Here is a 56,645-nt window from a genome sequence, read left to right on the forward strand (position 1 = left end):
CCGGACGACCTTGCGACAGCAGCGTCGGCTGCGCGACGGCCGGGCCACCGTAGTAGCTCGAGCCGAGCTTCGCCTTGGTCGTGTCCGCGTTCACGCCGAACTGCGACAGGCTCCAGCGCTGGCCGGTCGTCACGTCGCCCACGTAGAGTTGGTACCCACCCGCCGTCGTCGACGAGAAGAACACGTAGTTCGTGCCGCTCACCGGCGCCGGGTCGGAGTTGTTGCTCATGCAGTCGTTGAGCGCCAACTGGTTCGGCGTCGACGCCGGGTCCGCCGTCTTTACGTAGATCTGGTCGGCGCCACCGCTGTCTTTCCAGCGCGCGTAGAACACCATGCCGTCCGCACGCACGATCGGGTAATACGTCTGCAGCCCGGCCGGCTGATCAAACACCGTCGTCGTGCCGGTCGCGATCGTGCGCTTCATCAGCCCCATGTTCGAGCCGGTACCCGTCGCGTAGTAGACGGCGCTTGCGTCCGGCGCGAGGAACGGCATCGAATATTCGGCGCCGGCCGGTGCGTTGGTCAGGCTCACGACCGACGTGAACACCGGGCCCGCGCTCGTGTACGACAGCGTGCCCTGCTTCACGTCGCCGTTCTGCTTGAACACGAGCGTCTTGCCGTCGGCGCTGAACTTCGGATCCTCGTTGCGTGTCGCGCCCGTGCTGTGCGTCAGGTTGACCGGCGGCGTGCCGGCGCCGAGCTGCAGCATGAACACGTTCCAGGCGCCATTGCTGATGCCCATGAACGCAAGCCACTTGCCGTCGGGGCTGAACACGCCGTTCATCGGATCGGTGATGCCCCAGCTGCTCTTGCTCAACTGCGTGAGCGTGCGGGCCGAAAAGTCGTACAGGAACAGCTGGCTCGTACCGTCGCCGTACTTCACGTAGCTGTGATAGACGAGCTTGCCGGTCAGTGCGGCGGGAAACGTCGCATTGGATTGAGTCGGGGGATAGTTGATGCAGGCCGCTTCGGCGGCGCCGCCAGACAGGTTGAGTGCGACGCCGGCCACGAGGCCCGCGACGAGGAACTTCGATTTCACGCTGGTTGCTTCCGGGTAAGGTAAGGGCGGTGCGGACCCGGTCCCGCACACGGTGCGCGGGCGTGACGGATCCGCCGTCGGGGAGCGTGAACACCGTATCGATCACGCGTCGGGAATAAGGCTTGCGAAGAATGCCGGTTCGCTGGTCTGAAGAAAAGGATCAGAATCGGTCGAAAACGTGCGTATCAGCAAGTTGCGGGTGAACTCGCGGATGAACGATTGGGGGCGGGATTGAACGCGGCGGACGCCGTGCTACTCTTTTTTCAGCGACGGCCGTGAACGGCCGGAGGCCAGGCATGAAGCGATATGCGGTGCTCGCGCAGACGATTGCCGATTCGATCCGGCGCGGCGATTTGCCGGCAGGTGCACGCATCCCGACCGTGCGCTCGGCGTGCCGCGCCTATCGTGTCAGTCCTTCCACCGTGTTTCGCGCGTACTACGCGCTCGAAAGCGAGGGCCTGATCGTCGCGCGCGCGCGTTCCGGCTATTTCGTTGCGAACCTCGATGACAGGCGCGTGCGCGCGGGTCACGACACACCGCGCAAACCGGCCGCGACGCAGACCGGCGACGACGATGCGCTGTTCCAGCTGATCGACTCCCTCAAGCGCGACGACATCGTGCCGCTGGGTTCCGCATTCGCCAGCTATTCGCTGTTTCCGATGAGCAGCCTGTGGCGATACGCGGCGACGGCCGCCCGCAACATGGACCGCGCGAAACTGCTGGCCGGCTTGCCGCCCGGCAACGAAGCGCTGCGCCGCCAGATCGCGTTGCGGTACCTGAACGCGGGCGCGTCGTTGCCGATGGAAGAAATCGTCATCACGACCGGCGCGGCGGAAGCGCTGACGCTGAGCCTGCAGGCGCTCACGCGCCCCGGCGACATCGTCGCGATCGAACGCCCTGCCTTCCCCGCTGTGCTGCAGGCCGTGCAGCGGCTGCATCTGAAGGCCATCGAGATTCCGGTGGACCCACGCACCGGCCTCGATCTCGACTCACTCGCCGAAGCACTCGACACGCATCCGGTGCGCGCGTGCTGGTTCATGACCTCGTTTCACAATCCGACCGGCGCGACGCTGCCCGACGAGCGCAAGCGCGCGCTGATCGAACTGCTCGCATCGCATCAGGTGCCGCTGATCGAAGACGACGTGTTCGGAGAACTACATTTCGGCCCGACGCCCACGCGGCCCGCGAAGCTGTACGACGACAACGGGCTCGTGCTGCATTGCGGTTCGTTCTCGAAGTGCCTCGCCCCCGGGTTCCGGGTCGGCTGGGTCGCGGCCGGACGTTACGTGAAGCAGATCAGGCAAGTGAAGAACGCAAGCGCGCCCGCGGCCGACGTGCCTGCGCAGATGGCCGTGTCCAGTTACCTGCGCAACGGCGCGTACGACCGCTTCCTGCGCAGGCTCCGGCGCAACCTGGCCGCGCACCAGGCGCAGATGCTCGCGGCCGTTCGCGCGTATTTCCCGGCCGACACGGAGGTGTATGCCCCGCGCGGCGGATATTTCCTGTGGATCGAATTGCCGCCGCACGTGGATGCGATGCAGTTGTTCGGCGACGCGATGGAGAACGGGGTCAGCCTTGCGCCCGGGCCGATCTTTTCGATGACGGGCGCCTTTCACCGCTACGTCCGGCTGAACTATGGCCGACCGTGGACCCCTGCCGTCGAGGACGCGATGCAGACCATCGGAACGCTCGCGGGGCGGCAACAGCAAACGAGGTAGCAACGATCATGCAAGTCCTGCCCAACCGGAAAGTCCGCACGCGCGACACGCTGCGCGGCGCACTGAACCTGCGTGCCGAGCCGCGCGCCGCCGTCAGCCAGCGCTGCCGGCAGTGCGGCTTCATGGCGTTCCGCGCAAGCGAGCAGTGCCCCGTCTGCGGACTGGGAGGCTGGCCGTTCGCGCCGCTGCACCAATCGAGCGACGATGCGCCCGCCGCGCAGGCCACGCCCCCGCACGAGGTGCAGCCCGTCCCGACGTGGTCGTCGCGCGTCGCGGCCGCGGTGCGCGGCGCGGCGGTCCAGCGGCCGAGCGCGTCGAGCGCGCCGCTGCTGAGCATCCTGACCCTCGTGATGCTGGTCGGCGGCTATGTGACGTACGACCGGACGTGCCGGGCGGATCCCGTCTGTCGCGGACCGGGCGCATCGCGCCCGGTGACGGCCTACGCCAGTCTGCATGCGGCCGATGCGCCGACGTTGCCGGTCGGGCCCGCGCCCGCACCCGCGGCCGCGCCCGTCCAGGCATTTCATCCGGCCGAGCGCGCGGCAGTCGATACCGCTCGGCTCGCCGACGCCAACGTCGACACCGACGCCGATCGGTCGAGCAAGGCCGCCCAGCCCGGCAACGCGGGCACGCCCCGACACGCGGCAGGACGCCCGACGACGACGCTCGCGCGGCACGCGCCGTCGGTTCACGGACCGAACGGCGCGCGCGGCGGCGGCGTTCGCGTCGCCGACTGGAAAGGCGGCGCCGCCGCGACGCGACGCGGGCACGCGATACGCCACGTGGGCGTGCATACGCGTCATGGTCGACGAACCATGGCGAGCGGAGCCGAATTGGCGATGGTCTATCGCGGGCATTGAGCGCGCGGCGCATCGCGGCCGCAGCCACGCCCACAGCGAAAAACGGGCGGCACCGTCTCCGGTACCGCCCGCTTCATGCGCATCGTTCGTGCGTCAGGCCGCCAGCAAGCCGTGCGGATCGATCACGAATTTGCGCGGCGCGCCGCCGTCGAACTTCTTGTAGCCTTCCGGCGCCTGGTCGAGCGAGATCACCTCGACGTTGACGATCTTCGCGATCGGCAGACGGTCGAACAGGATTGCCTGCATCAGGTTGCGGTTGTACTTGAGCACTGGCGTCTGGCCCGTGAAGAACGAGTGCGACTTCGCCCAGCCGAGGCCGAAGCGGATGCTCAGGCTGCCGTGCTGCGCGGCCTTGTCCTTCGCGCCCGGATCGTCCGTCACGTACAGGCCCGGGATGCCGATCGCGCCGGCCGGCCGCGTGATTTCCATCAGCGAGTTCAGCACCGTCGCGGGCGCTTCCTCGGAATGGCCCGACGAACCGTGGCCGTGCGCCTCGAAGCCGACGCAGTCGACCGCGCAGTCGATCTCCGGCACACCGAGGATCTGCTCGATCTGCTCGCCGAGCGACGCGTCCTTCGACAGGTCGACCGTCTCGAAGCCCATCGCCCGCGCGTGCGCGAGGCGTTCCGCGTTCATGTCGCCGACGATCGTCACCGCCGCGCCGAGCAGGCGCGCCGACGCGGCCGCCGCCATGCCGACCGGGCCCGCGCCCGCGATGTAGACCGTCGAGCCCGGCTTCACGCCCGCGCTCACCGCGCCGTGATAACCGGTCGGCAGAATGTCGGACAGGCAGGTCAGGTCGCGAATCTTCGCCATCGCCTGGTCGCGGTCCGGGAATTTCAGCAGGTTGAAGTCCGCGTACGGCACGAGCACGTACTCGGCCTGGCCGCCGATCCAGCCGCCCATGTCGACGTAGCCGTAAGCACCGCCGGCACGCGACGGGTTCACGTTCAGGCACACGCCCGTATGCGTGTCCTTGCACATCGCGCAGCGGCCGCATGCGACGTTGAACGGCACCGACACGAGATCGCCGATCTTCAGCGTCTCGACGTCGCGGCCCACCTCAACCACTTCGCCCGTGATCTCGTGACCGAGCACGAGGCCGATCGGCGCGGTCGTGCGGCCGCGCACCATGTGCTGGTCGGAACCGCAGATGTTCGTGCTCACCACTTTCAGGATCACGCCGTGGCCGATCGCGCGGCCGGTCGGATCGACCATCTTCGGATAATCGATCTTCTGAACTTCGACCTTGCCCGGCCCAAGATAGACGACACCTCGATTGCTGCTCATCGTATTGTCTCCATGTCTCGTTGGATGGCGCTGCTGTGCGCCGGCAGATGCGGTGCTACGCAACGTGCTGTTCGAGAGTAGTCCCGGAGGTGGGGGCCCCGATGTCTCAAACGCGACATGCGTTTGAACGGTGCCGACATCGATGGCGGAAATGCGAAAGTCGGGTCAGGGAGAACGGCCGGAGGGCGGGATCGTGGAAAGCACGGAACGCGTGAGCGCGCGCCCCGGCCGGCGCGCCCGGCCGGTCGGGCGCGCCGGTCGGTCTCGCGTTAGCCGCCCTGATTCTCGCGGATGATCGCGGCTGCCGCCGCTTCCGCGTCGCTCGCCACCCCGTCGTGCACGCGCGTGCTGACGGCCGGCGTCGGCGGCTCGCTGTCGAGCGTATGGCCGTCGCGGTTGCGCGTATCGACCGTCGCGCGCATCGACAGCCCGACCCGCAGCGGATGCGCGGCCAGATCGCGGGGATCAATCGCGATCACGACCGGCACGCGCTGCACGACCTTGATCCAGTTGCCTGCCGCGTTCTGCGAGGGCAGCATCGAGAACGCGCTGCCGGTGCCGGCCGAGAAGCCCTGCACGCGGCCGCGATAGGTCACGCGCGAGCCGTAGAGATCCGATACGACCTCGACCGGCTGCCCGATGCGCATGTGGCGGATCTGCCCTTCCTTGAAATTCGCCTCGATCCACAACCGATTGAGCTGCACGATCGACATCAGCGGCACGCCGGGCCCGACCTGCTGGCCGACCTGCACCGAACGCTGGCCGATCGTGCCGTCGACCGGCGCGACGATCGTCGTGCGCTTCAGGTTCCGGTACGCGAGCTTGAACTGCGCGGCCGCCTGCACGACGGACGGGCTTTCGTCGACGGGCAATCTGGTGCCGAGCGCGCGCGCCGCATCGAGCTGCGCCTGTGCGGCCGCGAGATTGGCCTGCGCACCGGCGACCGCCGCGCGCGCGCGCGCCAGTTCCTCGGGCGCGACGATCTCGACCGACGCGCCCGAACGCGCGGCGAGCGCGCGCTGCGCGAGCGACAGGTCGGCCTGGCGCGCGTTCACGGCTTCGACGTACATCGTGTTCGAGATCTTCGCGTTCGCGACCTGCCTCACGGCCTGCACGAGTTGCGCCTTCGCCTGCGCGAACGCGACGGACGCCTCGGTGTCGTCGAGCCTCGCCAGCGTCTGCCCGGCGCGCACGGCCTGCGTATCGGCGACCAGCACGTCGGTCACCGCGCCCGGAATCTGCGCGGCAACCTGCACGATGCTGCCCGCGACATACGCGTCGTCGGTGTCTTCGTCATAGCGGTCGCGCAACAGCCAGAACGCGATCCAGACGAGCGCGGCCAGCAGCACGACCGCGAAAAACAGCATGAAGCGCTTGCGGCGTGTCGCCCGGCGCGCGTCGAGTGCGGGATCGTTCAGGGCAGCCGGCTGCGCGGCGGTATGAAGGTTGTCGTGGTGCATCAGTCGCTTTGCGTAACGATCAGGCGGTCATGCTGGAACAGGGGGATCGGCGCTGGATTCGCCGCCGCCGTGCGAGAGGAAACGGAAGCGCCGCGAGGCGTGGCGCCGATGGCCGGCGTGCGCGCTGCGTCGTCGCGTCGTGCGGCCGCCGCATTCGATGCAGCGACGACCTGCGGGGCGGCCAAGCTCTGCGCACGCGCATCGGCCGACGGCCCCGGCACCGACTGGCTCGCGGTCGCGGCGGCGGGCGAAGTGCCACGCTTCGCCGCCCCGCCACGCGCCCGATGCCCGGTCGGCGCCGGCGCGACCGTCGCGCCCGCGTCGAACCCGCCGCCCAGCGCGCCGATCAATCCGACACGCAGCGTCCGCTGCCGGCCGAGCAACGCGATCATCTGTGCGCGCTCATCGATCAGCGTGAGATCCGCGACATCCACGTCCTTCTGCATCAGCACGCCGCGCCGATGACGGTCGGTCGCAATCTCCACGATCTTTTGCGCGGCCGCGACCGCGTCCTGCTGCTGCGCGACGAGCGTCTGCGACGTACGAAGAGACGTGACGATCTGCGCGACCTGACCAAGCGCGTCGTCGACGGTCTTGTTGTACAGCCCGATCGCGACGTCGGCCTGCGCGACGTCCGCGCCGAGCTTCGCCTTCAGACGACCGCGATCGAACACCGGCAGCGAGATCGCCGGGCCGACGGACGCGCCGAGCGCGTCGCGCGAGAACAGCGACGCGGGCGTCAGCGCGAACACGCCGCCGAGCGCGACGAGGTTCACGTCCGGATAGAACTGCGCGCGCGTCGAATCGGCATTCGCGAACGCGGCTTCGACACGCAGCCGCGCGGCGACGATGTCGGGCCGACGGCCCAGCAGATCGGCCGGCAGCCGCGCGGGCAGCGCGCCGCCGGCCAATGCGCCGACGCGTGGCCGTTGCAGCGCGAGCCCGCGCTCCGGGCCGCGGCCCGACAGCACACCGAGCTGCAGTTGCGCGAGCTTGATCTGCTCGTCGTTCAGCGCGATCTGCGCGAGCAGCTTGCTGCGCTTGATCGATGCGTCGCTCGCGTCGTACGCGTTGTCGAGCCCGCGCGCGGTACGCTCGCGCAGCACGGTCGTCACGCGCTGACTGACCTTCAGCTTCTGCTGCAGCAGATCCTGCGTCGCGTACGCCTGGTCGAGCTGGCAGTACACGGTGACGATCGCGACCGCCAGCGTGAGCCGCACCTGCTCGGCCTCGACCCGAGCCGCTTCACGCAGCGACATCAGGCTCTTCGTCGCCGCGCGGTTCTTGCCCCACAGGTCGAGCTGGTAGTTGAGCCCGACGAACACCGACGACGGCGATACGTTCGGATCGCCAAATATCTCGACCGGCACGCGATAGCCGCCGACCGACACGTTGGCGACGTCGTCGCCCGGCTTCGGCATCCGCGCGCGGCTGACCGTTGCGCCGGCCGTGCCCGTCAGCCCCGTCAGCGAATCGAACTGATGAAGCTGCGCCTGCGCGATCCGCAGCCGCGCCTGCGCGACCTGCAGGTCGGGGTTGTTTTGCGATGCCTCGGCGACCAGCGCGTCAAGCTGCGGGTCCTGCAGCTGCTTCACCCAGTCGGGTGCGGGCCATGCACCGTCCACGCCGGGGCCGGCCGTGCGCGCGAGCGCATCGTCGGCCGGCGCGCGCAACGACAGCGACGGCAGGAAGCCCGTCGGCACGCATCCGCCCAATGCCATCGCCACCGCCGCGGCTCCGATCAACGCACCGCCCTTCACGCTACGCGCCCGCTCAGCCGCATTTTCTTTCACACGCCGCATCGCTTCCCTCACCCTTGCTGGACGCGCTGCGCCCGTGCGGCCAGACGCGGCCGCGTGCGCTCGAGCGGACCGAGCCGGCCGAACAGGCCGTCCGCGATACCGAACAGGATGCCGGCGAGCTTGTCGCGCTTGTCGCGCTCGACGAGCGCGATCTGCACGACCTGCCACACGGTCAGCAGGTTCGGCACGATCGCCACCGGAAAGCGCAGCCCGTACTGCATCCCGAGCTGCACCGCATTGCGCGCGCTGTAGTAGCGCCGTTGCCACGAGTGATTCATCGACGTCATTTCGAAAGGGCCGAACGCGTGACGCCGTTTCGCGCCGATCCGGTGCGGCAGCACCAGCGACGGCACGACGTAGAGCGGCACGTTGCGCGCGAGCGCGCGGAAGCTGTACTCGGTGTCGACGTGATCGATGAACAGCGTCTCGTCGAAGCGGCCGAGCACGTCGAACGCGGCGCGCGACACGACGCAGCCCGACGAGATCAGGAACGCGCAGCGCTGCAACTGCGCGTCGGGATCGACGCGCAGCCGGCGCAATGCGATCCCGTTGGTCGCCAGCTCGGGCAGGAAGCTGCGCGCGTTCTCGTCGAAGATGCGCGGGCCGGCGAGGAACGCGCGCCCCGCGAGCCCCGCGCACGCGTCGCGCATCGTCGCGAAGTAATCGGTCGGCACCGACGAATCCTGGTCGAACAACGCGACCGCATCGACGTTGTCGCGAAACAGCGCCGCGAGCCCCGCGTTGTATGCGCCCGCGATACCGCCGCGATTGCCGTGATGCAGCAGCGCGATGCCGTCGCGCGCGCATGCTTCGCTTGCGCGTGCGTCCGGCTGCGGCGTGTTGTCGACGACGAGCAGCGCGTCGCACGCATGCCGCCACGCGCCGAGCGCCGCGAGCTGCGCGTCGGTCGGGTGATACAGGATCACGAGTGCGCCGAGTGTCGTCATGTCGCTCTCCTCAATGTCCGAACGAAGCCGCCGCGCCGCGCTTCGGCCGCGTGAGCCACATCATCGCGGCGAGCACGAGGCAGGTCATGCTCGCCATCCAGAACATGTCGCCCGTCGCCATCATGTACGCCTGCTGCATCACGACCTGGTGCAGCGTGGATAGCTCGCGCACGCCGTCCACGCCCATCGCGTTCAGCGTGTGCACGAAGCGCTGCGTGTTCGCCGATGCGTGCGTGACCGATTGCGACACGACGTCGTAGTGATAGGTCGCACGGTTGTCCCACAGCGTCACGCTCATCGCGGTGCCGAATGCGGCCGACAGCGTGCGCAGGAAGTTCGACAGGCTCGACGCGGCCGCGAGCCGGTCGTCCGGAATGCGCGACAGCGTCGCGGCGGTCAGCGGAATGAAGAAACACGGCAGCCCGATCCCCTGAATCAGCCCGGGCGCGGCGATCTGCGCGAACGTCATCTTCAGCGTGAAATGCGCGTCCCATGCGAGCACGGCCGCGAACACGAGGAAGCCGAAGGTCGCGAGCACGCGCGCGTCGAAGCGGTGCGCGTGCAGGCCGACGAGGATCGAGAACACGAGCGCGAGCACGCCGAGCGACGCGGTGGCGAGCCCCGCGTGGAACGCGTTGTAACCCATCACCGCCTGCATCCACAGCGGGAACACGACGCCCACCACCGAGAAACTCATCATGCCGAGCGAGATGATCAGGACACAGAACGAGAACGTGCGGTCGCGAAACAGGCTCAGGTCGACGACCGGATGGGCCTCGCCGGCCTCCCAGATCAGCAGCGACACGATCGCGAGCCCCGCGACCACCGCGAGCGTGACGATCAGCGGCGAACCGAACCAGCCCTTGTCGTGGCCGAGATCGAGCATCGCCTGCAGCGAACCGACGCCGATCACGAGCAGCACGATGCCCGGCACGTCGATCGGGCCGGCCGCGCCGCGTTGCGCGTCGGGGCGCAGCATCGCGGTGCAGACCGCGAACGAGAACAGCCCGATCGGCAAATTGATCAGGAAGATCCACGGCCACGAGAAGCTGTCGACGATCCAGCCGCCGACCACCGGCCCGAAGATCGGCGCGAGCAGCACCGTCATCGCCCATAGCGCGAGCGCGACGGTGCGCTTGTCCGGCGGGAACGTGCGCAGCAGGATCGTCTGCGACAACGGCACCATCGGCCCGGAGCACAGCCCCTGGAGCGCGCGGCAGACCACCAGCACGTGCAGGTCGCGCGCGAGGCCGCACAGCAGCGACGTCAGCGTGAACAGCAGCACCGCGCCGACGAACAACCGCAGCTCGCCGACGCGCCGCGCGAGCCAGCCGGTCAGCGGCACCGCGATCGCGGCCGCGACCGAATACGAACTGATCACCCACGTGCCCTGGCTGTTCGAGACGCCGAGACTGCCGGAGATCGCGGGCACCGCGACGTTGGTGACGGTCGAGTCGAGCACTTCGATGAAGGTCGCGAGCGACAGCGCGAACGTCAGCAGCGCGAGCCGCGCGCCGCGCACCGGCGGCGCAACGGGTGCGGGTTCGCTCGCGTCGAAGGCGGCGGGTGTGTCCCGAAGCGGCGATGCCGTGCTCATGTGCCCGCCATCGCGACAACGGGCCGCGAGATCGCGCGCTCGTGGCTCGGCGCGAAGCGCTCGATGTAATCGGCAGCCGTTTCGCAGCCGTCCGGCGCCGCGTTGATCAGCGCACGCGTGCGTTCGGCATGCACGGAGAATTCGGGTTCATCCAGCACGCGCGCGAGCGCCGCACCGAGACGCACGCCGTCGACCGCACCGTCGACGCGCACGCCGGCGCCGCTGGCCGCGACGCGCTGCGCGTTGTCGAACTGATCGTGCGCGAACGGCGTCACGACCTGCGGAATTCCGGCTTCGAACGCGAGCGCCGCGGTGCCGATCCCACCGTGATGCACGAGTGCGCGGCAACGCGGCAGCAGCGTGCGCATCGGCACGAAGCGGCGCACCAGCAGCCGGTCGCCGTCCGGTGCCACATCGTGCGGGCTCAACAGGATGCCGCGCGCGCCGGTGGCATGCAGCGCGCCCGCGACCGCGCGCGCATATGCGGCGTGATCGACCAGCGTCGACCCTGCAGTGAAGACCACGGGCGGCTCGCCGGCGGCAAGAAACGCGTCGAGCGCCCGATCGTCGTCGGGTGTCGCGATGTCGTTGAACAACGGAAAGCCGCTTTGCAGAACGCCAGCAGGCCAGTCGCGCTGCGCCGGGGCGAACCAGTCGGGAAACAGGCACAGCACGCCGTCGGTCGAATGCAGCCAGCGTCCGAGCACGCGCCGTGCGGGCGCAAGACCGAGGTCGCGGCGCACCGCGTTGAGCGCCGGTCCGCACACGCGGTCGAGCACCTGTCGCTCGATCAGCGTCATCAGCGCCGCCTTCACCGGCAGCGGCCAGCGCGCGGGGATCGTCAGGCGCGGATGCGTCGGCGGCACGTGCGCGGACAGCAGTGTCGACGGCGACACCTGCACCGACACATACGGCGTGCCGTGCAACTCCTGCATGAAGCGCGCGGAAAACGCCCACAACGTGCCGACCAGCACGGTGTCGCGATCGGTCAGCGCGCGCAGCGTGTCGTAGTGCGGGCGCAGCACCGGCGCGATCACCTGCCACAGCGTGCGGAACGACGTGCGCGGATCCCACAGCGCCGGGTTCGCCATCGCGGCCTCGTACTCGGCCGCCGTGCCGACCGGTACGAACGTGAAGCCGCAACGGCGCGCGGCCGCCGCGAACGGCGGATGCGTGCAGAACACGACGTCGTGGCCACGCAGCGCGAGCGCACGCGCGACGCCGAGCAGCGGATGCACGTCGCCCGCCGAGCCGATCGCGGTCACGATCACCTTCGCCATCGCGCGCCTCGCGGGGGTCAGTAGAAGCCGGGGATCAGCGCCGCGACCTCGCGGCGATACTGCGTGTACGCCGGCCCGAAATGACCGGTGAGCCAGCTCTCCTCGACGCGCACCTTGTACGCGAGCGATGCGAACACGAGCGCGACGCCGAGCGCGCCGCGCCACTCGCCGCCGATCAGCGCGGCGCCGACCAGCGCGATCAGGCAGCCGGTGTAGATCGGATGGCGCACGAGGCCGTACGGACCGGTGCGGACGAGTTCGTGGTTTTCCTTCAGCGTGACGGACACGCTCCAGTTCGTGCCGAGATGCAGCCGCGCCCACACGGAGAACAGCAGCCCCGCGACGAGCACCGCGAGCCCGCATTGCGCCTGCAGGCCGAAGCGCTGCCAGTCGGGCACGAGTGCCTGCCACGACGGATCGGGCAGGATGATCAGCGCGCCGCCGACGATCAGCGGAATCGACTGCAGCGTGCGCGAGCGCGACGCCTCCTTGCGCACGGTCGTCTTCACGGCCTGCGACGTCATGATCCAATAAGCGAGCCACGCGGCCCAGGGAACGACGATGGCGATGGTCTGAACGATATTCACGGCTGGCCTGCCTCGTGTGGAAGAGAATTCGGATGCGCCCGGTGTGCCCGGTGCGCGACGTGCTGCGTCATGACGACAGCGCCGGCATCGGCTCGGACACGCATGCGTGCGCGGCGCCGAGCGCGATGCTCGCAGCGACGGGCGGCGTGTCGCAGAAGAAGTCGAGCAGCGCCGCGCGCGTGGTTTCGCGCTGCGCGCGGCCTTCGATGTCGAGGAAATGGCCGGCATCGGGAATCGTCGCGAAGCGCGCGCGCGGCACGTGCGCGGCGAGTTGGCGGACATCGGCCGGCGTCGTATATTCGTCGCGCTCGCCGTTCAGGAACAGCAGCTCGCAGCCGATGTTCGAGAACTCGCTCAGGTAGCGCTCCGGCTGCAGCGACAGGATCTGGTCGACGTGGAACGCGACCTGGTCCTGCTCGTCGCGCGGCAGGCGCGTCAGATAGCGGTAGTTGTACAGCTTCATGATGCGCGGCAGGTAGCGGCCGACCGTATCGTTCAGCAACTGCGCGGCCTTCAGGTTCTCGCCCGCGGCGATGTGGTCGCGTGCGCGCGTCACGTAGTCGACCATCGCGTCGTTCAGGAACGGCGAGAACGAGCAGATCGCCGCGCGCCGCACGCTCGGGCAGCCGCGCGCGAGTGCGAACAGCGACGCGACGCCGCCCCACGACACCGATACGAGGAACGCCGGCGCGAAGCGCTCGACCAGATGCTGGAGGATCGCGGCCTCGTCGTCCTTGGTCAGGATGAAGCAGCCGGGGTTGTGCTGGCGCGACTGCCCCGCATACGGCAGGTCGAAGCAGATCGTGTTCATCCGCTCGCCGAGATACTGGACGGTCTGCCCGAACGATGCGGTCGTTGCGAGCGCGCCGTTGACTAGCATCGCCGTGTCGAACGACGGATCGAACACGTTCCGTTCGACGTAGACCTTCAGACCATTCGGTAGCGGGACCACGTGTTTTTCGGTCGGCATCGTCGTTCTCCGGTGGATGCGGCGTCTCGGCGTCGCGGCATGCTGCAGGTGCGCAATGGCGGGCACCGGCCCTGTCGCGGTCGTTGGCCGCGCCCATTGCCGACGCACCGCGGGAAAACCCGCGGCGTCGATTAATTCCTTTTGGTTCGGCGCCATACTAATACGGGCAATATTGCTTACTCAAGTCATTCCAACGATCCCCTCTACTCCATCTGGAAATACGCCCGGTTCAAATATTTTTGTCATTTTTTATGGTAGACGGAATCGATCACGGATTGACGGCAATCGTTTACGGCCAAGCCGACGAACGATCTCAAATCCATCATATTTCCCTTAAATTCAATGATATATGCAGTTTAAATCGATTGATTGAAACGAATTCCAGGAAATTCCTTATGACGGCACCCGAGATCAGAATTTTTTGATTTCCTAAAATCTCACATAGCTCGACATTCTTTCGACGTGTAATAAATCGAATCAGGAAACTTTCCCAACCATTGCGTCATCTTTTCGGAAATCGTTTTAAACAAACTTCAATTTATTTAACCTCCTTTCAGTTCGTTTTTCCGCACCTGCACAATCGTCGCAGCAGCATCTGCCCCTCAAGCCGATCACGCGATTTCCCGTCGGACCCCTATTTTTTGTTGATTGAACGTTCAATAAAAAACCGCTAAGCTCTCGACTTCCAGGAACGGCCCGTCCGGGCGAAGGGAGTCGCGATGCCGAAAGTCGGAATGCGGGAGATTCGTCGCGCGCAGTTGATCGACGCGACGCTGCGCTCGATCGACGAGGCCGGCCTGCCCGGCACGACACTCGCATCGGTCGCGCAGCGCGCGAACATCTCGACGGGTATCGTCAGCCATTACTTCGGCGACAAGGACGGCCTGCTCGAAGCCACGATGCGGCACGTGCTGCGCGATCTGTGGGCGGCCACCACGCGCCGCCGCGTCGCGGCACGCAAGGACCCGCGTTCCCGGCTGCGCGCGATCGTCGCCGCGAACTTCGACGACACGCAGGTCAGCGCGCCCGTGATGAAGACCTGGCTCGCGTTCTGGTCGCAGAGCATGCACGACGCGATGCTCAAGCGCCTGCAGCACGTCAACACGCGGCGCCTCCATTCGAATCTGTGCGCGGAATTCGCGAAGGCGTTGCCGCGCGCGAAGGCGCGGGAAGCCGCCAGCGGCCTCGCCGCGCTGATCGACGGCCTGTGGCTGCGCGGCGCGCTCGCCGGCGGCCCCATCGACACACGGGCTGCACTGAAGCTCGCCCACAATTACATCGACCTGCTGCTCGCGTCGGACTGACGCGTCGCGCAGTCGCCCTCAAGGAGATCCTCATGTCCGTATACGGTTTGCAGCGCCTCTACATCGGCGGCGGTTACGTCGACGCCACCAGCGGCAAGACTTTCGATACCTTCGATCCCGCCACGGGCGAACTGCTCGCGCAGGTGCAGCAGGCGAGCGCGGCCGACGTCGACCGCGCGGTCGCATCGGCGCAGGAAGGCCAGCGTGAATGGGCCGCGATGACCGCGATGCAGCGCTCGCGGATCCTGCGCCGCGCGGTCGACCTGCTGCGCGAACGCAACGACGAACTCGCGGCGATCGAGACGCGCGACACCGGCAAGCCGATCGGCGAGACGCTCGCGGTCGACATCGTCACCGGTGCGGACGTGATCGAGTACTACGCGGGCCTCGCGACCGCGATCGAGGGGCTGCAGGTGCCGCTGCGCGCCGAGTCGTTCGTGTATACGCGCCGCGAGCCGCTCGGCGTGTGCGCGGGTATCGGTGCATGGAACTACCCGATCCAGATCGCATGCTGGAAGACGGCGCCCGCGCTCGCGGCCGGCAATGCGATGGTGTTCAAGCCGAGCGAAGTCACGCCGCTCACCGCGCTGAAGCTCGCTGAAATCTATACGGAAGCCGGCGTGCCGGCCGGCGTGTTCAACGTCGTGCAGGGCGACGGTTCGGTCGGCGCGCTGCTGACGGGCCATCCGGACATCGCGAAGGTGTCGTTCACCGGCGGCGTCGAGACCGGCAAGAAGGTGATGTCGCTCGCTGGCGCATCGTCGCTGAAGGAAGTGACGATGGAGCTCGGCGGCAAGTCGCCGCTGATCGTGTTCGACGATGCCGACCTCGACCGCGCCGCCGACATCGCGGTCACCGCCAACTTCTTCAGCTCGGGCCAGGTCTGCACCAACGGCACGCGCGTGTTCGTGCACAGCTCGGTCAAGGATGCATTCACGCAGAAGGTGCTCGAACGCGTGAAGCGCATTCGCGTCGGCAAGCCGACCGATGCCGACACCAACTTCGGCCCGCTCGTGTCGGCCGCGCAGCTCGACAAGGTGCTCGGCTTCATCGAGAGCGGCAAGGCCGAGGGCGCGAAGCTGCTCGCGGGCGGCACGCGCCTGACCGACGGCCACTTCGGCAACGGCCAGTACGTCGCGCCGACCGTGTTCGGCGACTGCCGCGACGACATGAAGATCGTCCGCGAAGAAATTTTCGGGCCGGTGATGAGCATCCTCGATTTTGAATCGGAGGACGAAGTGATTGCCCGCGCGAACGACACGCACTACGGCCTCGCGGCCGGCGTCGTGACCGAGAACCTGTCGCGCGCGCATCGCACGATCCACCGCCTCGAAGCCGGCATCTGCTGGATCAACACGTGGGGCGAATCGCCGGCCGAGATGCCGGTTGGCGGATACAAGCAATCCGGTGTCGGACGCGAGAACGGCATCACGACGCTCGAACACTACACTCGAATCAAATCGGTTCAGGTCGAGCTCGGCCGCTACAACCCGGTGTTTTGAGAACGACAGGAGATACACCGTCATGACGACACGCGAATACGACTACATCATCTGCGGCGCCGGTTCCGCGGGCAACGTGCTCGCGACGCGCCTGACGGAAGATCCGAACGTCACGGTGCTGCTGCTCGAAGCGGGCGGCCCCGACTACCGCTTCGACTTCCGTACGCAGATGCCGGCGGCACTCGCCTATCCGCTGCAGGGCCGTCGCTACAACTGGGCCTACGAGACCGACCCCGAGCCGCACATGGACAACCGCCGGATGGAATGCGGCCGCGGCAAGGGGCTCGGCGGCTCGTCGCTGATCAACGGGATGTGCTACATCCGCGGCAACGCGCTCGACTACGACAACTGGTCGACGCACAAGGGGCTCGAGAACTGGACGTATCTCGACTGCCTGCCGTACTTCAAGAAGGCCGAGACGCGCGACGTCGGCCCGAACGACTATCACGGCGGCGACGGCCCCGTGTCGGTCACGACCAGCAAGCCGGGCGTGAACCCGCTGTTCGAGGCGATGGTCGATGCGGGCGTGCAGGCCGGCTATCCGCGCACCGACGACCTGAACGGCTATCAGCAGGAAGGCTTCGGCCCGATGGACCGCACCGTCACGCCGAAGGGCCGCCGCGCGAGCACCGCGCGCGGCTACCTCGACCAGGCGAAGGTGCGGCCGAACCTCGAGATCGTCACGCATGCGCTCGCCGACCGCATCCTGTTCGACGGCAAGCGCGCATCGGGCGTCACGTACCTGCGCGGCAGCGAGCGCGCGACCGCGCATGCGCGCCGCGAAGTGCTCGTGTGCAGCGGCGCGATCGCGTCGCCGCAGTTGCTGCAGCGCTCGGGCGTCGGCCCCGGCGCGTGGCTGAAGGAACTCGACATCCCCGTCGTGCTTGATCTGCCCGGCGTCGGCCAGAACCTGCAGGATCACCTGGAGATGTACATCCAGTACGAGTGCAAGGAGCCGGTGTCGCTGTATCCGGCGCTCAAGTGGTGGAACCAGCCGAAGATCGGCCTCGAATGGATGCTGAACGGCACCGGCCTCGGTGCGACCAACCACTTCGAGGCGGGCGGCTTCATCCGCACGCGCGACGACGATCTGTGGCCGAACATCCAGTATCACTTCCTGCCCGTCGCGATCAACTACAACGGCTCGAACGCGATCGAGATGCACGGCTTCCAGGCGCACGTCGGCTCGATGCGTTCGCCGAGCCGCGGCCGCGTGAAACTGCGCTCGCGCGATCCGAACGATCACCCGAGCATCCTGTTCAACTACATGGCCGAATCGCTCGACTGGCGCGAGTTCCGCGATGCGATCCGCGCGACGCGCGAGATCATGCGGCAGCCCGCGCTCGACCGCTATCGCGGCCGCGAGCTGAACCCGGGTGCCGACTGCAAGACCGACAAGGAACTCGACGCGTTCGTGCGGGCCCGCGCGGAAACCGCGTTCCATCCGTCGTGCTCGTGCAAGATGGGTTACGACGACATGGCCGTGGTCGACGAGGAAGGCCGCGTGCACGGGCTCGAAGGGTTGCGCGTGGTCGACGCATCGATCATGCCGATCATCACGACCGGCAACCTGAACGCGCCGACGATCATGATCGCGGAGAAGATCGCCGACAAGATTCGCGGTCGCACGCCGCTGGCGCGGGTGGATGTGCCTTACTTCGTCGCGAACGGCGCGATGGCGCGCAATATCGCGAAGGCGGTGAGGCAGCCGGAGACGGCGTAACCGCGCAAGCGCCCTCCCCGGGGCGCAGCAGCGACATGCACGGCTCGCGGCGTTCTCGCCGCGAGCCGCTTTTCATTTCATTGGCTGCTGTCGCCACCCATACTGAAGCGCGTGATCGCAGCCCCCCTCGGCCGCACGCGTTTCGCGCGCACGATCGGATTCGATCGCGACGTCAAGCTCATCGCGCCGCTCAGGCGCTCGAACGCGACATCCTCCTTCATCCCGAAGCGGCCGACCGCCGGCCACGCGAGCGCTTCATCGAGCCACGCCTGCCACGCGTCGCCATGAAAGCGGCGCGCGAACTCGCGCACCATGCCCGGCGCCGCGATCACGATGCCCGCCAGCAGGTAATACGCCCAGAAACTACCCGCGCCGACGAGCCGGTCGAGCCGGCACACGGACACCGCCGCGAGCAGTCCATCGACCGACGCGAGATCGGTGCGTCGTTCACGAATCGCGCGCGCAACCAGATTGTGCCGACCGCCGTACGCGGTGAAGGACATCCCCTTGCCGGCGGCAAGCTCCGCGCAGAACATCGCGAGTGCGGCCATCTCGTCGATGCGCGCTGCGTCGTCGCGCGGCCCGCAGACGCGCAGCACGATCGCGTCGATGACGGCCCCTGGCCCGGCCGACGGCGCCACGCAGGCCGCCGCGACGGCCGCATGTCGTTCTCTCAGGTTCTTCGCAGGCGGCGCCTCGCCGTTCGCGAGTCGCTCCCGCATTTCGTGCCCGTCGACTTCGTCGCTGCCGGGTCCGACGCCGCCGGCAATCCGCTCGAGCGCGGCCCAGCCGTCGTTCGGATCGTCGAAGGCCCACGCATCGATGAAACCATGCGCCGCATCGAATGCCGCGCGCGATCCGGGGCAGCATCGTTCCGCGTGCGCGAGCTGCCGCGCGTCGGGAACGTGCATGCACGCATCGGTCGCATCGCACGCGCAACCGCCGCCGTCCGTTGCAATCCACGGCGCGAGTTCGTGCAGGACGGCGATCGCTTCATGCGACAGGTTCGCGCCGGCACGCACGCTTGCCGCGTGCGTCGAAGTGGCGGCCGTCGCGCCGACGTCGTCGGTCGCCACGCACGCCGCTTCGTTCAGGTGTTCGATCAGGTATTGCAGCCACGCGGCCGTGCGCAGCCGGTCGGGCGTCGCAGCGCGGGCATCGCCATACTTCGCTGGGTCGGTGAGCATGGGTGGTCCGGAATGATTGTTTTATGTCGTTCGAAGCAGGCGGCACGGTGCATCGCACCGGCCCCTGCATGGCCGCCCGCATCGGATCGCGAAGCAGGCGGCCGGCCGGTCGTCACGCCGATACGCGCGACGACACGAATGCATCGCGAAACCGGAACACCCGCCGCGCATCGTTGCACGGCCCTCGTTCCTGGCGGGCGCCCGGTCTCGATCGCGCGACGCTTACTGCACGTGGAACTTCGGCGACGTGGCGACCGTGCCGCTGACCGTGCAGTCCGGCGTCAACACCGCGTTGTTGAACGTCAGCGACGAGTTCGGATCGCTCCACGTCGTCACGACCTTGCTCGGCCCGCAGGCGCCGAGCAGCGAAACGGTCACCTTCGCGTTGTTGATCGACAGTTGCGTCGTGCTGTCGGCCTGGCCCGTCCACGGCGATGCGCTGGTCGCGCTGCCGCTGATCAGGCCGCACGTCGCGGCGCCGGTAAACGTCGTCGACGTGATGTTGACGATGCCCGTCGAGGAGATCGTGCCGTTGAACGTCGCGTTGCAGGTCGCATTGATCGAGCCCTTGGCCAGGACCGTGAGGCCCGTCGCGGAGAACGGCTCTCCGTTCGGGTTCATGGCCTGCCCGTCGGCACGCGAGACGGTCACGGCGAAAGCAGGCGCGGCCGAAACCGCGGTGAATGCCACTGCAGCAACAAGCGATACGATTTTGCGAATGCTCATTTGAACTGCCCCCTCTCTCTTCACAAATGGCGGCATGCCGCCAGGAACGCGACACCCCGGCCGGATCGGTCCGGCCGCTCGGTCGCAGGAAGCCGCCGGCGTGCGCAATGCACGCCGGACGGCTCAGAACTTGTAGGAGATCCCGACGAACGTGATCAGCGGATCGGCCTTCAGCCGCGTGCGCGTGGTCGCAAGCGTCGAACCGTCGGCGGCCTTGATCACGAGCGACGAGTAAGTCTTCAGCGGCATGTAGGTCAATGTCGCCGTCAGCCCCCAGTGCTTGTCGATCGCATAGCTCGCGCCGAGGTTGTAGACCGGCGTGAACGACGACGAGGCCTTACCCTCCACCGACGTCGGCCCCGGCTTGCCGGCGCCGGCCGCGAGCACGCTGCCGAGGTTCTCGTTGATGTCCTTCGCGAAGTTGCCGTTCAGTTCGATGTTGCTGAACCAGCTGTAGGCCACGCCGATCCCGACGAACGGGCGGAACTTCGCGGTCGGTGCATTGAAGTAGTACTGCAGAATGATCGTCGGGCTCCATTGCCGCGCATTCTTCACGGCCGGCTGGTTCGACGGATTGTCCATGTTGACGCTGCCGAGCGAACCGGCCGGGCCCGGTGGCCGGATCACACCGTGCCCGGTCAGCGTGAACTCGGGCGGCACGCCGAGCACCGACGTCACCGCGATATGGTCGGTGAAGAAGTGCGTGAGCGTGAGGCCGACCGTATCGGCGTTGTTGACCGTCAGGCTGGTGCCCGGCGACGTGAACGACCCGGGCAGCCGCAGCGGCCCGTTGATCGGCATGCTCGCGAGATTCGTCGTCAGCCCGTTGGTCGAATCCTGCGGCATGATGTGCAGCCAGCCCAGCGTCGCGACGTTGTCGCCCGCCTGCTGGGCCGATGCGAGCGTCGACACGCCTGCGACGACACCCGCGACAATCAGCTTCTTCATGGAGTCTCCCCCTCGTTCTTTCGGAAGCGCCGCGCAGCCATGCGCGACGCCGCCGTGTCTCCATCCGCGTGTGATCACTGCACGAACGCGCCGACCGTGAAGTACGGATTGCTCGTATCGGCCATGTCGAGGAACCCGAACACGCCGCCCGTGAACACGAATTTGCCGGTCGCCGGCCCCGACGCCGCGTCCGCGTGCACGGTCGTCACGACGCCCGGCACCTTCTGCGTGTAATCGAGGTTCAGCGCGCGCGTGAGCGCGGCCTGAGACGCGTTGAACGGATCGAGCAGCGTCGCCTGCGCACCGACGAGCGCGGTCGCGCGGTAGTTGAACGCGCTGTCGACACCCGTGTACTCGCCGTTCTGCGAGCCTTGGGCGATGGCCGCCTGCGGACTCAGGAACGAGATGCCCGACTCGTCGTCCGCGCTCGGCGGGCCCTGCGTGAGGTCCGCGTTCGCGGCACCCGTGCGGATGAAGACCGGCACGAGCTGGTTACGCAGCTTGCCGACGATCAGCATGCCCTTGCCGGCCTTCGCCGGATCGAGCGCGGCGAGCGTCGGCGGAATCTGCGGCTGGTAGTTCAGCGACTGGAACGCCGGCGCATCCGGGCGCAGCGTGAACGGCTGGTTCACGGTTGCGCTCGATGCGAGCGGCTGCCCGCCGTTCTTCTTGCCGAAGTTGTCGGTCTCGACGTAGCTGCCGTCCGCGTTGATCGTCACCTGCTGGTCGAGCGCCACCGGCTGGAAGTTTTGCGACGGCACCTGGTGGTAGCCGAGCTGGTTGTACGTGCCGGCGATCTTCGTCAGATCGGTTTCGAGCGACGAAAAACTGATGAACGGGTAGTACGGGAACGTCGTCTTCGGAATCTTGCCCACGCCGATCACGCCGTCGAACTGGATCGTCGCGCCCGGAATCGCGCCACCCAGCACGCCTTCACCGAGGAACAGGCGCGCCGGCCGGCTCGGGTCGAGGCTCGCGTTCTGCATCCGGAACGTGCACTGGTTCAGCTTCATGGTCGGCAAGCCGGTTTCGTCGGCCAGCGTGCCGTCGACAACGTTGGCCGGTGCCTTGTCGCGCGTCGGCTGCACCGTGCCGGTGGTCGTCGGCACCGGCGATGCGAGGTAGGTCATCCGGTACGTCATCTTCGTCGTGTCGAGCTGCACCTTCACGAGCTCGCCCGAGCCGGATCCGCCGATGAACACCGTGTTGTAGTCGATCGTCTGCGGGCACAGCCGGACCACCGGCGCGGGCGGTGGGTCGCCGTCGCCACCGCACGCGACCAGCACGGGCGCGAGCGACGCCGCGGCCATCCAATGCTTCACATTCATAGGAATCCTCTTGAATTTCGATTCGCCGGCGGCGACGCGTGCGCCGCCGGTGTTCCGTGTTCGGTGTGCCGCCGTTACTGGACGAACGCGCCGACCGTGAAGAACGGGTTGACCTTGTTGTTGTTGACGACCATCGCGTAGATGTTCCCGGCCGTCACGAGCCAGCCGGTGTCGCCCTTGCTGAAGATCGCCACGTTGCCGTTCGCCCCCTTCGCGTTGAAGTCCTGCGAAGCCGTGACCTTGATCTTGCCGGGCGTGGCCTGCGTGTAGTCGAGCGCGAACTGCGACGTGACCGACGACGTCTGCGGGTCGATGAACGCCGCGGTGGCGCCCTGGAACAGCGTCGACGTGTAGTTCGCGGCCATCGTCGATACGGCGGTACCGTCGTTGCAACTGCCGGCCTGTGCCAGGAAGAAGGTGCCGTCGAAGGTGCCGGGCAGATCCGGATGCGGGATGTTGTTGTTGAAGCTCGGCCCCGCCGTCGCGATCGCGAACGTCGCTGTGCTGGGCGCCACGACACCGCACGCCGATGCGCTCGTTGCGCCGATGAAACCGCCCTTCAACGAATTGGCCGCGACGGCCGTGGTCCGCGACAGCATCGAGATCCCGACCTCGGCATCGGCGACCGACGCCAGCAGGTTGCTCGCGTCGATATGCGTGTAGCCCACGCGAATCACGACCGGCACCAGCACGCCGTTCAGCTTGCCGACGATCATGATGCCCTTCGCCTGACTCGGCGCGACGATGACGATTGCCGAGCCCTGCCCCGCGAACGGATAGATGAGGCTGCCGCCCGCGTTCGCCAGCGGATGGCTCACGAACACGTTGTCGGACGAACCGTCCGCGTTCTTGCGCAACGCCCACGGCGTTCCGGTGGTCTGGCACGAGTAGTCGCTGCCTGCCGTGATGGTGCACGAGCCGTCGGCATTGAACGTCTGGTTCCAGTTGACGACGTCGGGTTGCCAGCCGACCGCCCCCGTGCTGCTCTGCGCGCTGCCGCCGACCGGCGACAGGTGAATGCCGAGTTCGTTGTAATTCCCGGCGACCTTCGAGAAGTCGGTTTCGGTGTCGGTGAAGCCGATGAACGGATAGAAATCGAAGGTGCGCGACGGCACGGTACCGAGCACGACGCCGGGGAACGGCTCGAGACCGGCGAACGCGATCGTCGCACCCGGAATCCCGCCGCCGACCACCCCGTTGCCGACGAACAGCATCGGCGGATCCGCGCGATTGATCGTCACCGCATACGCGCCGTCGCTCGTCGCGCCGCTGTCGAGCACGAACGCGCAGCGGTTCTGCTCGGCGGTCGGCAGATTGGTCGGATGGTGGAATGCGCCACTGATCGTCAGGCCCGCGCGCGTGTCGTTGACCTGCCCCGCCGACGTCGGCACCGACGATTCGATGAACTGCATCTGGTAGGTGAGCTTCGTCGTGTCGAACTTCACCTTCACGTATTCGCCGCTGCCGGCGCCCCCCGTGTAGGTCGTCGTGTAGTCGAGCGAATCCGGGCACAGCTTCGTCACGACGGGCGGTGTCGTTTCCGCGCCGCTCGGCCCGCATGCGCTGCCCGAGCACTGCGGCACGTTGATCGGGCCCGGATCGTCGCCGCCGCCGCAACCGGCAACGAACGGCAGCGCCAGCACGGCGCACGACAGGATCGCCTTCCGCCAATCAGGAATGCAAAGCATCAACCCCTCCTTGTGAGGTAAGACAGGTCTCGCCCGGACGGGCTGCGTGGCCCGCCGGTTGGTATCGCGCCGTCGCGACGACGCGCGGCGCATGACGATGCGCGCAATGCGCGCCGCGTCGCCGGTCACGCGAATGCGATCAGGACCGACGCGGCAGGCAAGCGCTATCCGGCGCCGCCGTCATGCGGCACGGCGCCATCGGGGAAATCGAAATGGAATGTGGTGCGTCGCTACAGCGACAACGCGATGCGATGACGCAGGCAGCACGCGATGCACGTCGTGCCCGCATCCGGCGAAAAGCAGGAAAACGGCGATGCGACAAGGCCCTCGGATAGGCGTCTCATGTATTGGTCTCCGTACGTACGCTTGATTCGTTATCGTGATGCGTCGTTTGTCGAGACTATGAGCGGACGCTACGCACAAGTAAATGGATGCAGAGTTCCAAACGTGCCGAACCGCGCGATCCTAGTGCGAGCATGGTATTTGACAGTTTTTCAAACAGCCTTCAATTTATTTGCTCAGACAAATACCCGAGCTGTATAACGCGCGTTTGAATGTCGGCGGTCGACCTCGTGCAAGGCCCGGCGTGCGGGCCTTCGGCGACCGCACGCATGCCGCGGCGCAAGCTCACACGTCGATGATCGCGAGCGTGCCGTGACTGCCCGGCAGCACCGCGTGGCGCAAGCCGGCGACCGCGAGGTACATCTGCCCGGCCTCGACGACGACCGTCTTCGCGTCGACCTCGAGCATCAGCCTGCCGTCGAGCACCAGCAGCCCTTCGTTGTAGTCGTGCACTTCCGCTTCGTACGGCTGCGCGTCCATGCGCAGCACCTTGATCCGGGCGGGCCCGACTTCGCCGACGATCGTGGATTTCCATGCAACGGCCTGCGCGGCCGCGACGGACTTGAAATCGATCAAAGACATACGCTTCGCTCCGCGACGTGAAAGGAACGCATTATCGCGAGCGCGGCGCACGCCGTCCCGGTACGGCGCGACGGCGTTCGGGCGGCACAGTCGGCCTGCTGTCCGCCACGCCGCCGCGCGCAAGCGCGATCATTGTCCGATTGCCCGAAAACCGCACGCATTGTTCGCCCGATTCAAATAAAGCATCGCTTTATTGAATGACTCACACACATTTGCCGCAAATCCGGCACCCGCATCGCACGTCCTTTGCGTCGAAATGCATTTCCATCTTCCGATTGCTAATATGGCGGTCCTGCGATCCCGCACCACAACGCCGTTCGACATGACGCCCGTTCGCCATGCCGCGCTCGACACCGGCCGCTTCGCAGCGGCGGCGCCGGGCACGCGCGGCGCGCAGCGTCGAACCGACCGGCCGTGCCATCCGTGAGCATGCAACCGATCCTTTCCGTCTCCGACCTCTCCAAGACTTACGCGTCCGGCTTCCAGGCGCTGAAGCACGTGACCCTCGACATCCGCCCCGGCGAGATCTTCGCGCTGCTCGGGCCGAACGGCGCGGGCAAGACCACGCTGATCGGCTCGATCTGCGGCATCGTCACGCCGACCGAAGGCCGCGTGACGGTCGGCGGGCACGACATCCGCGATCAATACCGCGCCGCCCGCGAAATGATCGGCCTCGTGCCGCAGGAGCTGACGACCGACGCGTTCGAAACCGTCTGGGCGACCGTGTCGTTCAGCCGCGGCCTGTTCGGCAAGGCGCCCGATCCCGCGCACATCGAGAAGACGCTGAAGGCGCTGTCGCTGTGGGAAAAGCGCGACAACAAGCTGATGACGCTCTCGGGCGGCATGAAGCGCCGCGTGATGATCGCGAAGGCGCTGTCGCACGAGCCGCGCATCCTGTTCCTCGACGAACCGACGGCCGGCGTCGACGTCGAGTTGCGCCGCGACATGTGGAAGCTGGTCGACTCGCTGCGCGAAAGCGGCGTGACGATCCTGCTGACCACGCACTACATCGAGGAAGCCGAGGAAATGGCCGACCGGATCGGCATCATCCTCGGCGGCGAGCTCGTGCTCGTCGAAGAGAAGCGCGAGCTGATGCGCAAGCTCGGCAAGAAGCAGCTGACGGTGCAGCTCGAGCATCCGCTCGCGACCGTGCCGGACGAGCTCGCCGCGTTCGGGCTCGAACGCGCGGACGACGGCGCCGCGCTCGTCTACACCTACGACTCGCAGCGCGACGACGCGAGCATCGCGAAGCTGATCAACGCGCTCGGCTCGGCCGGCATCGGCTTTCGCGACCTGCATACGACACAGAGCTCGCTCGAGGACATTTTCGTCAGCCTGATCGACAACCGCCGCAACGGCACACAAGGGGCCTAACGCACATGGCGAACTGGAATTTCCACGGCATCCGCGCGATCTACCGCGCCGAAATGGCCCGCACGCGCCGCACGCTGATGCAGAGCATCATCGCGCCGGTGATCTCGACGTCGCTGTACTTCGTCGTGTTCGGCTCGGCGATCGGCTCGCGCATCAGCGACGTGAACGGGATCGGCTACGGGTCGTTCATCGTGCCGGGCCTCGTGATGCTGTCGCTGCTGTCGCAGAGCATCTCGAACGCATCGTTCGGCATCTACTTCCCGCGCTTCACGGGCACGATCTACGAGATATTGTCCGCGCCCGTGTCGTACTGGGAGATCGTGATCGCGTACGTGGGTGCGGCCGCGTCGAAGTCGTTGCTGCTCGGGTTGATCATCCTCGCGACGGCCGGCCTGTTCGTGCCGCTGCACATCCTGCATCCGTTCTGGATGGTGCTGTTCCTCGTGCTGACGTCGATCACCTTCAGCCTGTTCGGCTTCGTGATCGGCATCTGGGCCGACAGCTTCGAGAAGCTGCAGCTCGTGCCGCTCCTGATCATCACGCCGCTCACGTTCCTCGGCGGCAGCTTCTATTCGGTCGACATGCTGCCGCCCGCATGGCGCATCGTCACGCTGTTCAACCCGATCGTCTATCTGATCAGCGGCTTCCGTTGGTCGTTCTACGGGCTGGCCGACGTGCATGTGGGGATCAGCCTCGCGGCCACCTCGCTGTTCCTCGCGATCCTGCTCGCGATCGTCGCGTGGATGTTCCGCACCGGCTACAAGCTGAAGAACTGACGCGGCCCGCCACGGGGTTGCCCCGGTTCGCGGATCCGGAGCGGCGCTGCTAGACTGGATCGGAAGATCGACTGCCGCCGTCTGCCGCACCGCAACGCGCGGTGGCGGGCGGCGCGGCGCCCGCCCCCTTCCCTGCGCGAGGATCCCCGATGAGCGCCTCCCGAATCGACGCCGTCCGCGACGGCCTGTTTCGCGCCACGTCCTACGTCGACACGCTGAACCTGAGCTTCAGCCAGTTCTTCGTACGATCGTCGCACGGCGACGTGCTGTGCGTCGAAACGGGCACGCGCTCCAACTTCACGCAACTGAGCGCGGCGCTCGACACCGTCGGCATCGCGCCGTCGATGGTCAGCAACGTGATCGTCCCGCACTTCGAGGCCGACGAAATGGGCGCGCTGCCCGACTTCCTCGCGGCCAACCCGGCGCTCGTCGCGTACGGACATCCGATGTGTACATGGGGGCTCGCCGACGTGTTCGGCGTACGCGCGATTCCGTTGAAGGACGGCGAGCCGACGACGCTGTCGGGCATCGACGTCGTGCCGGTCTTCACGAAGCACGTGCATCAGTGGGACGCGCTCGTCGTGTATCTACCGGCGTACAAGGCACTGCTGTCGTCGGACATCCTGATGCGCTTCGGCAGGGAGGAGACCGACGACCCGCTGCCGGCGATCCTCGACGCGATCACGCGCTCGGACTACCTGCCGTCGCTCGCGCACCTGGCGAGCGCGCTGCGCCGCATCCAGGCGCTCGATCTCGACATCATCCTGCCGATGCACGGCCCGGCGATCACGCACGATATTGCGCGCGTGATCGCCGGTGTGATCGCGTATTGCGAAACCGCCACCGCGTAGCGTACGCAGGCGGCGGCACAAACCGTGGTGGAAACGGGGCCGGTCAGGCGCCGGTGACGACGAACTCTTCGGCCGCCTTGCGCTGGACCGCGGCCATCACTGCGAGTTCGCGCTTGCTGCGCGCATCGCCGGACACGATGCCCGTCGCATGCTTCGCTTTCGCACCCAGCGGGAAAAACACGAACGACGCGCCGTCCGGCGCTGCCGGCTCGGCACGCAAACGCTTGTTCAGAATCTTCAGGTATTTCTTCTTCGAGACTTCTTTAGCAGCCATGGCACCCTCCGCGTGAACGTCGTGAGGATCAGCATACCAGTTTTGACGAGGGGGTCGGCCAGCATGCCCGTCAGCGGTGCAACGGCTTTTTTTCACGCCGATGTCGATTTTGCGTTGCGTCGCCCGTCGTACCATTGCAAGCACGGGCCGGCCTTCCGACATGGCCGTCCCGCAGACCCCACGTTGCGAACCGAGGAGGAACCGCAATGCGCGTCCTGGTAATCGTCAAAGCCACCGCCGATTCCGAATCCGGCCGGATGCCCGACCCTGAAATGATCGCCGCGATGAGCCGCTTCAACGAGGAGCTGGCGAAGGCCGGCATCCTGCTGGCCGCCGACGGGTTGCACCCGAGCATGCGCGGCAAGCGCGTCCACTTTGCCGGCAAGAACCGCACCGTCATCGACGGCCCGTTCGCCGAAACGAAGGAACTCGTTGCCGGCTTCTGGCTGTGGCGTGTGAAATCGATGGAAGAAGCGATCGAATGGGTGAAGCGCTGCCCGAATCCGATGCCCGGTGACTCCGACATCGAAATCCGCCCGCTGTTGGAAGCCGAGGACTTCAGCCCGGCATTCACGGCCGAACTGCAGGCGCTGAAAGCGACGCTGAGCGCGCAAGCCGAGGCAGGCAAGCGCACGTAAGCCGTGCGGCGTCAGGCGGCTCCGCATGAGCGCCGGGCGCCGCCCCTACCCGCCGACGCGAACGCGGCTCACGCGCGGTTGCGCGGCGCCGCGAGCCGCTCGACCGCCCCACCGGTCACGTCCCTGAACATCCCGGCATTGCCGTACGCCCGCGCGGCAAGCATCGCGCCATAGACCAACGACACGAACGTCGCGGCCTCGGTCTGCACCGACACGCCCGGCAGCACCACGCCATCTTTCACCCCCGTGTCGAGCACGCGCACCAGCCATGCGGCAAGGTCGTCGAAATGCGCCCTCACCGCTCGCGCGACTTCCTCGGGCAGCGCCGGCAACTCCGCACCGAGCATGCCGGCGACGCAGAACGGCGCGCTGTCGTCCGCGATGCAGCGTTCCCAATAGCCGATGTATGCGCGCATCTGCACCAGCGCGTCGGCACCGCTCGCGTCGAGTAATGCCATATCGGCATCGAATTTCGCCTGCGACTGCTGAAGTACGGCGACCGCCAGATCCGCCTTCGTCGGAAAGTGGTGGTGAATGCTCGCCTTCCGGATGTCAATCGCGTCGGCGATATCGGCATAACTGAACCCGCTGTAGCCGCGCCGCATGATCAGTTGCCGCCCGGCTTCGAGAATGCGGCCCGCCGTGCTGTCCCCAGATACCGTCATATCTATCTACCATCTAGTCGGATGAAGAAACACGGATAGTTTACCTCCCTGAGATACTCTTTTCCAGCCGCGATTTTTCCTTGAAGATTACCCTACCTACTAGTAGGATGCATTCATCGACAGAACAAGACGCCTGTCGATATTCGACGGTTCCCACCCTGTCTTCCTTCTGGAGAATGAAAATGAAGCACTTTTCCCAAGTCCGCCGGATCGCCGCGGCATTCGCCTTGACCGCCGCCGCACTCGGCTCGCACGCGGCCGTCGCCGCCCCCGTCAAGAACGTCGTGCTGGTTCATGGCTACTTCGCCGACGGCTCGGGCTGGCAAGCCGTCTCGAACATCCTGACGCGTGATGGCTACAAGGTTTCCGTCGTGCAGCAGCCGGAAACGTCGTTCGACGACGACGTGAAGGCAACCCGGCGCGTCGTCGACGCGCAGGACGGCCCGAGCATCCTCGTCGGCCACAGCTACGGCGGTGCGGTGATCACCGAAGCTGGCAACGACGACAAGGTCGCGGGCCTCGTCTACGTGGCGGCATTCCAGCCCGACACCGGCGAAAGCCCGCTCGAGCTGACGAAGAAGACGCCGCCCGCGACAAAAGCGATCAAGGCGACCGAAGACGGCCACCTGTATTTCGACGAAGCGTCGTTCCATGCCGACTTCGCGGCCGACGTGCCGGCCGCCGAAGCGAAATTCATGGCGATCTCGCAAGTGACGCCGGCGGCGCAGTCGTTCGGTGTGCCGATCACGCACGCCGCATGGCGGACCAAACCGAGCTGGGCGGTGGTCGCCACCGCGGACCGCGCGATCAACCCCGAGCTCGAACGCTTCATGACGCAACGCGCCGGCAGCAAGACGATCGAACTCAAGTCGAGCCACGTCGCCTACATCTCGCATCCCGCTGAAGTCGCGAAGCTGATCGAACAGGCTGCCAGGGGTACCGGCAAGGAGTAATGCAGCGCATTGCCCGAAGCGCGCCGGTTGACGCTTTCGGTCATGTAACGTATCGTTTTGACACGTTACATGACCGAAAAGCGATTTCCATCATGCATTCTCGTTTCGACCGTTTTCGCGCGACACCCCTCGGCGCGCAGCTCGAAGCGCTGATTACGCAACCCGGACGCTATGTCGAATTCGCGGCGCTGTCGCGAGTCGGCGTCGCCGCGATCGGCGCGATCCAGCACGAAATCGCGCACAAATTCCCCGAAATCGAAGCCGATACGACCGCCCGACAGTTCTGCGGCGCGATGGTCGCCGACGTGATGCGCCGCCACGGGCACGACGTCGTGCAGGCGCGCGGCCGGATCGGCGGCGCGCTGTTCAGCTACGGCGCGGTATTCAGCGCGTTTCCGCTGGTGTTGCCGTTCGCCGACGTCGTCGCCGCGCTGGCCGCGATGCCCGACCGGGTCGCCGCGTATACCGCGCACGTTCCCGCCGCGCTGATCACGCGCCGCCCCGCCGGCACGGGCTTCTCGCTCGTCGAGCATGCATGCCACCTGCGCGACCTCGACGCGGTGTTCGCCGAACGCATCGAAGTCGTGCGTGCGCACGAACTGCCGGTGATCGCCTCCGTCGACGGGACGGCACTCGCCGCGCAGCGCGATTACCTCGCACAGCCGCTCGACGACGCGCTTGCCGCATTCCGCACCGGGCGCGCCGCGCTGTGCGCGACGGCCGCCGCGCTACAACCGTCCGAACTCCAGCGCTGCGGGCTGCGCGACGGCATCCGCCGGATGTCGCTCGACGAACTCGTGCGCGAACTGCTCGACCACGATCGCACGCACGTGCTCGAACTCGACGAACTGCTCGCCGAACTCGAATTGCCGCCCCTTCCGTCGTCAACCGCCCAATGAGCCCGCCCACCCCGCCCGTCGTCTTCGTCCACGGTTTCATCGGCACGCTCGACGTGCCCGAATGGCCCGGCCCGCATCTCGCCCCCGACCTGCTCGGCTACGGCATCCATCGCGACGCGCCGTTCGACGCGATCACGCTCGCCGCGCAGGTCGAGCATCTGCGGCAGGCCATCGACGCCCACTTCGGCGCGCAGCCGGTCGATATCGTCGGTCACTCCGTCGGCGGCGCGATCGCGATGCTGTTCGCCCATGCGCATCCAGCGCGCGTGCGCCGGATCGTCAACGTCGAAGGCAACTTCACGCTCGACGATGCGTTCTGGTCGGCGTCGGTCAGTCGCATGTCGGCCGCGCAAGCCGACGCGATGCTCGACGGCCTGCGCGGCAATCCGTTCGGTTGGTTGCGCGGCTCGATCGACGATCCGTCGCCACGCCAGCTCGTCGATGCACACCGCTGGCTCGCACATCAGCCGGCGTCGACGCTGCGCGCGATGGGATGCTCGGTTGTCGCGACGACGGGCGAACCCGAATATCTGCAGGCGCTCGCCGACGTATTCGAGCGCCATCCGGTGTGGCTCGTCGCGGGTGAACGCTCGCGTGCGGGCTGGCACGTGCCGGATTGGGCGCTCGCGCGCTGTGCCGGCTTCGAAACGATCGCCGGCTGCGGGCACCTGATGCCGGCCGAGCGGCCCGCCGCGTTCCGGGAGACGCTGACGCGCTGTCTCGGCTGACGCGCGCGGCCGCCGGACTGCGCGCCCGCCACCTGACAACTCGTAGGATTCGCCGAAATTTGGCTGAAAGGCACGGTTGCTAGAGTCGCCAAACAGGGTTTTCCCGATGCCCGACTGCCGAACGGAAACGACACATGCGAGGCTCCATGAACCTGATCCGCGCGTTCTGGCTACTGCTGCTGCTCGCTGCCGCGGGCCCGGCCCTCGCTTATCAGGCGCGGGTCGTCGCGATTCCGAGTGCCGCGATGAACCAGACGCTGAAGGCGACCGTCGTGCTGCCCGACGACTACGCACGCCTGCGCCACGGCCCGGAACGCGGCGTCGAGCGCTTTCCGGTCGTCTACCTGTTGCACGGTTCCGGCGGCGACCACACCGACTGGACCGCGAACACGCACATCGCCGCGTTGGCCGATCGCTACCGCGTGATCCTCGTGATGCCCGACGGCGGGCACGAAAGCTGGTACATCGACAGCCCGTTCGATTCGGGCAGCCGCTACGAAACCTTCGTCGGCGACGAAGTCGTGTCGTATGTCGACATGCACTTCAGAACGATCGCGACCAAGGGCGCGCGCGCCATCACCGGGCTCAGCATGGGCGGCTTCGGCGCGCTGCGCATCGCGCTCGACCGGGCCGAAACCTTCGGCGCGGTCGGCAGCATCAGCGGCGCGGTCGATCCGCGCTGCTGCGAGGACGAACCGGGCATCGACCACGTATTCGGCGACCCCGGCCGCCATCCGTCATTCTGGAACCGCAACGCGATCGTCGAAAACGCGCGCGCGTTCGTCCGCGCGCATCTGGACCTGACGATCGACTGCGGCCGCGACGACTCGTTCGTCGGCTCGAACCGCACGCTGCATCAACGACTCGTCGCGCTCGGCGTGCCGCACGACTATGCGGAGCGTCCGGGCGGACATACATGGGACTACTGGGCGCACGCGATCCGCTACCAGATGCAGTTCTTCGCGACGTCGTTCCAGCACGGCGGCTACGCGTAGCATCCGGTCGGCGCGACTCGGCATAAGCAGAAGTGAAAGTGGAAGTGGAAGCCGCGAATCGAGTTCAGTTGCCGTGCGCCGCGTCGGCACTCACCACGCGATCGAAGCACTCCTGCGCACGCGCCAGTTCGTCGAGCGCGCGATCGAGGCGCGACATCGCACGCGCATATTCGGCCGACGAAACGTCGTCGTCGCTTTCGCCGCGCACGGCGCGAAACGCCTGATCGACGTTGCGCGTCGCTTCGACGAAACGTTGAGCCGCCTGGGCTTCCCGCGAACAGATGTGGGTCGACATCGACACTTCCCCCTCAGGATTGCAGCGTGAAGCAAGCCGACGCACCACCGTACGTGGTGCGCATGTCGGCGGCGTGAACGACGTCGAGCAGCCTGTCGACATACGCGCGACCGCGCGGCACGCTTCGTGGCGATTGTCGCGCGACGCTTGCCGATCCGCTACGGCGAGATTGCAACAAATTCTTGCGCACGCCGGGATGGCGGCCACATGCATGCGTATCGTTGCACGCACATTCAGCGATCCTGCTTCGCGTCACGCGCCGCACATGCGCGGCGAGAACGTCATGCGCGCCCGATGCGCGGATGCGCGAGACCACCGAACGCGGCCGCTTCGCCGGGCGACAGATCGAACAGATCGCCGGTGAGCTCGCGCGGATGCTCCGCCGTGGGCCGGCTGCGCAGTCGCGCGCCATGCGTGGGCGCGACGTAGGCGGCCGCCGTTTCGATCGGCGGCACGTCGAACAGGTCGCGCGTGACGCCGCGCACAGCATCCGTCGGCGAACGGCCGCGCAAGCGCGCGACCAGCTCGACGAAGCGATCGAAATCGCCGGCGCGCGTCGCCTTGTTCACCTCGGCAAGATCGCGCGCCTTCAACACGCACGGCTGCGCGAGCCGCACGAAATACGGCGCCTCAAGCTCGACCGACAGCGCGAGCGGATAGCTCTTGCCGGTTTGTTCCTTCGCGCGCCCGATGCAGTCGACCACGGCCGCGCCCTGCGCGACGCCGAGCGGCTTGCCCGTGCTCACGCTGCGCAGGTGATCGGGAAATACGCGCAGTTGCGTGCCGACCGTCAGTGCGGTGGACGATGCGCAGACGAGTGCGTAGTGCTGTTCGCGCCGCCGGCCCGACGGCAGCGTCGAGCGGCTCGCGATGAACGTGTGCGGCGGCAGCGGCCGCACCTGGCCGCTGGCGTCGACCCATGCATTCCACAGCAGCGCGTCCTCGCGCCTGCGCTCGCCCGGCCGCGCGCGCGACGCGACCGGCGAAAACAGCGCAAGCAGCGAGCCCGTGCGATGCGCGGCGACTTGCGCGCTGCTGCCGAGCGGCTGGTTGATCCCCCACAGAAAACGCCCGCCCCCGAGCCGGCGCTCCCATTCCTTGCGGAGCACGACGGTCGGCAGTTCCTCGCCGGACTCGGTACCGATCTTCGTCCAGCAGAACGTGGGAGGGAGGTGTTTCAGTGTCATCAACTTTCTCGGTATACAGCCTCGCTGGTGACAGCAAGCCCATTCAACAACCGTAACTGTATAGGTATAATGCATCGCATGGAAGCCCCGGACCACGATTTTCCTGTACAAGACCTGTTACGCCGTCTGATGGCGGACACACGCTCGTCCAGCGAAATTGCGCGGCTTTCCGGCGTCAGCCAGCCGACCGTGTCGCGCCTTCGGCTATCGAACGGGCACCGGCTGCGACGCAGCGCGCCATTCAACAAGCTATGCAGTTTCTATGGCGTCGATACCGGCCCGGCGCGCCGCCGGTACAACGACCTGCTGCGCGACGCGATCGTCGACGCCTGGGACGGCTCCGACGAGCACGGGCGCGCGCTGCTGGTCGTGATTCAGGGGTTGAAGGATCTGCAGGCGAAGGCCGACGACGGGTGACCTCACCGGCGTTCATGAATGGAACGAAGGCTGAAAGCACGAGCGAGCGGGCGATGGCGAAGACGATTCGTCATCGCCCGTTTTGCATCGGCCGATGCGGCGCGAATCGCCAGCCGGCGCATCGCCGAACACACGCACCGCCAGCACACTCCACGCGCCGCATCGATGGCGCTTCAGATATTTTTTACTCACAGTTAAAAAAGTTTGACACGCCGTTTTCACTGAGATAACTTTTGCGCAAGCTTCCGGAAAGCAAACGCGAACCGGCAAGCCATCACGATGCGCGGCGCGGCCGAAACCGCCGATCCGTTTCATTCCGTCGCCGCACGCGCGTCGCGTCGTGTTTTTCCGCAGCGCAGCACCGCAGCTCGCAACATCCCCGTCTCATCGAATGATGTCGTTCCGTCTCACCTGGAAGGACGCGCGGCATGCGCACATTTACTTTGCAGTCCTGCATGACGTGCCGTACGAAGCCGCTGTTTTCCAGCGGGCACATGTCGCCCGGCGTTGTCCCGATGGTGCGGTTTTCTTGTCGTCGCATGCAGTAATCGGCCCGGCCCGCAGGGGGCGTATCGCGGAACGGTCGTATTCACACAATCAAAAGAACGAGGTCGGCAATGCAATTTCATTTCAGAAGATCGCGCCGCGCATGGCTACCCGCGCTCGTTGCAGCCGCGACGCTCGCCGCGTGCGGCGGAGATGACGGCGGCAGCGTGGCGGGCGTGTCCGCGCTCGCGCAAGGTCAAGGGCAAAACCAGGATCAGCAGGGCGACAATGCGCAAGGGCGCGTGTCGCCGTCCGGCGTCCCGTACGCGAATCCCGCCAGCGGCGGGCGCTACAAGCCGGTGATCGCCAACGGTCAGGTACAGCCGTCGCTATCCGGCGGCACGATCGAGGAAAACGCGTGGGTCGACACGCCGGTCGACTCCGACGGCGACGGCACGCGCGACCGCATTCACGTGCGCATCGTGCGTCCGTCGGAAACCGCCAACGGCGCACGCACGCCGGTCATCGTGCTCGCAAGCCCGTACTATGCAGGGCTCGCCGACAGCCCGAACCACGACGTCGACGTCGAACTCGACGGCACCCCGTATCCGGCCGCCACTGCGGCCGCGGCAGCCACCGGCGCCTCCGCGCGCATCATGGCCGCGGCGCCGCAAACGCGCATGCTGCAGCAGCTCGAGGCGGCCGCGGCCGGCCGTTCGTGGATCGAGGGCTACTTCATTCCGCGCGGCTTCACGATCGTGTATGCGGATTCGCTCGGCACCGCCGGTTCCGACGGCTGCCCGACGATCCTCACGCGCGACGAATCCGTCGCGATGGCGTCGGTGATCCGCTGGCTCGGCCACGATGCCGCCGCGAAGGATGCGAGCGGCAAGCCGGTCGTCGCGAACTGGTCGACGGGTCACGTCGGCATGTACGGCGTGTCGTACGACGGCACGCTGCCGAAGATGGTCGCGAGCCTGCGCACGCGCGGGCTCGACGCGATCGTGCCGATCGCCGGCCTGTCGAACATGTACGGCTATTACCGCTCGGGCGGGCTCGTACGCGCGCCGGAGGGCTATCAGGGCGAGGACGTCGACGTCTACATCAAGGCGCTGCTGACCAACGCGCATCCGGAGCGCTGCACGCACCTGATCGACGAGGCATTGCAGCAGGAAGACCGCAAGACGGGCGACTATTCGTCGTTCTGGGCCGCACGCGACATTCCGACCGCACAGGCGGTCGCGCCGGCCCTCGTCGCGCAGGGGCTGACCGACGACAACGTGCGCGTCGACCAGTCGACGTCGTGGTATCTGGCGATGCGGCGTCAGGGCGTGCCGACGCAGCTGTGGCTGCACCGCCTGAAGCACACCGACCCGACCCGCGTGCCGGCGATGGCCGATGCATGGACCGCCGAAGTGAACCGCTGGTTCACGCGCTACCTGATCGGCGTCGACAACGGCGTCGAACGCGATTCGCGCGCGGTGGTCGAGCAGGCCGACGGCACCCTGCTGAAGGAAGCCGACTGGGCCGCGCGGCACGCCACGCCGGTCGCGTACTTCGCGGGCGGCGACGGCACGGGCACCGGCACGCTGTTGCGGCTGCCGAGCGGCGGTCCGCTCGCGCGCTTCACCGACGATGCGTCGATCCCCGCGCTCACGCTGGCGAACGCCGCGACCGGCGAGCATCGCAGCCGCTTCGAAACGGCGCCGTTCGCGGCCGCGACGCGCCTGTCGGGCACCGCGACCGCACGCGTGCGGCTGACCTTCACCGGCGTCGCGAACGTGACGGCATTGCTGGTCGACCGCGCACCGGACGGCTCGGCAACGATCGTCACGCGGGCATGGACCGATCCGCGCAATCGCGTGTCGGACTGGTTCTCGCAGCCCGTGCTGCCGGGGATGCCGTATGACCTGAAGCTGACGTTCATGCCGCGCGACTACAAGCTCGAAGCGGGTCACAAGCTCGGCCTCGTCGTGCTGTCGAGCGACAACGAGGCGACGCTGCGGCCGACACCGGGCACGGGGCTCGCGCTCGATCCGGCCGGCACGTCCGTGACGGTGCCGCTGGTTTCGTCCTGAGCCGGCGCGGTCGATCGGCACGACTGACCGCCATGCGCATGCGATCGCTCCCGATCGCATGCGCGTGACGCCGAGTGATACGTATCGAAGGCGCCGTGCGACTTTGCTTCACCGTCGCACGGCGCCGTTCTTCATCGGCAACGCGATCGCGTCAGCCATGCTGACGCGCATTTCACAGCACTGAATTCGCGGCCGCGACGCAATTTTTTTCTCTTGTTGGCGGGGCCGGTTCAACTTCGTGCCAGTGCGCCTTTCACCCCTTTCACCTTCCGCACCCGGCGCCGCCCCGCTCACACCGGCGTCAGCACTGGCTCCCCCGCGAAATGCCGGGCGGCGTTGTCCAGAAACTGCTGAACCGAACGATCGAGCGCCTCCGGCGACCAGCCGCCCATGTGCGGCGTCAGCACGATATTGTCGAGCGCCGTGAGCGCGCGCGGCGGCTCCGGCTCGCCTTCGTACACGTCGAGCCCGGCGCCCGCGATGCGCCGCTCGCGCAGCGCATCCGCCAAAGCAGCGGTATCGACAACGCTGCCGCGCGACACGTTCACGAGAAAGCCGCCGGGGCCGAGCGCGTCGAGCACCGTGCGATCGATCAGATGACGCGTGCCCGCGCCGCCCGGCGTCGCGACGATCAGGAAATCGGCCCATTGCGCGAGCGCATCGACACGGTCGAAATAGCGATGCGGAACATCCTTCGTGGAACGGTTGTGATAACCGATCTCGATGTCGAAGCCGGCCGCGCGCCGCGCGCATTTCTCGCCGATCTTGCCGAGCCCGACGATGCCGAGCTTCTTGCCCGACACGTTCGGCGGCATCTGCAGCGCGTCGCGCCATACGCCGGCGCGGGTGTTCGCATCGAGTTGCACGACGTTGCGCACCGCCGCCAGCAGCAGCGCGAACGCATGATCGGCGACGCAATCGTCGTTGGTGCCCGCGCCCGTCGCCACGGTGATGCCGCGTGCCTTCGCATGCGCGACATCGATGTGCTCGTAGCCCGCGCCGAGCGCGCTGACGAACGTGAGCTGCGGCAGACGATCGATTTCGGCGGCAGTGAGGCCCGTGCTGCCGTTGGTCAACACCGCGCGGATCGTGCTGCCGTGTTCGGCGATCGCGCGCGCGCGTTCATCGGCGGTCGGTGCATGATGGACGTCGTATGACGCGGCGATCTGGCGCTGCGCGTCGTCGCGCAGCGCGATAAGGACCAGCAGCTCAGGCTTCATGTCAGCAAATGTCCACAGGCGGGAATGCGTTCCAGTGTAACAACGGCGCGTGACGCGTGCGGGTTACCCCCACGCGCGCTGTGGACGTGCCGCCTCACATGGTTTGCCAAAGCCGACTCAGTCAAGTAACTTTCGGCGTAACGTCCCCGTTCTGGAGATTGGCCCCGATGAAGCTCGCCCTGCCCGCCCGAATCCTGGGCCTCGCGTTCGCCGCCGCTGTCGTGGCACCCGGCGCGCACGCCGACACGCCCGTCGTGGTGTCGTCGAAAATCGACACCGAAGGCAACCTGCTCGGCAACGTCATCGCACAGGTGCTGAAGGCCCACGGCATCCCCGTCACCGAAAAGATCGCGCTCGGCACGACCCCGATCGTGCGCAAGGCGCTCACGAGCGGCGAGATCGATATCTACCCCGAATACACGGGCAACGCGGCATTCTTCTTCAACAAGGCCGACGATCCCCTGTGGAAGAACGCGAGCCAGGGCTACGACACCGCGAAGAAGCTCGACTATGCGGCGAACCATCTCGTCTGGCTCGAACCGGCGCCCGCGAACAACACGTGGGGCGTCGCCGTGCTCGCCCCGGTCGCGCAAGCGCAACACCTGAAGACTTTCTCCGATTTCGGCAAGTGGATCGCGGGCGGCGGCAAGCTGAAGCTCGCGGCGTCGGCCGAATTCGTGAACAGCGCGTCCGCGCTGCCGTCGTTCGAGAAGGCGTACGGCTTCAAGCTGAAACCGGATCAGCTCGTCGTGCTGTCGGGCGGCGACACGGCCGCGACGATCAAGGCCGCCGCAAACCAGACCGACGGCGTGAACGCGGCGATGGTGTATGGCACGGACGGCGGGATCGCATCGAGCGGCCTCGTCGTGCTCGACGACGACAAGCACGTGCAGCCCGTCTACGCGCCGACACCGGTGATTCGCGAAGTCGTGCTCAAAGCGCATCCACAAATCGCCGAATACCTGAAGCCGGTGTTCGCAAGCCTCGACCTGAAGACGCTGCAGGCGCTGAACGCGCGCATTCAAATCAACGGCGAACCGGCCGCCGGCGTGGCAAAGAGCTACCTGAAGTCGAAAGGCTTCGTCAAGTGACGGGTCGCGCGGTGCCGTCCGCGCGGCGCGTCACGCTCGACAAGGTCGGCATCCTGATCGGTGTCCTGACGATCGTGGCGGTATTCGGCATGCCGTTCATGGTGCTTCGGCCGAACCGCATCGCGGCCGGCACGGGGCTGTCGGCGTTCGCCGCGCTGCCCGCCGTGCAGGGGGCCGCGCTCGCCGCGTTGTGGGTCGTCGGCGCGTTGTGGGCGATGACGGCGAGCCGTCCTGCATGGCGGCTCGCGGCCGGCTGCACGTGGCTCGCGACGCTGGCCTACGCGGTCGGCGCCGCGGCGACGCACGTCGTCGCACCCGACGACGTGCTCGCACGCGTGTCGCCCGCGGCGGGCGTCTGGCTGCTGCTGTTCGCGTGGGCCGTGCTGGTGGCCGACGCACTCGCGCGGCTCGCATTCGGCCCCTGGCGCCGCCTCGTCGCACTCGTCGTCGCGATCGCAGCGATATCGCTGCCGCTCGCGAGCGGCTGGTGGGACGGCCTGTCCGTGATGCGCGAATACGCTGTGCGCAGCGACGACTTCTGGCGCGAGGCAATCCGGCACGTGTCGCTCGCGGGCGGATCGGTCGCGGCCGCGCTCGTCGCGGGCCTGCCGCTCGGCATCGCGTGCGCGCGGGTCGCGCCGGTGCGCACCGTCGTGATGCCGGTGCTCAATATCGTGCAGACGATTCCGAGCATCGCGATGTACGGGCTGATGATGGTGCCGCTCGGCCTGCTCGCCGCGCACGTGCCGCTCGCGGCCGCGCTCGGCGTCCGCGGGATCGGCGTCGCGCCGGCCGTGCTCGCGCTGTTTCTGTACTCGCTGCTGCCGATCGCGTCGAGCGTCGTGGTCGGGCTCGAGCAGGTGCCGCCGCATGTGACCGAAGCGGCTCGCGCGATGGGCATGACGCGCGCGCAGCGGCTGCTGCGCGTCGACCTCGTGCTCGCATTGCCGGTGATCCTGAGCGGCGTGCGCATCGTGCTCGTGCAGAACATCGGGCTGACCGCGGTCGCCGCGCTGATCGGCGGCGGCGGCTTCGGCACCTTCATCTTCCAGGGGATCGGGCAATCGGCCGCCGATCTCGTGCTGCTCGGCGCGATCCCGACGATCGCGCTCGCGCTGGCGGCCGCCGTCGTGTTCGAAGCCGCGACCACGCTCGCGAAGGGACGTACCGCATGATCGAGATCGAACGCATCGGCAAACGCTTCGGCGACGTCGTCGCCGTCGACGACGTATCGATGACGATGAAGCAAGGCACGATCACCGCGCTCGTCGGTGCATCGGGCAGCGGTAAGTCGACGCTGCTGCGGATGATCAACCGTCTGATCGCGCCGACCGCCGGCACGATCCGCATCGACGGCGTCGACACCGCGAGCGTACCGCCCGAGCAGTTGCGGCGGCGCATCGGCTACGTGATCCAGGGGCACGGCCTGTTTCCGCACTGGAGCGTCGCGCGCAACATCGCGACCGTGCCGCGCCTGCTCGGCTGGCCGGCCGAGCGCATCGACGCGCGCGTGCGCGAACTGCTCGACCTGTTTCATCTGGCACCGGCCGAATTCGCGGACAAGCTGCCGCACGAACTGTCGGGCGGCCAGCAGCAGCGCGTCGGCGTCGCACGTGCGCTCGCGGCCGAGCCCGCGATGCTGCTGATGGACGAGCCGTTCGGCGCGCTCGATCCGATCATCCGCAACAAGGCGCAGGACGATCTGTACGCGCTGCAGCGCCGCCTCGGCATCACGGTCGTGATCGTCACGCACGATATCGAGGAAGCGCTGAAACTCGGCGACACGATCGCGGTGATGGACGGCGGACGGCTGCTGCAGGTCGCGTCGCCGGCCGAGATTCTCGGCAAGCCGGCCGCGGGTGTCGTCGAGCAGCTCGTCGCCGGCGTCGATCGGCCGCTGCGCCTGCTCGCGCTGACGCCGATCGACGCGGTCGCCGAGCCCGGTCACGCCGACGGCGAACCGATCGCCGCGACGCGCACGCTGCGCGACGCCGTGTCCGAGCTGCTGTGGCGCGGAGCGGACGCATTGCCGGTCGATGACGGCAATGGGCGCGATACGCCGCGCCGCATCACGTTCGACGCGATCCGCACACACGCGAGAAAACCCGCATGACGACGCGGCTCGCGCGTTCGCCCCTGCCGCAGCGGCTGCCCGCGCATATCGCGCGCGCGGCCGCGTTCGCGCTGCTGCTCGTGCTGCTGTTGCGCCCCGCGTGGCTGCAGGGCGTGTTCGCGCCGTTCGCGGACAACGGCGCGCCAGTCATCTACGATCGCGCGAGCCTGCTCGACCTCACGCTCGCGCATCTCGGCACCGTCGCGCTGTCGAGCCTGATCGGCACGGTGGTCGCGGTCGCGGCCGGCATCGCGGTGACGCGGCCGTCCGGCGCGGATTTCCTGCCGGTTGCGCGCAGCGTCGTCGACATCGGCCAGACCTTTCCGCCCGTCGCGGTGCTCGCGCTTGCGGTGCCGGCCGTCGGCTTCGGGTTGAAACCCGTGCTGATCGCGCTCGTTCTGTATGGGCTCCTGCCGATTTTCGAGAGCACGATCGCAGGGCTCGAAGACGTGCCGCGCGATGTCGTCGACGCCGCGCGCGGGATGGGGATGAGCGGTTGGCAACAACTGGTGTCGGTCGAGCTGCCGCTCGCGTTTCCGGTGATCGTGAACGGAATCCGGCTCGCGGTCGTGATCAATCTCGGCACCGCGACGATCGGGTCGACGGTCGCCGCGCGCGGGCTCGGCGACGTGATCATCGCGGGCCTGCAGACGTCGAACACGGCGTTCGTGCTGCAGGGCGGCGTGATCGTCGGGCTGCTCGCGGTGCTGGTCAGCGATGCGATCGGCGCGCTTGCACGGGTGGCGAGCGCGCGGCGGGCGTAGCACGCATCCGCGATCGCTACCCCGTGCATGAAATGAGGGACGCGAGAGAAAATCCGGCCGCGCTTCATCCGGACTCCGATACGTGTTGGCGCAACGATCGAACCTGTCCGGAGCACGCGCCGACAAAAGCCTACATCACGCTTTCATTCGAGCCCGCGCTCGCACACGTCCGACGATTGGCCGATATACTATGCGCCTCTCATTTCCCCGCACTCCACCATGCGACGACGGTTTCTCTGGCTGATCGTGCTTTCGCTCGGCATCGCGCACCAGGCCTCGGCGCAGCAGGCGCCTGCATTGCCTGCCTCCGCGCCCGAAGCGGCCGCATCCGCGCCGGCCGACGCCTCGGCCCCACTCGCGAACGATCAGCCCAACGAAGCAAACCGCCGCATCACGTCCTACCTGACGAAGAAATTCGGTGTCGCGAAAGAGCGCGCCGCGAAGCTCGCCGATATCGTGAGCATGACCGCGACGAAATATTCGCTGCCTCCGGCACTCGTTTACGCCATCATCTCGATCGAATCGCGCTTTCAGGAAAAGGCGCGCGGCCAGCATGGCGCGACCGGGCTGATGCAGGTGGTGCCTTCCGCGCACCGCGGCATGCTGCGCAACGTGAAAGATCTGACCGAACCGAATGCGAACGTCGAAGCCGGCTCGAAGATCCTGTCGGGCTATGTGCGGGCGGCCGGCGGCAACGTGCAGGCCGGGCTGAAAAGCTACGGCGGATCGAATGCGTATGCGGCGAAGGTGATGCAGCGGGTCGACACGTTCCGCTTCGTGCTCGAACCCGAAGACGGCGCGAAGCGCGCGAACGATACGAACGCGCGCATGGTGCCGGTCAGCGATCCGTCGACCGCGGCGAGCCGCAACGCGAAGTAAGCGCACTGCGCACCGCACGTGCGATCCTGAAGCGGCACGACGCGCGACATTACACACCGACCGTCCATCACTCGCGCGCGAAATGCGCACGCAGAAACTCGATGAAATGCTGCGTCTTCGCGGGCAGCAAACGCGTTTCGGTCATCGCATGGACGGGAAACGGCGCGTCGTGACTTCGTCATGACGCGCCGCCTTGAAACGATACGGACTGCTCAGCCCGTCACAGCTGCCCCGCCGCTCCCGTCCACCGCAGGTAATCCCCACGCGTCCAGTCGAGCGACACGCCAACGCGCTTCGTCCCCGGCCGGATCTTCGGCTTGTACATCGACAGCGTCAGCGACTCCAGCGCGGGCCATTCGCGGAACGACATCACCGCGAGATCGGCGACGAGCGTTTCGAGCAGCCGCGTATGCGGCTTGTGCGACAGGAACGACGCGACGCGTGCGCAGTATCCGTCGTAGTCGATCCACTCGCCCTGCTCGCTCGGCTCGCAGCGATACCCGAGCCGCGCATCGATCACGATCGGCTGCGGCGCCTCGTGCTCGTGCGCGTGGATGCCGATCCGCGCGGGCACCTTCAGTTCGTCGACGAACACGCTCCAGCCACGCCCGCGCAGGCGCGGCGCGTCGATCGCCACGAACGGTTCGTCGAACGGCTTCATGATACGAGCGGCGCCGCGGCGTCGAGCATGATGCGCACGAAATAGTCGGCGAAACTGCGACGCAGGACGATCTCGAACGTATCGTCGCCGGTCGGGATCAGCGTGATCGGCGACTTGAAGTAGTGCGACTGCGCGCACTGACCCGGCTTGAGCACACGCGGATGCAGATCGAGCGGGCAGCCGCGCGCGATCACGTCGCGCACGCGTTCGCCGCTGACCTCGACCACCGTGTAGCCGCTGCCGACGTCGACGGCCGCCGCATACGAACCCTGCACGGCCTCCGCGAGTTGCGCCTCGAGCACGCCCGCCTGCACGGGCCCGTTCGAACGCACGAGCCACTCGTCGGGACCGAGCCACAGCACGTCGTACTCGGCGCCGCGCGCCACCGTGTTCGGCGCCGACGGCGGCCGGCAGCCGACCACGCGCTCGAACGCGCTGACGAATGCCGGGTCGCTCAGTTCGCCGCGCACGTTCACGAGATCGAGGAACGCCCGCTCGCGCAGCATGAACTTCTTCGACGCGCGCGCCTGGTGCGGCTTCAGCACATCGGCCGCGCCGACGAACGGCGATTCAAGCGTCACGCCCGCGCCCGTCACTTGCGACTGGTTTCTGGTTTCATTCCACATGCTGGCGCACCCCTTCGGTATCGTAGAAAACCGGGCTCGAGATCTTCGCGGTGACGCGCTTGCCGTTGGCCAGCGGAATCACGACGCTCTCGCCCATCTTGTTCAGGCCGCCCTTCACCACCGCCAGCGCGATCGAGCGCTTCAGGATCGGGCTGTAATAACTCGACGTCACGTGGCCGATCATCGGCGTCGGATCGACCGCCGACACCTGCGTGTCCTTCGCGATGATCTGCGCGCCTTCCGGCAGCACGAACTGTTCGTCCTCGGTCAGCAGGCCGACGAACTGCTTGCGGCCTTCCTTCTGCGTATCGGAGCGCGACAGCGAACGCTTGCCGAGGAAGTCCTTCGACTTCGCGACGAGCCCGCCCATCCCGAGGTCGTACGGCGTGATCGAGCCGTCGGTATCCTGGCCGACGATGATGTAGCCCTTCTCCGCGCGCAGCACGTGCATCGTCTCGGTGCCGTACGGCGTGATGTCGAATTCGGCACCGGCCGCCATCAGCGCTTCCCACACCGCGCGGCCCGCATTGGCCGGCACGTTCACTTCATAGGCGAGCTCGCCGGAGAAGCTGATCCGCATCACGCGCGCCTTCGCGCCCGCGACGGTGCCGTTCCGGTAGCTCATGAACGGGAACGCGTCGTTGCCGAAGTCGATGTCCTGGCACACCTTCTGCACGACCTTGCGGCTCTTCGGTCCGACCACCGCGAACGTCGCCCAGTGATCGGTGACGGACGCGAGCCGCACCTTCATGTCGGGCCATTCGGTCTGCAGCCAGCGCTCGAGCCACGTGAGCACGCGCGCCGCGCCGCCGGTGGTCGTCGTCATCATGAAATGCTGGTCGGCGAGGCGCACCGTCACGCCGTCGTCGAACACCATCCCGTTTTCGTCGAGCATCAGCCCGTAGCGGCACTTGCCGATCTCGAGCTTGTTCCACGGGTTCGTGTACATCCAGTTCAGCAGCTTCACCGCGTCCGGACCCTGGATGTCGATCTTGCCGAGCGTCGACGCGTCGAGGATGCCGACGCCGTTGCGCACCGCCAGGCATTCGCGCTTCACGGCCGCATGCAGATCCTCGCCGTTCTTCGGGAAATACCACGGCCGCTTCCAGTTGCCGACGTCTTCGAACATCGCGCCGTGCTCGACGTGCCATTCATGCACGGCCGTCTTGCGGATCGGGTCGAGGAAGTCGCCCGTCTCGCGGCCCGCGAACGTACCGAACGACACGGGCGTGTAGTTCGGGCGGAACGTCGTCGTGCCCGTTTCCGGAATCGTCTTGCCGAGCGCCTGCGCGAGGATCGCCATCCCGTTGATGTTGCCGAGCTTGCCCTGGTCGGTGCCGAAGCCCATCGCGGTGTAGCGCTTCACGTGCTCGACCGACTCGAAGCCTTCGCGCGCGGCCAGCAGGATGTCGGCGGCCGCCACGTCGTTCTGGAAGTCGACGAACTGCTTCGGCCCGCGTGCGGCGGCCTCGCGGCTGCCGACGAGCCACAACGGCTGCAGCGCGCCTTCGACGGTTTCCGCGACCTGCGGCGCGACGGGGCGCTGCGCGGCCGTGAAGCCCGCTGCCTTCGCCGCTTCGGCGCCCGCGTCGACCGCGAGCCGCAGCGCACGGGCGAGACCGAACTCGCCAGCGGCCGCGCCGATGCTCGCTTCCGCTTGCACGGGCTTGCCCGGCAGGAAGCAGGCCTTCTCGTCGTTCCAGCACGCCTTGCCGCCCGACTGCGCGAACAGGTGCAGCACCGGGCTGAAGCCGCCCGACATCGCGACGAGGTCGCACGGTAGCGACTGCAGCTTGCCGCCGGTCTGGCCGTTCGTGTAGGACGCGACGTCGACCGACGATACGCGCCACTTACCCGAAGCAGCCGTCACGACCGCACCGCTCATCACCGTCACGCCCTGCCGCTTCGCGGCCGCGGGCAGCGCGCCGCTCGACGACGCACGCGAATCGACGACCGTCACCTTGGCACCGCACGCCTTCAGGTCGAGCGCGGTCTGGTATGCACGATCGTTGTTCGTGAACACGACCACGTTGCGGCCCGGCAGCACACCGTAGCGATGCACGTAGGTGGACACCGCGCCGGCGAGCATCACGCCCGGCAGGTCGTTGTTGCCGAACACGATCGGACGCTCGTGCGCGCCGGTCGCGAGGATCACGCGCTTCGCGCGGACCTTCCACAGCAGCTCGCGCGTGCCCTTGCGCATCGACACCGGCTGGTGATCGGTCAGGCGCTGCGTGACCGTCACGAGGTTGTGGTCCTGATAACCGAACGCGGTGCTGCGCGACAGGATCGTCACGTCGGGCAGCTTGCGCAGTTCGGCCTCGATCTTCTCGACCCACTGCAATGCCGGCTTCGCGTCGATTTCCGCGCGGCACGACAGCAGGCTGCCGCCGAGTTCGCGCTGGTCGTCGACGAGGATCACGCGTGCGCCGGCCGTCGCGGCCGCATGCGCGGCGGCGAGGCCCGACGGGCCACCGCCGACCACGAGCACGTCGCAGTGCGCGTAGCATTTGTCGTAGCGATCGGCGTCGAGCACCTCGGGCGCCTTGCCGAGGCCGGCGGCCTCGCGGATCTTCTCCTCGTACTTCGGCCACATGTTGCGCGGCCACATGAAGGTCTTGTAGTAGAACCCGGCCGGCATGAAGCGCGAGAACTTCTGGTTGATCGCGTACTTGTCGTTCTCGAGCGACGGCGCCGCGTTCACGCTCGTCGCGACAAGGCCCTGGTACAGCTCGATCTCGGTCGCGCGCGCGTTCGGCACCGTGTACGGGCCGGTCTCGAGCTGCACGACGGCATTCGGTTCCGCGACGTCCGCCGTCACGATCCCGCGCGGACGGTGGTACTTGAAGCTGCGCGCGACGAAGTGCACGCCGTTCGCGAGCAGCGCGGATGCGAGCGTGTCGCCCTGGAAGCCCTGATACGTGCGGCCGTTGAACGTGAACGTCAGCGGAATCGCGCGATTGATGCGGCCACCGGTGCCGAGGCGGTCTTTCTGGCTCATTTGCTCGTGCCCTCTTCGTGTGCGTTGCCGGCGGCTGCACCGCCGAACTTTTCGTAGCCCTTGATATCGTAGGTCACCGTGTCGCGCGTGACCTTGAACCAGCGGCGGCAGCCCTGCGTGTGCAGCCACTGCTCGCGGTGGATACCGCGCTTGTTCTCGCGCATGAACACGTATTCGCCCCATTCGCGGTCGGTCATGTTCTCGTTCGCAACCGGGCGCACGATGTCGGCTTCACCGCCGCACGTGAACTCGGATTCGGCGCGCGGCCCGCACCACGGACATTCGATCAGCAACATGTTTCTTTCTCCTCGTTCAGTGCGGGGGTCAGTGCGCGACGGCGGCGGCGCCGTGCTCGTCGATCAGGTGGCCCGTGTAGAAGCGGTCGAGCGCGAACGGCGCGTTCAGCGGATGCGGTTCGTCGCGGGCGATCGTGTGCGCGAACACCCAGCCCGAGCCCGGCGTCGCCTTGAAGCCGCCGGTGCCCCAGCCGCAGTTGAAGTAGAGGCCCTTCACGTCGGTCTTGGTGATGATCGGGCACGCGTCCGGCGACACGTCGACGATGCCGCCCCACTGGCGGTTCATTCGCACGCGCGAGAACACCGGGAACATCTCGACGATCGCCTGCAGCGTGCTTTCGATGATGTGGAAGCTGCCGCGCTGGCCGAAGCCCGTGTACTGGTCGATACCCGCGCCGATCACGAGGTCGCCCTTGTCGGACTGGCTGATGTACGCGTGCACCGCGTTCGACATGATCACCGAGTTGACCACCGGCTTGATCGGCTCCGACACCAGCGCCTGCAGCGGGTGGCTCTCGATCGGCAGGCGCACGCCGGCCATGTCGGCGAGCGTCGTCGTGTTGCCGGCTGCGACCACCGCGACCTTCTTCGCCTTGATGAAGCCCTTCACCGTATCGACGCCGACCACCGCGCCGCCTTCGCGACGAATGCCCGTCACCTGGCAGTTCTGGATGATGTCGACGCCGGCGCGGTCGGCGCCGCGGGCGAAGCCCCAGGCCACCGCGTCGTGACGCGCGACGCCCGCACGGCGCTGGATCGATGCGCCGAGCACCGGATAGCGGCTGTTCAGGTTGATCGTCGGCTCGATTTCCTTGATCTGCGCGGGCGTCAGGAATTCGGCGTCGACGCCGTTCAGGCGGTTCGCGTTCACGCGACGCTCGGTGTCACGCACGTCCTGCAGCGTATGCGCGAGGTTCATCACGCCGCGCTGGCTGAACATCACGTTGTAGTTGAGGTCCTGCGACAGCCCTTCCCACAGCTTCATCGCCTTCTCGTACAGCGCGGCCGATTCGTCCCACAGGTAGTTCGAACGCACGATCGTCGTGTTGCGCGCGGTGTTGCCGCCGCCGATCCAGCCCTTCTCGAGGATCGCGACGTTCGTGATGCCGTGTTCCTTCGCGAGGTAATACGCGGTCGCGAGGCCGTGGCCGCCGCCGCCGACGATCACGACGTCGTATTCCTTCTTCGGTTCCGGGCTCTTCCACTGCTTTTCCCAGTTCTCGTGATACGAGAGGCCGTTGCGGAACAGGCTGAATATCGAGTAGCGGCTCATGTTAGTGATCCTTCGTTAGCATTCGATGACGTTCACGGCAAGACCGCCGCGCGACGTTTCCTTGTATTTCGTCTTCATGTCGGCACCCGTCTCGCGCATCGTCTTGATCACCGAATCGAGCGATACGTAGTGCTGGCCGTTACCCTTGAGCGCCATCCGCGATGCGTTCAGCGCCTTGATCGCGCCCATCGCGTTGCGTTCGATGCACGGAATCTGCACGAGCCCGCCAACCGGATCGCAGGTCATGCCGAGGTTGTGCTCCATCCCGATCTCGGCCGCGTTCTCGACCTGGTCGGGCGTGCCGCCCATCACCGCGGCGAGCGCGGCTGCGGCCATCGAGCACGCGACGCCCACTTCGCCCTGGCAGCCGACTTCCGCGCCCGAGATCGACGCCGTTTCCTTGTAGATGATCCCGATCGCCGCGGCCGTCAGCAGGAATTCGACGATGCCGGCTTCGTTCGAGCCCGGCACGAACTTCACGTAGTAGTGCAGCACCGCGGGGATCACGCCGGCCGCGCCGTTCGTGGGCGCGGTGACGACCCGGCCGCCCGCCGCGTTCTCCTCGTTGACGGCCATTGCATACAGGTTGACCCAGTCGAGCATCGACAGCGGATCGCGCAGCGACTCCTCCGAACGCGCCCGCAGGCGCCCGTTCAGTTCGGCCGCGCGACGCTTCACGCGCATCGGGCCCGGCAGTTCGCCCTCGACCTTGCAGCCGCGCTCGACGCACGCGGCCATCGTGCGCCAGATCGCGAGCAGCCCGCCGCGCACCTCGTCTTCCGGACGCAGCGTGCATTCGTTGCGCAGCATCAGCTCGGCGATCGACAGCCCGTGTTCGCGGCACTGGCGCATCAGGTCGTCGCCGGTGCGGAACGGATACGGCACGTCGGCCGCAGCACGCACGCCGTTTACGCGATCGCCGTCGCGGTTCACGACGAAGCCGCCGCCGATCGAGTAATACTCCTTCTCGACGAGCAGCTGGCCGTGCTCGTCGAACGCCTGGAAGCGCATCCCGTTCGGATGCACGATGCTCGTGCCGCTCATCAGCTTGCGATAGAAGCCGATGTTCTCCTTCTCGTCGAAGCGAATCGTCTGCTTGCCGAGCAGCGCCAGCGACTTCTCCGCGCGGATCGCCGCGAGCCGGGGCTCGATCAGGTCCGGATCGATCGTGTCGGGCAAATGGCCCTCGAGGCCGAGCAGCACCGCCTTGTCGGTGCCGTGGCCCTTGCCCGTTGCACCGAGCGAGCCGTATAGTTCGACCCGCACGCGGCGCACGAAGCCGAGCAGGTTCGCGTCCTCGATGTGCGACGCGAAACGGCACGCGGCGATCATCGGGCCGACCGTATGCGAGCTGGACGGGCCGATACCGATCTTGAACAGGTCGAACGCGCTGACGTTCATCTGACTTCCTCTGTGGGCGTACGTGAAATGTCGTTGGCATCAGTACATCAAAGCGTAAAATTGGCCGATAGAACAAAAACGGCATCGGCGTGGGATACCGCCGCCAAGCCCCGCGCAGGACGGCCGGAAAGTGCGTTTTGACGATGATTGACGACGAAAAACCACAAGTCGGCCGGCGCGCGCGCCAGCCGGCAACCGTGCCCGCGAACAGACTGCAACGAGTGAGACCCGCCTTCCGGGCGTGACGAGATTGACCGCGATGACACCCGACGTACCCGCTTCCCCCCTCGCCGAACCCGCGCCGCAGCGCATCCGTTTCGGCATCGTGCTGCTGCCGAACTTCACGCTCACGGCCTTTTCGGGTTTCGTCGACATGCTGCGGCTGTCGGCCGACGACGGCGACTACAGCAAGCCGGTGCGCTGCGCGTGGAGCGTGATCGGCGAAACGCTGGCGCCGGTGCGCGCGAGTTGCGGGATCCAGATCACGCCGTGGGAAACCTTCGAGAGCGCCGAACCGTTCGACTACGTGGTCGTGGTCGGCGGGCTGCTGCATTCGGGGCCGCAAGCCGGCCCCGAAACGCTCGACTTCATCCGCCGTGCGGCCACGGGCGGCGCGACGGTCGTCGGGATCTGCACGGGCGTGTTCACGCTGATGCGCGCGAACGTGCTCGACGGCTACCGCACGTGCGTGAGCTGGTTCCACTACTGGGATTTCATCGAGCGCTTCCCGAACGCCGATCCCGACATGCTGATCGCCGATCGCCTGTTCGTGATCGACCGACGCCGGATCACCTGCTCGGGCGGCCGCGCATCGATCGACGTCGCCGCCGCGATCCTGCTGCGCCATTTCGATCATGCGACCGTGCAGAAGGCGCTGCGCATCCTGCTCGTGGGCGAGATGCAGAAGGGCAATGCGCCGCAGCCGCATCCGCCGGGCCTCGAGCCGGCCACGCACCCGAAGGTCAAGCGCGCGATTCTCCTGATGGAACAGCATGTCGGCCGCGCGCTGCCGCTCGAGGAACTCGCGTGCAAGCTCGACATGTCGACGCGCCAGCTCGAGCGGCTGTTCAAGGCCGAGACGGGCAAGAGCCCGCAGGCGTTCGCGAAGCAGGTGCGGCTGCGCACGGCCGCGTGGCTGCTGACCAGCTCCGACCGCACCGTCGCCGATATCGCGTCGAGTTGCGGGTTCGCCGACGCGTCGCACCTCGGCCGCGAGTTCCGCAAGCAGTTCGGCGTGCCGCCGGCGACCTATCGCGAGCGCGGCGGGGACGGCGCAGAAGCCGGCGTGCCGGTGACCGCCGATTCCGATCCCGTCGAAGACATCGCCGACTGACGATCGCGCGCGCCGCCCGCGCGCGCCCTTTCCCGCCCTTTCCTTCTCCTGCCCGCGCCTTGGACGTCGCACGATCGCGGCATTTTCCCGCCACTTGGAACCGGTTCCAATCAACTTGACCGACGTTGCAGGCCGTTGACCGAGGGTTATCCCGGATGCTGACGCACCTTCAAATTTGTATGATGACCACATCACCTTACAAACCAGAGCGTCATGTTCGAGAAGATTCCCGCCCGTGCGATGAGCGACCACGTCGCGCAGCAGCTGCTGAAGCAGATCGAAGTCGGCAGTTTCTCGGCCACCGGCAAGCTGCCGACGGAAGCCGTGCTCGCGCAGGAATTCGGCGTGAGCCGCACCGTGATCCGCGAGGCGATCTCGCGGCTGAAGAACGAAGGCGTGGTCGAGCCGCGCCAGGGCAGCGGCGTATACGTGAACCAGCACGGCGCGATCCGGCCGCTGCGGATCGACTACGCGGAAGCCGTCGAGGCGAGCTCGCTGCCGCATCTGCTCGCGGTGCGCCGCGCGATCGAGGCTGAAGTCGCGGCCGAAGCCGCGCTGCACCACACGGCCGACGACATGGCCGACATCGACGACGCATTGCGCAAGATCGACGACGCGGCGGCCGAAGGGCGCGACGGCGTCGCGGAAGACGTCGCGTTCCACCGCACGATCGCGGCCGTCACCGGCAACCCGTATTTCCTGAAGACGCTGCAGTTTCTGAACCAGTACCTCGAGGCCGGCGTGAAGGTCACGCGGCGCAACGAAGCGACGCGCGAGGATTTCTCGCGGCAGGTGCGCGAGGAACACGCGGCGATCGCCGACGCGATCCGCGCGCGCGACCCGATGGCGGCGCGCAACGCGGCGCGCACGCACATGTACAACGCCGCCCGCCGTCTCGCGGAAGCCGGCATCTGCTGATGAACGATTGCTGAATGCGGCGGCCCGGGCCGAACCGGTGCCGTCGTTGTCCCGAACCTTTCCCGAATCGATCAAGGTTGACCATGTCACGAAATGTTGGAGTCATCGGCCTGGGCGCGATGGGCCTCGGCGTCGCCCGCTCGCTGCTGCGCGCGGGGTTCCGCGTGCACGCATGCGACGTGCGCGACACCGTGCTGCAGGCGTTCGCGGCCGAAGGCGGCGTGGCCTGCGCGAGCCCGGCCGAACTCGGCGCGCGATGCGATGTCGTCGTCACGCTCGTCGTCAATGCCGCGCAGACCGAAACGGTGCTGTTCGGCGAGCACGGCGCGGTCGCGGCGATGAAGCCGGGCGGCGTCGTGATCGCGAGCGCGACCGTCGCGCCCGACTTCGCGGTCGCGCTCGGCGCGCGCATCGAGGCCGCGGGCCTGCAGATGCTCGACGCGCCAGTATCCGGCGGCGCCGCGCGCGCGGCCTCCGGCGAGATGACGATGATGACGTCCGGCCCCGCCGCCGCGTATGCCGGCTGCGACGACGTGCTCGACGCGATCGCCGGCAAGGTGTACCGCCTCGGCGACGCGCACGGCATCGGCTCGAAGGTGAAGATCATCAACCAGCTGCTCGCCGGCGTGCATATCGCGGCGGCCGCCGAGGCGATGGCCCTGGGCCTGCGCGAAGGCGTCGATGCCGACGCGCTCTACGACGTGATCACGCACAGCGCCGGCAACTCGTGGATGTTCGAGAACCGCGTGCCGCACATCCTGAACGGCGACTACACGCCGCTGTCGGCCGTCGACATCTTCGTGAAGGATCTCGGCCTCGTGCTCGATACCGCGCGGCGCAGCAAGTTCCCGCTGCCGCTGTCGGCCACCGCGCACCAGATGTTCATGAGCGCATCGAGCGCCGGCCACGGCGGCGAAGACGATTCCGCCGTGATCAAGACTTTCCCCGGCATCACGCTGCCGCCCGCCCGCTGATTCGAACGACGTTCCTGCCATGACCGCTTCCGCTTCCCGTCCCCTGCTCGGCTGCATCGCCGACGATTTCACCGGCGCGACCGATCTCGCGAACATGCTCGTCAAGAGCGGCATGCGTACCGTGCAGACGATCGGCGTGCCCGCCGGCGACGCCGCAATCGACGCCGACGCGATCGTCGTCGCGCTGAAGTCGCGCACGATTCCCGCCGCCGACGCCGTCGCGCAATCGCTCGCCGCCCACGAATGGCTGCGCGCGCAGGGCTGCCGGCAATTCTTCTTCAAGTACTGCTCGACGTTCGACTCGACCGACGCGGGCAACATCGGGCCCGTCGCCGATGCGCTGCTCGACGCGGCCGGCGGCGGCTTCGCGATCGCGTGCCCGGCGTTCCCGGAAAACGGCCGCACGATCTTCCGCGGCCACCTGTTCGTCGGCGACGTGCTGCTGAACGAATCGGGCATGGAGAACCACCCGCTCACGCCGATGAAGGACGCGAACCTCGTGCGCGTGCTGCAGCGGCAAACGAAGTCGCAGGTCGGCCTGATCCGCTACGACACGATCGCGCTGGGCGCGGCCGCCGTGCGCACGCGGATCGAGCAGCTGCGCGCGGAAGGCGCGCGCTTCGCGATCGCCGACGCGCTGTCGGATCGCGACCTCTACGTGCTCGGCGAAGCGTGCGCGGGCCTGCCGCTCGTCACCGGCGGCTCGGGCGTCGCCCTCGGCCTGCCCGCGAATTTCCGTCGCGCGGATCAGCTGCCCGAGCGCGACAACGCGGCCTCGCTGCCGCGCATCGACGGGTTGTCGGCGGTGCTCGCCGGCAGCGCGTCGAAGGCAACCAACGCCCAGGTCGCCGCGTGGCGCGAAAGCCGGCCGAGCTTCCGGATCGATCCGCTCGCGGCCTCGCGCGGCGAGCCCGTCGTCGACGCCGCACTCGCGTTCGCACGCTCGCACCTGCCGCAACCCGTGCTGATCTACGCGACCGCGACACCCGACGAAGTGAAGGCCGTCCAGCAGGCGCTCGGCGTCGAGGCGGCCGGCCATCTCGTCGAGAGCACGCTCGCGGCGATCGCCAGGGGCTTGCGCGAGCTCGGCGTGCGCAAGTTCGTCGTCGCCGGTGGCGAGACGTCCGGCGCGGTCGTGCAGGCGCTCGACGTGAAGTCGCTGCAGATCGGTTCGCAGATCGATCCGGGCGTGCCGGCGACGGCCACCATCGACGCACAGCCGCTCGGCCTCGCGCTGAAATCCGGCAACTTCGGCACGGTGGACTTTTTCGACAAGGCGCTGCGCGCGCTCGACGGAGCCGCATGATGAGCCACGAAGCGAAACTGCGCGAAGAGATCTGCGTCGTCGGCGCGAGCCTGTATGCGCGCGGCCACGCAGTCGGCAGTGCAGGCAACATCAGCGCGCGTCTGGACGACGGCTGGCTGATCACGCCGACCGATGCCTGCCTCGGCCGCCTCGACCCGAACGACATCGCGAAGGTCGGCCTGGACGGCCAGCCGCGCTCGGGCGGCAAGCCGTCGAAGACGCTCGCGCTGCATCGCGGAATCTACGCGCGCAACGCGCAGGCGAACGGCATCGTCCATACGCATTCGACGCACCTCGTCGCGCTGACGCTCGCGGGCGTATGGCGCGACACCGACGTGCTGCCGCCGATCACGCCGTACTACGTGATGAAGGTCGGCCACATTCCGCTGATCCGCTATCGCCGCCCCGGCGACCCGGCCGTCGCGGCCGAAGTCGCGGCACTCGCCGATCAGGTTCGCGGCGTGCTGCTCGACCGCCTCGGCCCGGTGATGTGGGGGCAGTCGGTGTCGCACGCGTCGTACGCGCTCGAGGAACTCGAGGAAACCGCGCGGCTTTGGCTGATGACGAACCCGAAGCCCGAGCCGCTGTCCGACGCCGCGCTCGACGAGCTGCGCCAGACCTTCGGCGCACGCTGGTAACGCAACACATCGCGCCTGGAGCACGCAGGACTACGTATCGATTCCCATGCCCGCCGTGTGCGCGGGCCCTTCCATCAGCACACACGACACAATCCGGCGGCGTGCGCGCCGCCGGCACATGACATCCCAGGAGACGACGATGACTGCTCTCGACGCGGCCGCAGGCCGCTCGCCCGCCGCGCCCGCCCAATCGGCCGAACTCGACCGCACCTACAAAAAAGTGTTCTGGCGCATCGTGCCGTTCCTGATGCTCTGCTACGTGGTCGCGTATCTTGATCGCGTCAACGTCGGCTTCGCGAAGCTGCAGATGTCGCAGGACCTCGCGTTCAGCGAAACCGTGTTCGGCCTCGGCGCCGGCATCTTCTTCCTCGGCTACTTCCTGTTCGAACTGCCGAGCAACATGCTGATGCACCGCATCGGCGCGCGTATCTGGATCGCTCGGATCATGATCACGTGGGGCCTGCTGTCCGCGCTGTTCGCGTTCGTGAAGACGCCGACGCAGTTCTACGTGCTGCGCTTCCTGCTCGGTCTCGCGGAAGCCGGCTTCTATCCGGGCGTGATCCTGTACCTCACGTACTGGTTCCCGTCGCATCGCCGCGCGAAGATCATCGCGGTGTTCATGTCGGCGATTCCGGTGTCGGGCATCTTCGGCAAC

53 protein-coding genes and 1 pseudogene (2 of these 54 cut by a window edge) are annotated in these 56,645 nt (G+C 67.3%); 26 read left to right on the top strand and 28 right to left on the bottom strand.

The features are described from left to right. Positions 1-1,039, bottom strand: partial view of a discoidin domain-containing protein gene (locus tag WS45_RS25765; protein ID WP_059702356.1) — the 5' portion only. 374 nt of this gene lie to the left of the window's left edge; 1,039 of the gene's 1,413 nt are visible here — the first part of the coding sequence; its start codon is at positions 1,037-1,039; its stop codon lies off the left edge, out of view. A gap of 296 nt (positions 1,040-1,335) precedes the next feature. Here WS45_RS25765 and WS45_RS25770 point away from each other — a divergent pair, with 296 nt between their 5' ends. Beyond that, positions 1,336-2,757, top strand: coding sequence for an aminotransferase-like domain-containing protein (locus WS45_RS25770; RefSeq protein WP_059692026.1), 1,422 nt, complete (start codon positions 1,336-1,338; stop codon positions 2,755-2,757). An 8-nt stretch (positions 2,758-2,765) separates the two neighbouring features. Then, the gene (locus WS45_RS25775; RefSeq protein ID WP_059702358.1) at positions 2,766-3,617 is read left to right on the top strand and encodes a hypothetical protein; all 852 of its coding nucleotides are present in this window, start codon (positions 2,766-2,768) and stop codon (positions 3,615-3,617) included. A gap of 93 nt (positions 3,618-3,710) precedes the next feature. Here the strand turns inward: WS45_RS25775 and fdhA are convergent, their stop codons facing one another. The 8 genes from fdhA to WS45_RS25815 all read right to left on the bottom strand — a co-directional run bounded on the left by fdhA (position 3,711) and on the right by WS45_RS25815 (position 13,550). Then, positions 3,711-4,907, bottom strand: a complete 1,197-nt coding sequence (gene fdhA, locus WS45_RS25780; RefSeq protein WP_044844368.1) for a formaldehyde dehydrogenase, glutathione-independent — start codon at positions 4,905-4,907, stop codon at positions 3,711-3,713. A 269-nt stretch (positions 4,908-5,176) separates the two neighbouring features. Then, complete coding sequence (locus WS45_RS25785; RefSeq protein ID WP_059702360.1) at positions 5,177-6,367, bottom strand: HlyD family secretion protein; 1,191 nt, start codon at positions 6,365-6,367, stop codon at positions 5,177-5,179. Next, on the bottom strand, positions 6,367-8,169 hold the full coding sequence (locus tag WS45_RS25790) for an efflux transporter outer membrane subunit (RefSeq protein ID WP_059702361.1): 1,803 nt from the start codon (positions 8,167-8,169) through the stop codon (positions 6,367-6,369). The genes WS45_RS25785 and WS45_RS25790 overlap by 1 nt, the downstream gene beginning before the upstream one ends. 8 nt (positions 8,170-8,177) lie before the next feature. Beyond that, positions 8,178-9,116 carry a glycosyltransferase family 2 protein gene (locus WS45_RS25795; RefSeq protein ID WP_059702363.1) on the bottom strand — a complete coding sequence of 313 codons (939 nt, stop codon included), beginning with the start codon at positions 9,114-9,116 and terminating at the stop codon, positions 8,178-8,180. 10 nt (positions 9,117-9,126) lie between these two features. After that, positions 9,127-10,713, bottom strand: coding sequence for a DHA2 family efflux MFS transporter permease subunit (locus WS45_RS25800; RefSeq protein ID WP_059702365.1), 1,587 nt, complete (start codon positions 10,711-10,713; stop codon positions 9,127-9,129). Beyond that, positions 10,710-11,993, bottom strand: coding sequence for a glycosyltransferase (locus tag WS45_RS25805; protein WP_059702368.1), 1,284 nt, complete (start codon positions 11,991-11,993; stop codon positions 10,710-10,712). Before WS45_RS25805 ends, WS45_RS25800 begins: the two co-directional genes overlap by 4 nt. Positions 11,994-12,010: 17 nt before the next feature. After that, the gene (locus tag WS45_RS25810) at positions 12,011-12,580 is read right to left on the bottom strand and encodes a methyltransferase family protein (protein WP_059692019.1); all 570 of its coding nucleotides are present in this window, start codon (positions 12,578-12,580) and stop codon (positions 12,011-12,013) included. Positions 12,581-12,647: 67 nt separating this feature from the next. Beyond that, on the bottom strand, positions 12,648-13,550 hold the full coding sequence (locus tag WS45_RS25815) for an alpha/beta fold hydrolase (protein WP_059702370.1): 903 nt from the start codon (positions 13,548-13,550) through the stop codon (positions 12,648-12,650). 719 nt (positions 13,551-14,269) lie between these two features. Here WS45_RS25815 and betI point away from each other — a divergent pair. Genes betI through betA form a run of 3 tightly spaced genes read left to right on the top strand, consistent with a single transcriptional unit; the run spans position 14,270 to position 18,079 of the window. Next, a complete protein-coding gene (gene betI / locus WS45_RS25820) occupies positions 14,270-14,854 on the top strand; it encodes a transcriptional regulator BetI (RefSeq protein ID WP_059534154.1) in 585 nt (194 codons plus the stop codon). A 32-nt stretch (positions 14,855-14,886) separates the two neighbouring features. Further along, entirely contained in the window at positions 14,887-16,356 is a 1,470-nt protein-coding gene (betB, locus tag WS45_RS25825; protein ID WP_059692017.1) for a betaine-aldehyde dehydrogenase, read from the top strand. A gap of 22 nt (positions 16,357-16,378) precedes the next feature. Next, positions 16,379-18,079 (top strand): choline dehydrogenase, encoded by a 1,701-nt coding sequence (gene betA / locus WS45_RS25830; protein WP_059534150.1) that lies wholly within the window; start codon positions 16,379-16,381, stop codon positions 18,077-18,079. A gap of 77 nt (positions 18,080-18,156) precedes the next feature. Here the strand turns inward: betA and WS45_RS25835 are convergent, their stop codons facing one another. The 6 genes from WS45_RS25835 to WS45_RS25860 all read right to left on the bottom strand — a co-directional run bounded on the left by WS45_RS25835 (position 18,157) and on the right by WS45_RS25860 (position 24,880). Next, positions 18,157-19,266, bottom strand: a complete 1,110-nt coding sequence (locus WS45_RS25835; protein ID WP_059702372.1) for a hypothetical protein — start codon at positions 19,264-19,266, stop codon at positions 18,157-18,159. Positions 19,267-19,488: 222 nt separating this feature from the next. Beyond that, the gene (locus WS45_RS25840) at positions 19,489-19,992 is read right to left on the bottom strand and encodes a hypothetical protein (protein ID WP_059534146.1); all 504 of its coding nucleotides are present in this window, start codon (positions 19,990-19,992) and stop codon (positions 19,489-19,491) included. Positions 19,993-20,115: 123 nt separating this feature from the next. Further along, complete coding sequence (locus tag WS45_RS25845) at positions 20,116-20,940, bottom strand: OmpW/AlkL family protein (protein WP_059702373.1); 825 nt, start codon at positions 20,938-20,940, stop codon at positions 20,116-20,118. Positions 20,941-21,014: 74 nt separating this feature from the next. After that, a complete protein-coding gene (locus WS45_RS25850) occupies positions 21,015-22,268 on the bottom strand; it encodes a DUF2957 domain-containing protein (RefSeq protein WP_059702374.1) in 1,254 nt (417 codons plus the stop codon). 74 nt (positions 22,269-22,342) lie between these two features. After that, positions 22,343-23,956: a DUF2957 domain-containing protein gene (locus tag WS45_RS25855; RefSeq protein WP_059534139.1), complete on the bottom strand. Its 1,614-nt coding sequence runs from the start codon at positions 23,954-23,956 to the stop codon at positions 22,343-22,345. A gap of 627 nt (positions 23,957-24,583) precedes the next feature. After that, positions 24,584-24,880, bottom strand: coding sequence for a cupin domain-containing protein (locus tag WS45_RS25860; protein ID WP_059534137.1), 297 nt, complete (start codon positions 24,878-24,880; stop codon positions 24,584-24,586). 429 nt (positions 24,881-25,309) lie between these two features. Between WS45_RS25860 and WS45_RS25865 the strand changes: the two genes are divergently transcribed. From WS45_RS25865 to WS45_RS25875, 3 genes are all read left to right on the top strand, one after another. After that, entirely contained in the window at positions 25,310-26,254 is a 945-nt protein-coding gene (locus tag WS45_RS25865) for an ABC transporter ATP-binding protein (RefSeq protein ID WP_059702375.1), read from the top strand. 5 nt (positions 26,255-26,259) lie between these two features. Beyond that, positions 26,260-27,030, top strand: a complete 771-nt coding sequence (locus tag WS45_RS25870; RefSeq protein WP_059534134.1) for an ABC transporter permease — start codon at positions 26,260-26,262, stop codon at positions 27,028-27,030. A gap of 149 nt (positions 27,031-27,179) precedes the next feature. After that, the gene (locus WS45_RS25875; protein ID WP_059702376.1) at positions 27,180-27,881 is read left to right on the top strand and encodes an MBL fold metallo-hydrolase; all 702 of its coding nucleotides are present in this window, start codon (positions 27,180-27,182) and stop codon (positions 27,879-27,881) included. A gap of 43 nt (positions 27,882-27,924) precedes the next feature. Here WS45_RS25875 and WS45_RS25880 read toward each other — a convergent pair whose 3' ends face one another. Beyond that, on the bottom strand, positions 27,925-28,155 hold the full coding sequence (locus WS45_RS25880; protein ID WP_059534130.1) for a hypothetical protein: 231 nt from the start codon (positions 28,153-28,155) through the stop codon (positions 27,925-27,927). A gap of 206 nt (positions 28,156-28,361) precedes the next feature. Here WS45_RS25880 and WS45_RS25885 point away from each other — a divergent pair, with 206 nt between their 5' ends. Next, positions 28,362-28,793: a YciI family protein gene (locus WS45_RS25885; RefSeq protein ID WP_059534128.1), complete on the top strand. Its 432-nt coding sequence runs from the start codon at positions 28,362-28,364 to the stop codon at positions 28,791-28,793. Positions 28,794-28,861: 68 nt separating this feature from the next. Here the strand turns inward: WS45_RS25885 and WS45_RS25890 are convergent, their stop codons facing one another. Beyond that, complete coding sequence (locus WS45_RS25890; RefSeq protein WP_059702379.1) at positions 28,862-29,458, bottom strand: TetR/AcrR family transcriptional regulator; 597 nt, start codon at positions 29,456-29,458, stop codon at positions 28,862-28,864. A 182-nt stretch (positions 29,459-29,640) separates the two neighbouring features. Between WS45_RS25890 and WS45_RS25895 the strand changes: the two genes are divergently transcribed. The 4 genes from WS45_RS25895 to WS45_RS25910 all read left to right on the top strand — a co-directional run bounded on the left by WS45_RS25895 (position 29,641) and on the right by WS45_RS25910 (position 33,033). Further along, positions 29,641-30,411 (top strand): alpha/beta hydrolase, encoded by a 771-nt coding sequence (locus WS45_RS25895; protein WP_059702446.1) that lies wholly within the window; start codon positions 29,641-29,643, stop codon positions 30,409-30,411. A 92-nt stretch (positions 30,412-30,503) separates the two neighbouring features. Next, positions 30,504-31,310, top strand: a complete 807-nt coding sequence (locus WS45_RS25900) for a DinB family protein (RefSeq protein WP_059702381.1) — start codon at positions 30,504-30,506, stop codon at positions 31,308-31,310. After that, positions 31,307-32,038, top strand: coding sequence for an alpha/beta fold hydrolase (locus tag WS45_RS25905; protein ID WP_059702382.1), 732 nt, complete (start codon positions 31,307-31,309; stop codon positions 32,036-32,038). The genes WS45_RS25900 and WS45_RS25905 overlap by 4 nt, the downstream gene beginning before the upstream one ends. A gap of 146 nt (positions 32,039-32,184) precedes the next feature. Beyond that, entirely contained in the window at positions 32,185-33,033 is an 849-nt protein-coding gene (locus WS45_RS25910) for an alpha/beta hydrolase (RefSeq protein ID WP_179950395.1), read from the top strand. Positions 33,034-33,097: 64 nt separating this feature from the next. Here the strand turns inward: WS45_RS25910 and WS45_RS25915 are convergent, their stop codons facing one another. After that, positions 33,098-33,328 carry a hypothetical protein gene (locus tag WS45_RS25915; RefSeq protein ID WP_059534347.1) on the bottom strand — a complete coding sequence of 77 codons (231 nt, stop codon included), beginning with the start codon at positions 33,326-33,328 and terminating at the stop codon, positions 33,098-33,100. A gap of 281 nt (positions 33,329-33,609) precedes the next feature. Further along, positions 33,610-34,515 carry a hypothetical protein gene (locus WS45_RS25920; protein ID WP_059702385.1) on the bottom strand — a complete coding sequence of 302 codons (906 nt, stop codon included), beginning with the start codon at positions 34,513-34,515 and terminating at the stop codon, positions 33,610-33,612. Positions 34,516-34,593: 78 nt separating this feature from the next. Between WS45_RS25920 and WS45_RS25925 the strand changes: the two genes are divergently transcribed. Beyond that, a complete protein-coding gene (locus WS45_RS25925) occupies positions 34,594-34,932 on the top strand; it encodes a helix-turn-helix domain-containing protein (protein ID WP_044844401.1) in 339 nt (112 codons plus the stop codon). A 12-nt stretch (positions 34,933-34,944) separates the two neighbouring features. On the opposite strand, the gene WS45_RS35260 is transcribed toward WS45_RS25925, so the two are convergent. Continuing rightward, a complete protein-coding gene (locus WS45_RS35260) occupies positions 34,945-35,247 on the bottom strand; it encodes a hypothetical protein (protein ID WP_156437277.1) in 303 nt (100 codons plus the stop codon). 302 nt (positions 35,248-35,549) lie between these two features. Here WS45_RS35260 and WS45_RS25930 point away from each other — a divergent pair, with 302 nt between their 5' ends. Beyond that, on the top strand, positions 35,550-37,496 hold the full coding sequence (locus tag WS45_RS25930; RefSeq protein ID WP_059702387.1) for a Xaa-Pro dipeptidyl-peptidase: 1,947 nt from the start codon (positions 35,550-35,552) through the stop codon (positions 37,494-37,496). A gap of 290 nt (positions 37,497-37,786) precedes the next feature. On the opposite strand, the gene WS45_RS25935 is transcribed toward WS45_RS25930, so the two are convergent. Then, on the bottom strand, positions 37,787-38,716 hold the full coding sequence (locus WS45_RS25935) for a 2-hydroxyacid dehydrogenase (protein ID WP_059702389.1): 930 nt from the start codon (positions 38,714-38,716) through the stop codon (positions 37,787-37,789). 167 nt (positions 38,717-38,883) lie between these two features. Here WS45_RS25935 and osmF point away from each other — a divergent pair, with 167 nt between their 5' ends. The 5 genes from osmF (at position 38,884) to WS45_RS25960 (ending at position 43,563) form a co-directional block, all read left to right on the top strand. Beyond that, positions 38,884-39,807 carry a glycine betaine ABC transporter substrate-binding protein OsmF gene (gene osmF, locus WS45_RS25940; protein ID WP_059702391.1) on the top strand — a complete coding sequence of 308 codons (924 nt, stop codon included), beginning with the start codon at positions 38,884-38,886 and terminating at the stop codon, positions 39,805-39,807. Continuing rightward, the gene (locus WS45_RS25945) at positions 39,804-40,982 is read left to right on the top strand and encodes an ABC transporter permease (RefSeq protein ID WP_059702392.1); all 1,179 of its coding nucleotides are present in this window, start codon (positions 39,804-39,806) and stop codon (positions 40,980-40,982) included. Before osmF ends, WS45_RS25945 begins: the two co-directional genes overlap by 4 nt. Further along, entirely contained in the window at positions 40,979-41,920 is a 942-nt protein-coding gene (locus WS45_RS25950) for an ABC transporter ATP-binding protein (RefSeq protein ID WP_059702394.1), read from the top strand. The genes WS45_RS25945 and WS45_RS25950 overlap by 4 nt, the downstream gene beginning before the upstream one ends. After that, a complete protein-coding gene (locus WS45_RS25955; protein WP_059702396.1) occupies positions 41,917-42,684 on the top strand; it encodes an ABC transporter permease in 768 nt (255 codons plus the stop codon). The genes WS45_RS25950 and WS45_RS25955 overlap by 4 nt, the downstream gene beginning before the upstream one ends. Positions 42,685-42,903: 219 nt before the next feature. Beyond that, positions 42,904-43,563, top strand: coding sequence for a lytic transglycosylase domain-containing protein (locus tag WS45_RS25960; RefSeq protein WP_059702398.1), 660 nt, complete (start codon positions 42,904-42,906; stop codon positions 43,561-43,563). A gap of 67 nt (positions 43,564-43,630) precedes the next feature. Here WS45_RS25960 and WS45_RS36265 read toward each other — a convergent pair. From WS45_RS36265 to WS45_RS25990, 7 genes and pseudogenes are all read right to left on the bottom strand, one after another. Further along, positions 43,631-43,729 (bottom strand): annotated as a pseudogene (locus WS45_RS36265) (LysR family transcriptional regulator); the annotation flags it as partial. 54 nt (positions 43,730-43,783) lie between these two features. After that, the gene (locus WS45_RS25965) at positions 43,784-44,224 is read right to left on the bottom strand and encodes a dihydroneopterin aldolase (RefSeq protein WP_059452158.1); all 441 of its coding nucleotides are present in this window, start codon (positions 44,222-44,224) and stop codon (positions 43,784-43,786) included. Continuing rightward, on the bottom strand, positions 44,221-44,850 hold the full coding sequence (locus WS45_RS25970) for a sarcosine oxidase subunit gamma (protein ID WP_059702400.1): 630 nt from the start codon (positions 44,848-44,850) through the stop codon (positions 44,221-44,223). The genes WS45_RS25965 and WS45_RS25970 overlap by 4 nt, the downstream gene beginning before the upstream one ends. After that, on the bottom strand, positions 44,840-47,851 hold the full coding sequence (locus WS45_RS25975; protein WP_059702402.1) for a sarcosine oxidase subunit alpha family protein: 3,012 nt from the start codon (positions 47,849-47,851) through the stop codon (positions 44,840-44,842). Before WS45_RS25975 ends, WS45_RS25970 begins: the two co-directional genes overlap by 11 nt. Further along, the gene (locus tag WS45_RS25980; RefSeq protein WP_059534095.1) at positions 47,848-48,147 is read right to left on the bottom strand and encodes a sarcosine oxidase subunit delta; all 300 of its coding nucleotides are present in this window, start codon (positions 48,145-48,147) and stop codon (positions 47,848-47,850) included. Before WS45_RS25980 ends, WS45_RS25975 begins: the two co-directional genes overlap by 4 nt. A gap of 28 nt (positions 48,148-48,175) precedes the next feature. Continuing rightward, positions 48,176-49,420, bottom strand: a complete 1,245-nt coding sequence (locus tag WS45_RS25985; protein WP_006480591.1) for a sarcosine oxidase subunit beta family protein — start codon at positions 49,418-49,420, stop codon at positions 48,176-48,178. Positions 49,421-49,435: 15 nt separating this feature from the next. After that, a complete protein-coding gene (locus tag WS45_RS25990) occupies positions 49,436-50,821 on the bottom strand; it encodes an L-serine ammonia-lyase (protein WP_059534094.1) in 1,386 nt (461 codons plus the stop codon). Between the two features lie 259 nt (positions 50,822-51,080). Between WS45_RS25990 and WS45_RS25995 the strand changes: the two genes are divergently transcribed. The 6 genes from WS45_RS25995 to WS45_RS26020 form a co-directional block, all read left to right on the top strand. Next, positions 51,081-52,154: a GlxA family transcriptional regulator gene (locus WS45_RS25995; RefSeq protein WP_059534345.1), complete on the top strand. Its 1,074-nt coding sequence runs from the start codon at positions 51,081-51,083 to the stop codon at positions 52,152-52,154. Between the two features lie 213 nt (positions 52,155-52,367). After that, on the top strand, positions 52,368-53,072 hold the full coding sequence (locus WS45_RS26000; protein ID WP_059534092.1) for a FadR/GntR family transcriptional regulator: 705 nt from the start codon (positions 52,368-52,370) through the stop codon (positions 53,070-53,072). An 83-nt stretch (positions 53,073-53,155) separates the two neighbouring features. Further along, positions 53,156-54,046, top strand: a complete 891-nt coding sequence (gene ltnD / locus WS45_RS26005) for an L-threonate dehydrogenase (RefSeq protein WP_059466901.1) — start codon at positions 53,156-53,158, stop codon at positions 54,044-54,046. 19 nt (positions 54,047-54,065) lie between these two features. Continuing rightward, the gene (gene otnK / locus WS45_RS26010; RefSeq protein ID WP_059702404.1) at positions 54,066-55,352 is read left to right on the top strand and encodes a 3-oxo-tetronate kinase; all 1,287 of its coding nucleotides are present in this window, start codon (positions 54,066-54,068) and stop codon (positions 55,350-55,352) included. Then, the gene (gene otnC, locus WS45_RS26015; RefSeq protein ID WP_059534343.1) at positions 55,352-55,990 is read left to right on the top strand and encodes a 3-oxo-tetronate 4-phosphate decarboxylase; all 639 of its coding nucleotides are present in this window, start codon (positions 55,352-55,354) and stop codon (positions 55,988-55,990) included. Before otnK ends, otnC begins: the two co-directional genes overlap by 1 nt. 139 nt (positions 55,991-56,129) lie before the next feature. After that, positions 56,130-56,645, top strand: partial view of an MFS transporter gene (locus tag WS45_RS26020; RefSeq protein ID WP_059689008.1) — the 5' portion only. The gene runs 810 nt beyond the window's last position; only the first 516 of its 1,326 coding nucleotides appear in the window; it begins with the start codon at positions 56,130-56,132; its stop codon lies beyond the right edge, outside the window.

Source organism: Burkholderia sp. RF2-non_BP3, from assembly GCF_001522185.1.
Taxonomy (GTDB): domain Bacteria; phylum Pseudomonadota; class Gammaproteobacteria; order Burkholderiales; family Burkholderiaceae; genus Burkholderia; species Burkholderia diffusa.

Excerpts from the sequence above, each read along its gene's own strand:
- WS45_RS25770 (WP_059692026.1), top strand. The coding sequence starts at position 1,336 with ATGAAGCGATATGCGGTGCTCGCGCAGACGATTGCCGATTCGATCCGG.
- WS45_RS25775 (WP_059702358.1), top strand. The coding sequence starts at position 2,766 with ATGCAAGTCCTGCCCAACCGGAAAGTCCGCACGCGCGACACGCTGCGC.
- fdhA (WP_044844368.1), bottom strand. The coding sequence starts at position 4,907 with ATGAGCAGCAATCGAGGTGTCGTCTATCTTGGGCCGGGCAAGGTCGAA.
- WS45_RS25785 (WP_059702360.1), bottom strand. The coding sequence starts at position 6,367 with ATGCACCACGACAACCTTCATACCGCCGCGCAGCCGGCTGCCCTGAAC.
- WS45_RS25790 (WP_059702361.1), bottom strand. The coding sequence starts at position 8,169 with ATGCGGCGTGTGAAAGAAAATGCGGCTGAGCGGGCGCGTAGCGTGAAG.
- WS45_RS25795 (WP_059702363.1), bottom strand. The coding sequence starts at position 9,116 with ATGACGACACTCGGCGCACTCGTGATCCTGTATCACCCGACCGACGCG.
- WS45_RS25800 (WP_059702365.1), bottom strand. The coding sequence starts at position 10,713 with ATGAGCACGGCATCGCCGCTTCGGGACACACCCGCCGCCTTCGACGCG.
- WS45_RS25805 (WP_059702368.1), bottom strand. The coding sequence starts at position 11,993 with ATGGCGAAGGTGATCGTGACCGCGATCGGCTCGGCGGGCGACGTGCAT.
- WS45_RS25815 (WP_059702370.1), bottom strand. The coding sequence starts at position 13,550 with ATGCCGACCGAAAAACACGTGGTCCCGCTACCGAATGGTCTGAAGGTC.
- betI (WP_059534154.1), top strand. The coding sequence starts at position 14,270 with ATGCCGAAAGTCGGAATGCGGGAGATTCGTCGCGCGCAGTTGATCGAC.
- betB (WP_059692017.1), top strand. The coding sequence starts at position 14,887 with ATGTCCGTATACGGTTTGCAGCGCCTCTACATCGGCGGCGGTTACGTC.
- betA (WP_059534150.1), top strand. The coding sequence starts at position 16,379 with ATGACGACACGCGAATACGACTACATCATCTGCGGCGCCGGTTCCGCG.
- WS45_RS25835 (WP_059702372.1), bottom strand. The coding sequence starts at position 19,266 with ATGCTCACCGACCCAGCGAAGTATGGCGATGCCCGCGCTGCGACGCCC.
- WS45_RS25840 (WP_059534146.1), bottom strand. The coding sequence starts at position 19,992 with ATGAGCATTCGCAAAATCGTATCGCTTGTTGCTGCAGTGGCATTCACC.
- WS45_RS25845 (WP_059702373.1), bottom strand. The coding sequence starts at position 20,940 with ATGAAGAAGCTGATTGTCGCGGGTGTCGTCGCAGGCGTGTCGACGCTC.
- WS45_RS25850 (WP_059702374.1), bottom strand. The coding sequence starts at position 22,268 with ATGAATGTGAAGCATTGGATGGCCGCGGCGTCGCTCGCGCCCGTGCTG.
- WS45_RS25855 (WP_059534139.1), bottom strand. The coding sequence starts at position 23,956 with ATGCTTTGCATTCCTGATTGGCGGAAGGCGATCCTGTCGTGCGCCGTG.
- WS45_RS25860 (WP_059534137.1), bottom strand. The coding sequence starts at position 24,880 with ATGTCTTTGATCGATTTCAAGTCCGTCGCGGCCGCGCAGGCCGTTGCA.
- WS45_RS25865 (WP_059702375.1), top strand. The coding sequence starts at position 25,310 with ATGCAACCGATCCTTTCCGTCTCCGACCTCTCCAAGACTTACGCGTCC.
- WS45_RS25870 (WP_059534134.1), top strand. The coding sequence starts at position 26,260 with ATGGCGAACTGGAATTTCCACGGCATCCGCGCGATCTACCGCGCCGAA.
- WS45_RS25875 (WP_059702376.1), top strand. The coding sequence starts at position 27,180 with ATGAGCGCCTCCCGAATCGACGCCGTCCGCGACGGCCTGTTTCGCGCC.
- WS45_RS25880 (WP_059534130.1), bottom strand. The coding sequence starts at position 28,155 with ATGGCTGCTAAAGAAGTCTCGAAGAAGAAATACCTGAAGATTCTGAAC.
- WS45_RS25885 (WP_059534128.1), top strand. The coding sequence starts at position 28,362 with ATGCGCGTCCTGGTAATCGTCAAAGCCACCGCCGATTCCGAATCCGGC.
- WS45_RS25890 (WP_059702379.1), bottom strand. The coding sequence starts at position 29,458 with ATGACGGTATCTGGGGACAGCACGGCGGGCCGCATTCTCGAAGCCGGG.
- WS45_RS25895 (WP_059702446.1), top strand. The coding sequence starts at position 29,641 with ATGAAGCACTTTTCCCAAGTCCGCCGGATCGCCGCGGCATTCGCCTTG.
- WS45_RS25900 (WP_059702381.1), top strand. The coding sequence starts at position 30,504 with ATGCATTCTCGTTTCGACCGTTTTCGCGCGACACCCCTCGGCGCGCAG.
- WS45_RS25905 (WP_059702382.1), top strand. The coding sequence starts at position 31,307 with ATGAGCCCGCCCACCCCGCCCGTCGTCTTCGTCCACGGTTTCATCGGC.
- WS45_RS25910 (WP_179950395.1), top strand. The coding sequence starts at position 32,185 with ATGAACCTGATCCGCGCGTTCTGGCTACTGCTGCTGCTCGCTGCCGCG.
- WS45_RS25915 (WP_059534347.1), bottom strand. The coding sequence starts at position 33,328 with ATGTCGACCCACATCTGTTCGCGGGAAGCCCAGGCGGCTCAACGTTTC.
- WS45_RS25920 (WP_059702385.1), bottom strand. The coding sequence starts at position 34,515 with ATGACACTGAAACACCTCCCTCCCACGTTCTGCTGGACGAAGATCGGT.
- WS45_RS25925 (WP_044844401.1), top strand. The coding sequence starts at position 34,594 with ATGGAAGCCCCGGACCACGATTTTCCTGTACAAGACCTGTTACGCCGT.
- WS45_RS35260 (WP_156437277.1), bottom strand. The coding sequence starts at position 35,247 with ATGAAACGGATCGGCGGTTTCGGCCGCGCCGCGCATCGTGATGGCTTG.
- WS45_RS25930 (WP_059702387.1), top strand. The coding sequence starts at position 35,550 with ATGCAATTTCATTTCAGAAGATCGCGCCGCGCATGGCTACCCGCGCTC.
- WS45_RS25935 (WP_059702389.1), bottom strand. The coding sequence starts at position 38,716 with ATGAAGCCTGAGCTGCTGGTCCTTATCGCGCTGCGCGACGACGCGCAG.
- osmF (WP_059702391.1), top strand. The coding sequence starts at position 38,884 with ATGAAGCTCGCCCTGCCCGCCCGAATCCTGGGCCTCGCGTTCGCCGCC.
- WS45_RS25950 (WP_059702394.1), top strand. The coding sequence starts at position 40,979 with ATGATCGAGATCGAACGCATCGGCAAACGCTTCGGCGACGTCGTCGCC.
- WS45_RS25955 (WP_059702396.1), top strand. The coding sequence starts at position 41,917 with ATGACGACGCGGCTCGCGCGTTCGCCCCTGCCGCAGCGGCTGCCCGCG.
- WS45_RS25960 (WP_059702398.1), top strand. The coding sequence starts at position 42,904 with ATGCGACGACGGTTTCTCTGGCTGATCGTGCTTTCGCTCGGCATCGCG.
- WS45_RS25965 (WP_059452158.1), bottom strand. The coding sequence starts at position 44,224 with ATGAAGCCGTTCGACGAACCGTTCGTGGCGATCGACGCGCCGCGCCTG.
- WS45_RS25970 (WP_059702400.1), bottom strand. The coding sequence starts at position 44,850 with ATGTGGAATGAAACCAGAAACCAGTCGCAAGTGACGGGCGCGGGCGTG.
- WS45_RS25975 (WP_059702402.1), bottom strand. The coding sequence starts at position 47,851 with ATGAGCCAGAAAGACCGCCTCGGCACCGGTGGCCGCATCAATCGCGCG.
- WS45_RS25980 (WP_059534095.1), bottom strand. The coding sequence starts at position 48,147 with ATGTTGCTGATCGAATGTCCGTGGTGCGGGCCGCGCGCCGAATCCGAG.
- WS45_RS25985 (WP_006480591.1), bottom strand. The coding sequence starts at position 49,420 with ATGAGCCGCTACTCGATATTCAGCCTGTTCCGCAACGGCCTCTCGTAT.
- WS45_RS25990 (WP_059534094.1), bottom strand. The coding sequence starts at position 50,821 with ATGAACGTCAGCGCGTTCGACCTGTTCAAGATCGGTATCGGCCCGTCC.
- WS45_RS25995 (WP_059534345.1), top strand. The coding sequence starts at position 51,081 with ATGACACCCGACGTACCCGCTTCCCCCCTCGCCGAACCCGCGCCGCAG.
- WS45_RS26000 (WP_059534092.1), top strand. The coding sequence starts at position 52,368 with ATGTTCGAGAAGATTCCCGCCCGTGCGATGAGCGACCACGTCGCGCAG.
- ltnD (WP_059466901.1), top strand. The coding sequence starts at position 53,156 with ATGTCACGAAATGTTGGAGTCATCGGCCTGGGCGCGATGGGCCTCGGC.
- otnK (WP_059702404.1), top strand. The coding sequence starts at position 54,066 with ATGACCGCTTCCGCTTCCCGTCCCCTGCTCGGCTGCATCGCCGACGAT.
- otnC (WP_059534343.1), top strand. The coding sequence starts at position 55,352 with ATGAGCCACGAAGCGAAACTGCGCGAAGAGATCTGCGTCGTCGGCGCG.